This window comes from Nostoc sp. (assembly GCF_036917395.1).
Taxonomy (GTDB): Bacteria; Cyanobacteriota; Cyanobacteriia; order Cyanobacteriales; family Nostocaceae; genus Nostoc.
In genome coordinates this window covers 1-57,671 of the sequence record NZ_JBALDI010000011.1, presented here as the reverse complement: position 1 = coordinate 57,671, position 57,671 = coordinate 1, and the positions used below count along the sequence as shown (strand labels likewise).

Genomic DNA, 57,671 nt, shown 5'->3' with positions numbered 1-57,671 from the left:
CAATTTCTAACAAAGCTAACGCCCTCTTCAACTTACCAGACGACCAGGAGAAACCAGAAGCTGGTAATCCAAAAAATCTTTTGCAAACGCGTATCTACTATCAAGACGCTTTAGAAATATTTACGAAATATCAACAAATGGAACAAGCAGAGGTAGTAGCCCAAGCGCTACAAGATGTGGAAGCAGAAATGAAGGGTTAGGATTTATAAGTTATGGCTCTAATTTCATTCCTAACTCTTAACTTTTCACTCTTCACTTTAATCAAGAGGACAAAACAGCATGAGAGATATTTTTACCTATGCAAATGCGATAAATTTTCTCACAAGTTTAGCAGATGGTGACTTGAACATAGCAACAGAATTCGTGTGGGTAATCATAGCAACAGCCTTGTCTATGGTCGGCGGTGCAATTGGTGGAATGCTGTTAGCTGGAAAAGATATAGGCTATCAGTTTTCAGCAATGCTTGGTGCATTATTTGCTCCTGCCGGTGTAATTCCCGCCATTATCTTAGGGCTTGCTGTCTTAAGTTTCTTGACAAATTATTAGGAGAAGACATGTTAGAGATAGGGTGGTTTTCTGTCAAGTTATTTTTGAAAGGAAAGCTACTACGCGACCCAATGTATTTTGTCAAGCAAACTACTATTGGTGTTGCTGTAGGTTTCTTACTGTTAGTGTTACTCGCACAAGCCCCAATTCCCTTCTACTTACCGATAACATTATCTAGCTTAGTGACGGGCATGATTATGCCATTTCTCCTCAAAGATTTCAAAATGAAGTGATTAGTCATTAGTCATTAGTCCTTTGTTAGTTGTTTTCCAATGCACAATGACCAACCTTGAAGAATTAGTTCAGGAAATTAACCGCTTTGAGGCAATTATATCCGAGTGGGATGAAAGCCAACGGTGTGTAGCAGTGGGTCTAAAAAGAGCAATTGAAGCTTTGCATAAAGCTGCATTGACTAGTTTGATTAAAAGCCTAAAACAAGAATCAATGTCAGCTTTACGTCATGCTGTTACTGATGAAGTAGTGTACGCAGTGCTACTGTATCACGAATTAGTTAAACCACCAAAACCACCATTAGCACAACGTGTTGAGACAGCACTTGAAGAAGTTCGCCCAGGTTTAAAAAGCCATAATGGGGATGTAGAACTAATGGCAATTAAGCTACCAGATACAGTAGAAGTCAGATTAATCGGAACTTGCAGTAGTTGTCCGGCTTCTACTTTGACTTTATCTCAGGGAGTAGAACAGGCAATCAAAAACCATTGTCCCGAAATTACCAAAGTAGTTGCAGTCAATAACAACCCTACTGTTAATAACGTGAATTCTGGTTTAATCAGTCAATTTTCTTCAAAAATAACTTCTACTTGGATGAAAGTGGCGACTATTGATCAAGTTCCTGAATTTAGTGTGTTGGCAGTACAACTTGCTGGTAATTTACTAATTTTATATCGTCAAGGTGTTACGGTAACATGTTATCGTAATGCTTGCACTCATTTAGGATCTCCGTTAGAAAAGGGTAAGGTTGAAAATGGTATTATTACCTGTCCTTCCCACGGATTTCAGTACAAGTTAGAGACAGGTGAATGCTTAACTGCACCTGATATTTCGCTTCAGTCGTATCCAGTACAGATTAAGGAGGATAAGGTTTTTGTAAAAATCTAAAAATCATTATGCGAAGCTAACATCTCCGCAAATATACTTGACAATTAGGAAATCACGGCTATATTGCTTTTTAATTTCAGTACTTCGCGCATTCATTTTAGTGTTTTGTGCAAGTAAAAAGGTAGATTTATTTGTCAATATATCTGAATTGTTTCTCATTTGTGTAATTTAGTTATTCATTTTAGTGTTTTGAGAAAGCAAAATGGCTAAATGCTTTCTCAAAATGCCTGATTGCTTTTTCATTTCAGTAGATTTAGCAAGCATTTCGGTAGATTCAGCAAGCAAAAAGGCATATTGCTTTCTCAAAATGCTTGATTGCTTTCTCATTTCAGTACATCCCGCACTCATGACAAATATTGCTATGTAGCAAAAGCCACTGAAGATTTGCATAAATCTTTTAATATTGATTAATACGGAAGTTTTTTTAAGATTTTTACTTAATTTAAAATAAAAACATCATGCAAAATTGTTAGTGTTGTTACATGTTTATCAACATTAATGATTTTAAATAATTATCAGCGTCTATCTGCGGTTCATGGATATCCCAATCACAATTAATCCCATATCACAATTACCGTCAGAAGTAACAGAAATTCCTCAATATTTACCTTTATCACCTCAAGGTGCAGAGGTAATTTTAGGCAACATTATTGAACCACAAGAATTAGTGATACCTGTAGCACCCAGTCCCACAACAATGTTCGGGCCTCGTGCTGCTTGTTTGGTATCAGAAACTGGCCCTTTATGGGTATCAGATACGGGACATCATCGATTATTGGGATGGCAGAATTTACCCACGAGAGATAGTCAACCTGCTGATTGGGTAATTGGACAACCTGACTTTTATCATGAGGGACAAAATGCTAAAAGTACACCCGGAAGGGCAACCTTAAGTGTACCAACAGGGATTTGTGCTTGCGGCGAAGGATTAGCTGTAGCAGATGCTTGGAATCATCGGGTTTTGATTTGGAAAAACTTACCTGAAGATAACAATGTTCCAGCGGATTTGGTATTAGGGCAAGTTAATTTTACCGATAATGAACCAAATCGAGGAAATCAAGCAGCATCAGCCAATACAATGCACTGGCCCTATGGTATTTTCTATTATCAAGGACGGCTATTTATTGCTGACACTGGCAATCGAAGGCTATTAATTTGGCATCAATTACCAACAGAAAATGGTCAACCCGCTGATTTAGTTTTGGGACAACCAGATATGATATCTCGCAATGAAAACGGCGGTGCTTCTCCAACCGCAGCGAGTATGCGTTGGTGTCACGATATCAACTTTTGGGGAGAGAATTTGGTTGTCAGCGATGCAGGTAATCACCGGGTAATGATTTGGCAGGAAATACCAACAGAAAATAATGCCCCTTGTGCAGTAGTTTTAGGACAAAAAAACTTTGATTTTGTGGAAATGAATCAAGGGCTTTATTATCCTAGTGCTAGTAGTTTGAGTATGCCTTATGGTGTGGGGGTGACTGGGGATTGGTTAGTAGTTGCAGATACTGCTAATTCCCGTTTGTTAGGATGGAGAAAACCAGAATCAATTTTATCACTGCAAGGTGCGACAGCAAATGGGCTTGCCGGACAAATAAATTTTCAAAGTAAAGGTGAAAATCGTAATTTTGGACTACCAAAACGAGATAGCTTAAATTGGTGTTACGGCATAAAAATTTGTGGCAATACGGCTATAATAGCTGATTCTGGAAATAACAGAATTTTGCTGTGGCAGTTTAATAATTCATAATTCGTAATTTTTGAAAGTCAGATTTTTATGGCGACTGAAGAAATTAGAATTTGCGGTACTGTTCAAGGAGTAGGATTTCGCCCTACTGTATATCGTCTTGCTAAAGCCTGCGGTTTGCATGGAGATGTTTGTAATGATGGTCAAGGTGTTTTAATTAGGGTATCTGGTAGCGAGGAAGCAATAACCGAATTTGTTGCCAGATTGCAAACAGAATGTCCACCGTTGGCAAGAATTAATCAACTAACAAGAATTATTTATGAAGGTGAATTGAAATTTGATAATTTTGTGATTTCTACTAGTGTCAGTAATGCCATGAAAACAGAAATTACCCCTGATGCAGCCACTTGTCCGCAATGTCAACAAGAAATATTCGACCCCTTTAGCCGCTTTTATCGCTACCCCTTTACTAACTGCACTCATTGCGGCCCCCGCCTGAGTATTATTCGTGCCATTCCTTATGATAGATGCAATACCAGTATGTCTGCGTTTGCCATGTGTTCAGAATGTGCAAAGGAATACCACGATGTTGAAAACCGCCGTTTTCACGCCCAACCTGTAGCTTGTCATGCTTGCGGCCCCACAGCTTGGTTAGAACGCGCTGATGGTAAATCAGTTACTGCTTCCATGTTCTCTATGCTGGATGATGTCGATGCCGTTTGTACCCTGTTGCAAAAGGGTGAGATTGTAGCAATTAAAGGGTTAAGCGGTATTCATCTGGCTTGCGATGCAACTCAGGAAACTGCTGTACAAAAACTACGTCAGCGCAAAAGGCGCTATCATAAACCCTTTGCTTTAATGGCGCGAGATATTGAGATAATTGAAGAATACTGCACTGTCAACGCCAAAGAAAAAGAATTATTGATAAGTTCTGCTGCACCAATTGTTTTACTACAAGCGACAGGTAAAAAAGTAGTAGCACCATCGATAGCATCGGGGCAAAATACCCTCGGTTTCATGTTACCTTATACGCCATTACATCATTTAATTCTGCGGCGGATGAATCGCCCAATTGTTTTAACAAGTGGCAATCTTGTTGATGAACCACAATGTATTGATAATAACGAAGCAAGGGAAAAATTAGGGACAATCGCTGATTATTTTCTCTTTCACAATCGAAAGATTATTAATCGGGTAGATGATTCGGTGGTGAGAGTTATCGGCGATAAAGTCCAAACAATTCGCCGTGCCAGAGGATATGCACCAGCACCAATTAGTTTACCACAGGGATTTCAGAATGTGCCGCAAATTTTAGCAATGGGCAGTGAGTTAAAAAATACCTTTTGCCTGTTGCGTCAAGGAGAAGCAGTTCTTTCTCAACATCTGGGAGATTTAGAAAATGCTGCGGCTTTCAATGCTTACCAAGACACTTTGAATTTATACTTGAATTTATTTGAGCATCAACCAGAAGTAATTGCTATTGATAAACACCCTGAATATCTTTCCAGCAAATTTGGAAAAGAACTCGCAGATACAAATCAAATCAAAATTCATCAAATTCAACATCATCACGCGCATATCGCCGCTTGTATGGCAGAAAATGGGATTACTCTAGATTCACCTGGGGTATTAGGCATCGCTTTAGATGGTTTAGGTTACGGTGATGATGGTACACTCTGGGGCGGAGAATTTCTTTTAGCTGATTACCGAAAATTTCGGCGACTAGCAACATTTAAACCAGTAGCAATGGTAGGTGGTGAACAAGCAATTTATCAGCCTTGGCGTAATACGTATGCTCAATTAATAACTGCTAACCTTTGGAATGATTTTCAACAACAATATAGTGATTTAGAAATCGTAAAATTTCTGAATAAAAAACCACTAAAGCTACTCAATCAACTTATGGAGAAAGGGATTAACTCTCCTCCAGCTTCCTCAGTGGGGCGGTTGTTCGATGCAGTGGCAGCAGCTATCGGTATTTATAGAGATGAATGTAGCTATGAAGGGCAAGCTGCGATCGCAATGGAAGCTATAGTAGATGTTAGCAGCTTAAATAATCATAAAGAAACGCCAAAATATCCTTTTAATTTTATCTTTTCAGATAGTATTTATTGTATAGACCCGCGCCCAATGTGGCAAGCCTTGCTCAATGACTTACAGCAGCAGATTCCAGAACCAGTTATGGCTGCAAAATTTCACAAAGGTTTAGCTAATGCGATTGTGGAGATGGTTAAGCATCTTTGTCAAGAAAATCTGATTAATCAAGTTGTCCTAACAGGAGGAGTATTTCAAAATTGTATATTGTTAGAGCAAGTTACCAAACAATTACAAACCTTGGAAATCAAAATACTTACTCACAGCTTAGTTCCAGCTAATGACGGTGGGCTATCTTTAGGACAAGCAGTTATTGCAGCCGCACAATTAATACATGAGTGTTGATATTTGACAAACTTTATCTCACAAATAATTTTCTCTGCGTTCTCTGCGCCTCAGTGGTTCGTTTATCTTAAAAAATAAAAATGTGCTTAGGAATCCCCGGACAAATTATAGAAATTACCAATGTTAACCATAAATTAGCCATAGTTAACATTGCTGGTGTTAAGCGCGAAGTAAATATTGCTTGCATCGTAGATGAACAACATCCCCCCGAAGCTTGTATTGGGGATTGGGTACTAGTACATGTTGGCTTTGCCATGAATCGAATTAACGAACAAGAAGCCGCAGAAACATTACAACTCTTGCAAGAATTAGCAGCAGCACAAACAGGGATTAGTACTTAACTTAACGAACCGCAGAGGCGCAGAGAAGCCAGTGCGTTGGGCGGGTTCCCCGACTTGAAGCAACTGGCGCGGCACGGAGAAAAGAAAGAAATACTTAACTGTGCTGTATTGACATAAAATTTACTATTCCCCAATCTTATGAAATATGTTGACGAATTCCGCGAACCAGAAAAAGCTGAAGCCATCCGCCGCGAAATCGCCAAATTATGCAACCAGCTAGAAAAACCCATCAAAATCATGGAAGTATGCGGCGGACATACCCATTCCATATTTAAATATGGTATTGAAGAAATTTTACCAGAAGCCATTGAACTAATTCATGGGCCTGGTTGTCCAGTATGCGTTATGCCAAAAGGGAGATTAGATGATGCGATCGCAATCTCTCAAAATCATAACGTCATCTTTGCCACCTTTGGCGACGCAATGCGAGTTCCTGGTTCCAATACCACTTTACTGCAAGCTAGGGCACAAGGCGCAGACATCCGTATGGTGTACTCTCCCCTAGACAGCCTGCAAATTGCTAGAGATAACCCCGATAAAGAAGTAGTCTTCTTCGCCTTAGGCTTTGAAACCACAGCCCCCAGCACCGCCTTCACCATCCTGCAAGCCGCAGCCGAAGAAATTCATAACTTTAGTATGTTTTCCAACCACGTCCTCGTGGTTCCCGCCCTGAAAGCACTATTAGATAATCCCGACTTGCAACTGGATGGATTTGTTGGCCCTGGCCATGTCAGCATGGTAATTGGCACTGACCCTTATGAATTTATTTCCCAACAATATAATAAGCCAATAGTCGTCTCAGGATTTGAACCCTTAGATATTCTTCAATCCATTTGGATGTTATTGCAACAGCTAGTAGAAAATCGTTGTGAAGTCGAGAACCAATATAATCGAATTGTCCAAAAAAGCGGGAACACAGTAGCGCTACAAGCAATAAACAAAGTTTTCGCCATGCGAGATAGTTTTGATTGGCGTGGCTTGGGTGATATCCCCTATTCAGGATTACAAATTCAACCTGAATATGCCCAATTTGATGCCGAACTTAAATTTACCATTCCTAATCTTAAAGTAGCTGACCATAAAGCTTGTAAATGTGGAGAAATCCTTAAAGGAGTCTTAAAGCCTTGGGAGTGCCAAGTATTCGGTACAGCTTGCACACCAGAAACACCCATTGGTACTTGCATGGTATCTTCTGAAGGTGCTTGTGCAGCCTATTACAAATATGGGCGACTCTCCACTATTGCCAAAAGAACAATCGCCCAAAAACCAAAAGTAGCTATAACTCAAGAACCTCTCCCCGCCTGCGGCTTCTCTTCTGACTAATACATCTCACAAATACTCTGCGTTCCTTTGCGTTAAAAAAAGTCAATTTTAATATGGATTTATCCTCCAAGAATCAAGTACAAAATTCTCTATTCCAGAAAATGGAACAAGTCCGCCGTCGCCAAGGAAAAGTGCGAGATACTCATATAACTCTCGCACATGGTAGCGGTGGTAAAGCCATGCGTGATTTAATAGATGATATCTTTGTCAGTAATTTTGATAACCCGATTCTCTCACAATTAGAAGACCAAGCCAGCTTCAACTTAGCCCCTCTCTTGCAACAAGGAGACAGACTTGCATTTACTACAGATTCCTATGTCGTAGACCCCTTATTTTTTCCCGGTAGTGATATAGGAGAATTAGCTATCAACGGCACAGTTAATGATTTAGCTGTCAGCGGTGCTAAACCTTTATATTTAACTTGTAGCGTCATTTTAGAAGAAGGATTACCCGTAGAGACCTTACGACGTGTAGCAGCCAGTATGAAAGCAGCCGCGAAAAAAGCTGGTGTTCAAATTGTCACTGGTGACACAAAAGTTGTACATCGAGGTGCTGCCGATAAACTCTTTATTAATACTGCTGGTATTGGTATTATCCCGCGAGGTGTTAGTATTTCTGCCCACAATATTCAACCTGGAGATGCCGTAATTGTTAACGGTGAATTAGGTAATCATGGGGCAGCAATTTTAATTGCCCGTGGGGAATTAGCCTTAAAAACTAATATTGAAAGTGACTGTCAGTCATTGCATAGTTTAGTAGAAACTATTCTCCATGCATGTCCCCAAGTTCATGCTATGCGAGATGCTACACGCGGTGGTTTAGCTACAGTCTTAAATGAATTTGCTCTCAGTTCCGATGTAGGAATTCGTCTCTATGAAGAATCTATCCCAGTGCGTGAAGAAGTTAACGGAGTTTGTGAAATTCTCGGTTTAGACCCATTGTATTTAGCTAATGAAGGTAAGTTAGTTGTGGTAGTTTCAAAAGAGAATGCTGACAAAATTTTATCAGCTATGAAATCCCATCCAGCAGGCAAAAATGCTTGTATTATTGGCGAAGTTATTACCTCACCTCCAGGTATTGTATTGTTAAAAACAGTTTTTGGTGCTGAAAGGATTGTTGATATGTTGGTAGGCGACCAATTGCCACGAATTTGTTAATTTTTTAATAGTATGCACGAACTTGGAATTACTCAAAATATTGTAGCAATTGTAGCTGAACATGCCAAAGGCGCAAAAGTGCAACGAGTTTTATTAGAAATTGGTAAACTTTCAGCTATTATGCCCGACGCCGTGCGATTTTGTTTTGATATTTGCACTCAAGGTACACTTTTAGAAGGGGCGACATTAGAAATTTTAGAAATTCCTGGCTTAGGGCGATGTCGCGAATGCGGTGCAGAAATTTATTTAGATAAACCATTTGGTATTTGTAACTGCGGTAGCGGGCAATTAGATTTAATTACTGGTGAAGAACTGAAAATTAAAGAAATAGAAATAGAGGAATTATGTGTGTAACTTGCGGTTGTTCTGATGATGGTGAAACTAAAATTACCAATCTGGAAACAGGTGAAGCTGAACATAATCACCATCATCATACTCACACTTTACCAGATGGTACTGTCATCACTCATTCCCACAGTCACGATACTCATATAGAAGCATCTCAAATTCATGCTAAAATACACAACACAACGATATCCTTAGAACAGGATATCTTAGCAAAAAATAACTTGCTAGCTGCCCAAAATCGGGGATGGTTCAAGGGTCGAAATATTCTCGCCTTAAATTTAATGAGTTCTCCCGGTGCAGGGAAAACAACTCTTTTAACTCGCACTATCAATGATTTAAAGCATCAATTATCTATCAGTGTCATTGAAGGTGACCAAGAAACTGCTAACGATGCCAAAAAAATTAAAGAAACAGGTTCTCAAGTTATCCAAATCAACACCGGAATAGGCTGTCATTTAGATGCATCAATGATAGACAGAGGTTTACAACAACTGAATCCGCCGCTGAATTCAGTTGTGATGATTGAAAATGTGGGAAATTTGGTTTGTCCAGCCTTATTTGATTTAGGAGAAAATGCAAAAGTCGTGATTCTCTCCGTCACGGAAGGAGAAGATAAGCCGATAAAATACCCGCATATGTTCCGTGCTAGTGATATCATGATTCTTACTAAAATTGATTTGCTACCTTATGTAGATTTTGATGTACAAAAGTGCATAGAATATGCTAAAAAAGTAAATCCTAAAATTCAGATTTTTCAAGTTTCTGCAACTACTGGTGCTGGCTTAGAGAATTGGTATGCGTGGCTAACTGAAAAGGTAACAAACTTGTCAACACTAATCTCTTCCCAGTTGACGAATACCTAAATTTTTTTAACGTAGACGATATTGTAACTGTTATAAAATTGCAACACCCTGCACTTTAGGAGTACAGGGTGGAAGACAGCGATAAGAATGAATAAGCTATATTTTGTGTGATTCCCAGTTCGTACTTATTTACCTCAAAGCCAATCTCGATAAGCTGATATTTCATTTATGCTGATTTCAAACGGCATCCCTTTGCCAAATGGGGGATAAACGCGGATTTTGCCATTTGTAGCAAACCGCTCTAACCTATTACCCAACTGGGGAATATTGCTGACTATATGCCAGTAAGATAAGATGTCAGGGCAGTCAATTATTAGTGTTAGGATGCTAGCATTTGTTGTAAGATACCACTGACAATTAGATAACAGTACTCGCGTAATGCGATCGCAGGCTTGATAAAAGCATCTGCCAATAGACTGTTCTAGTTCCATCTGCAACATTCCATCCTGTTTTGTTACCTCAGCGGGAGGTAAATCATCAGGAGGAAGCAGGTATAGTTTAGAAGACATAATTTCGCACCTCTTGGTTGTAGCGTGTCAAACTCTCCAGATTTTTTTGCATATCCGAAGACGTGGGTTTGAGTGCTAGCGTACCTAAATTTAATTCGGACTGAAATTTCTTGATTTTGTCTCGACAAGTCTCCACATCACCGATAATTGAGTTCTCAATCAAATAATCTTCGTCGAAACAAATGTTTGTACGATCAAATGGTTTTTGGTTGGGATTGGCACTATTCTGCAATAATTGAGCCGAATTAGCTTTCATTTTCTGGCTAAATTTGCGAATGAAAGGTAACGCTTCACTCACTGCCTCATCAAATGTTTTGCCAACATAAAAGAAGCGTGCCAGCACAAAGTTTTCTGCACCACCAGAATTTAAGGCTCGATATTTGGCAAGAGTATCCTTCAATCTCTCCAGAGAAAACGGCGGCCCACCCATCAAGCTGAAGGAATGTTTAGCAGCAAACTCGATCCCGTCATCACCGCCAGTAGCAACATACACTGGTATTTGACTCTGCAATGGTTTTGGATAAATTGTCAGGCGATCGCATTGATAATGTTGCCCATTAAATGATACATCAGTTTCATATAACAGCTTCTGAATCAATGCGATCGCTTCTAGCATCTTGGGACGGGATTCACTTGGGAGTGTCGCAAAATGCTTGTTTTGTTGGGGGAAGGGGCCGCCTTTGGCAACTCCAAATAATAATCGTCCATTGCACAGGTTATCCAGCGTGGCGATATCTTCGGCTACCCTAATCGGGTTATGGAATGGCAGTAACACCGCCGCAGTCCCTAATTGGATGGTTGAAGTCAATCCTGCTAGGTGTGCCATTAAAACCAACATCGACGGGCTGAGATTGGATTCACTAAAATGGTGCTCACTCACCCAGGCTTCCTCAAAACCTAAGCTTTCTGCCTGTTTTACCAGCGCGACTTGCTCAAAGATGGCACGACGAGCATCTTGGTGATAATTATCGTAATTGCAGAAAATTCCAGTTTTCATTACTTATTTGTGATCGCTATTTTAGGTGGCAACCCACTGCAACTCCAACCATAGGCGTGGGTTGTTTTCTTTGAGCTTCGACATCGGATCGCGCAACAATCGCTTGGCATTCATGCAGACTACTTGCACTAGACCCATGTTGTCTGCTACTTCTCTAAGTATTTCTTTGTGAGCTTGCACATAGGAAATCATTTCGTCAGAGCAATAAATTCCTATATATTGCAAGCGTCTGGCAGGCAGTCCCCAAAAACAGGTGATAACTTTCACATAACACCCATCTAGTAATTCCCCAACTTTTGGGTAGTAGTGGTTGAGGACTCTTGTAAACTCTTTGGCTAAGATGTCTTCAGCAATCATTTGAAATGAGATTTCTGTAGCGTCCATCACGCTATTAATATAACATAATTTTGTCAATCAAATATGACAAAATAGCTGACATACTTTGAATAAAATATTAAATATTCAATTTTATATTACATAAAAAAAGAGGTGTACCTTATTTGGTTTCACCTCATTTTTGCGTTAAGCACTTTTATGAGAGATTAAATATAAAAGTATTGGGGTTAAAGCAGAAAACAGTTATCCTGAAATTACCTAATTCCCAAACACCAATTACATTCAATTAAAAATTATGAATTCAAACAAAGTGCATTGAAGTAACACATTTAAATTTTGAATTCCTCAATTTTAATTATTAAGTTTTGTTATCGAGTATTCCGTTCACAAACTAAGACCTCTGCTATAATATCTGGCACATTTTTGACATCTGTGAATCCTTCAGAACCACCGATAGGTGATATAAATGTATAGTTTGGATCACATACTCCATTGTCATATACTTGAAGAAACCATCTATCTGGAAATCCTTGTACACCTAGTTCCACAGTGTACCAACTCTCGCCAATTAGACGAGAGTTAAAGATTGTGAACCACTCCCTATTCTCTTCTGAAATGTTCCAATCTGCCATGAGCAGTTCTAAAGCTATTTGTCCCGCATCCGTTGAAGTCAACAGCATTTTTACTCCTTATTTGCAGCTTCAGGATTTGCAACTTCAGTATTGGGAACTTCCGGGTATAAACCGAGTTCTTTAGCTAGCTCACGCCCCACAAAAAATAAAAATTGTGCACCATCTTGATTGCCTTCATGGGCAAACATGGTTGCTACTTGTAACATTGTTTCTACTAAGCCAGAATCAATCAATTCTGGATGAGATTCTAAAACTTCTGGTTCCTGACCATTAGGGCATTTTAGTAACTCATCAATCAGATTAAAATATAGCTGTTCGCGTTGTTCTGTCATGGTATTTTTGTTGATTGGAGTGAGTAAATTGCGAATTGGTTACTGTTCGATACTTTGCTGCCACAGTCTTTCCAACATTTCAACTTGTTCTTTTAAAACAGCCGCACGATGAACAAGATATCTGTCGTAAAAGAGAATCCCTAACCCAATACAAATAGGGGTTAACAAGAAGAACCATTGCAGGATAGTGGTAAATTTATATTGTTCAGCAACAGTCAGCATTTGATGAACTACATTACGGTCAGAGAATTGGATGCTAGTCTGAGGGGAATGTGTACCTTCTGTCTGGGGAGCCAAGGTGGGAGCATCTGTACTAGTCTTGTTAACTTCGCAGGCTAAATTCTGGGATTTTACTAACTCCAGATGTCGCTCCCAAACTATACCAAATACTACTAGTTCTGGAGAAAGCACTGCTAAGGTAACTACGCAAACTATAAGAACATTTAAAAGTTTGGCTTTCATCTTGGCTCTCCCTTGCTAGGTAGTATGCACCCAGTAAGAAAATATCTTTTGCTGTTTATCCAAAGTAGTTATATATTTCTACCTATTAAACAGTTTTGATATTAAAATATATGTAACAGGTAATTTTACAATCATTAGTGGCCAGTTATTTGTCTAATTACCACTGACCACTGACCACTAAAAAGTTACCAACCTTTTTACAAAATGTAGGATTATTCAGTCATCAATAACGCACTCAGATTCAAAGAATATGGTTTCATCCTACTCTCAAAAGAGAGATTAAGAAGTCCCCCCTAGTTCACTAAGCTTTCGCTCAGGAATGTTGGGGGGTAGAGGGGAATCTCTGCGTAAATCCTATACGATTTATATCAGCCGCTCTCCACAAAACAGTTTACTCTAGCCCCGTTAAGATTATTAAATTTATTAGAATAGTACTCAAAGCTTGAAATTCCCATCTGATAAGTCTTAGAAAAATTTATTGGGGTATGGGTGCTAGTGTTTTTAGGACGGGGTTCTAGTATTTATGAGGTGGGGTTCTGGTATTTCTGCACTCAACCTCAAAGCAATGTAAGCAAAGGTTAAGGACTGTTTTTGATGCAATTTTGAGCAAACAAAACCTGCACTCAAAATCAAATATCAATGTCTCTTGATAAAGATAGACTAATAAATTAGGAAAAACAATTAAATGTTTTGAAAGCAAATTATATTTCCATAACAAATAGAAAATGGTAAAAATTATATATACAGAATTAGAGAAATTGAATTTCAGCCCAAGAGGCAATAGTCAGCAATTCCAAATGGTAAAATAGAAGTATGGCTTGCCAGACCTCTGCTGAAGTTAGAATCAATGGGAACATCGGATAAAAGTTCTTCCTAAACTTTCATTTTTTGTGGTTGAGTTAGAATACATAGTATATGCACTCATGGACACTAAACTAAAAATTAAATACACAAAAGCTTATTGTTATAAGTAAATACTCTGTACTTAGATTTAGGATTTTAGGAGTTAAATAATGCGAATTGCTCAAGATGTAACAGAACTTATCGGACGAACTCCTTTAGTTCAACTGAACAAGATTCCTCAAGCTGAGGGAGTAGTAGCAAGAATAGTTGTCAAATTAGAAGGAATGAACCCAGCGGCTTCGGTGAAAGACCGCATTGGGTTAAGTATGGTACTCTCAGCAGAAGCAGCCGGCTCAATTTTCCCTGGAAAAACCATTTTAGTAGAGCCTACCTCAGGTAATACAGGAATTGCTCTAGCGATGGTAGCAGCGGCGCGTGGCTACCGTTTGATTTTGACAATGCCAGAGACGATGAGCCAAGAACGACGAGCTATGCTCAGAGCTTATGGTGCGTCTTTAGAATTGACACCAGGTGCTGAGGGGATGCGGGGAGCTATTCGCAAAGCCGAAGAAATTGTGGCTAATACTCCCAATGCTTTTATGCTGCAACAGTTCCGCAACCCTGCTAATCCCAAAGTTCACCAAGAAACCACCGCAGAAGAAATTTGGGCAGATACAGACGGGGAAGTGGATATCGTTATTGCTGGGGTAGGTACTGGTGGGACAATTACTGGTATTGCAGAAGTAATCAAACAGCGCAAGCAGACTTTTCAGGCGATCGCAATTGAACCCAGCAACAGCCCAGTCCTCTCTGGCGGTGAAGCCGGGCCACATAAAATTCAAGGTATTGGTGCCGGATTTATCCCAGATGTTCTCCGTCTAGAATTAGTCGATGAAGTAATTAGAGTCAGCGATGAACAAGCGATCGCCTATGGGCGACGTTTAGCAAAAGAAGAAGGCTTATTGTCTGGGATCTCATCTGGTGCAGCTTTGTGCGCCGCAATTCAAGTCGGTAAACGAAAAGAAAATGCCGGACGTTTAATCGTGATGATTCAGCCTTCCTTTGGAGAACGTTACCTCAGCACACCCATGTTTCAAGATTTGTCTTTAGAAACTGCTAGCGTCCGTTAAATAGATAAGGAGGATAAGCCAGACAGTAGAGTAATGATCCTCACCTGTCTGTTTCATCTCCTGCTGATGCTTCCTCAGGTGGTTGCGCTTGTTAGCTTTGCTAATAGCGCAGGCATCTGCGAAGGTCAAGCCATACTCCAAGCATTCCAGCTTTTGTCGCAGCGATCGCACCCGTATTTTAACGTGAGTTCGACGGAACTAAAAAACGTCAGGAGGCAGTGCAGGCAAATCTTTTGGGTAAATCTCAATCAAAGATTTTTTAGGCAAATAGGTATAAGCAGCAAAACCAGCCATCAAGTTAACTAAAAAGTTAAATGCACTACGATCGCGAGAGTGTTCTAAAAGTTTTGTATTGCGCTGCTACTTAATTGCAGGAATTTATAACTATGACCTTCAGCTACTTCAGTTGTCTAAAATTTATTAAAACTAACAGTATACTACAAAACTTTTTTGTAAGAAGTCTATAATTGTGAATTTTATGCTGTTTTCTGAATTCTTCTTTAAAGAATTTGCTAATTCCTGTGTGGGTATAAATTATAAGTCATTCTACGCTGTAGAATCTATGAGGCGCTTTTTATAACGCAAATATCATGGTAATTACAGCCATAATTATTTTGGTAGTGCTTTTTACAAGCTTACCAATCTACTTACTACTAACCTCAAGAGGTCGATTTTTGCTCAAATCGGCGGTAACAAAGGTTAAGCAAGCGATTCAGAGCTTAGTTGACAAACTCAAACTACCACTATTTGACTATCATAAGTCTGATCATAAAGTAGTTTCGCTGTCTAATTTCTCCTTTGACATCAAACGCAGAGGATGGAGATTTAACTCTGGTCATAGTAGCCGACTGGTATCAAAATTGTCAAAAACTACAACAATTGCTGTTGTGATCATAGCGGCAGTAATAGCTGGAAATACTGTATCAGCACAGGTAACAACTGGCGGGCTAGTTCCGCTCTCAAAGGTAGGTGTTCCAAAACCAACGAATTTAGCGGAATTTGTCAAGGACGAAAAAGCTGCGATCGCACTAGGAAAGTCTCTTTTCTGGGATATGCAGCTTGGCTTTGATGGTATCCAGTCTTGTGCTAGTTGTCACTTTCATGCCGGAGCAGATAGCAGATCCAAAAACCAGATTAACCCAGGTCTGGTGGACACAACCTTCACCACCTTCACTAATGGAGGCGGCCCAAACAACCAGCTGACAGCATTAGATTACCCATTCCATAAGCTAGCAGACCCGAATGACAGAACCTCGAACGTTGTCTTTGACACTAATGATGTTACTGGCTCAGAGGGAGTCTTCCGGGCAAAATTTCAAGACGTTGTTCCTGGCAGTGACAAGGATAAAGTGACGTTTGAGAAAGATGATGTCTTCAATGTAAACGGTACAAACGTCCGCCGGGTAACACCTCGCAATTCACCGACGGTGATCAACGCAGTGTTCAACTTTCGTAACTTCTGGAATGGACTAGCTCAGAACAACTTCAACGGTGTAAGTCCTTTGGGGTTGAGAGACCCTAATGCTTACGTTTTGAAAGCAACCAAGCCGAGGCGGTTAGAAGATGTGCAAGTCAAGCTAAATAATTCGTCTTTGGCTTCACAAGCCGTAGGTCCACCGCTCAATGCGTTTGAGACAGCGGGTGAAAACACCGTTATCATTGCCCCTTTGAGGGCTGATCTGTCCGAAACAGAGGATAAGGTTACCGTGTCTGACAGCAAAGGTCAGGTTATTGACACCCAGCTTACGTCAGACCCAGAGAAACAAAGTAAAAAAACTTTAGCACCAAAAGATCCCAAGCCTTTAAAAAGGTTTGGCAGGAAGCTTGGTAAGAAGCTACTTGCCTTACAGCCCCTTGCTAAACAGATTGTGGCTTATGATGACAGCGTGTTAGGGTCTTTGACTAAATCGTCTGCCAAGTCTGCCAAAAAAGGTCTGAACAAGTCCTATGAGGCCTTAATCAAAGATGCCTTTAAGTCGGAGTGGTGGCAATCCAATATAATCGTCAGAATTAATCAAGATACAGGGGAGCGAACCTTTGTCCGCAAGCCACAGCGCTTCTTGAAGACCAACGAGTACACCCTGATGGAGTACAACTTCTCGCTCTACTTTGGACTGGCAATTCAAGCGTATGAGTCAACACTGGTGTCTGACAATACACCTTTTGATAAGTTCTTAAGTAATCCAAAGATTTACCCCTTGGCTGACCAGCAACAGAAGGGATGGAACCTTTTCCAGGGTAATGGGTGCATTGCCTGTCACGGAGGATCAGAATTGACATTGGCTTCAGTGAGCAGCGTAGCTCAAAGAGGACGAATCGCACGTGCGCCATTCCCTCCAACGACGAAGCCCCCCGAAGATACTGGCTTTTTCAGGATCGGCGTCAGACCCGACGCAGACGACCCTGGTTTGGGTGGTAATGACGGTTCAAATGATAATAATCCGCTCTCGGAGGCACGATTAGCCCAGCAGGGAAAATTTGAGGCTCTCTTAGGCGAGAAGCCCCCAACCTTGAATCCACCGTTGAATTCTACTGAATCTGTGATTGCAGACGGAGCTTTCAAAGCACCTGGACTTCGCAATGTGGAACTGACTGCCCCTTACTTCCACAATGGAGGTCAGGCGACCTTAGAACAAGTGATTGATTTTTACAATCGGGGCGGGGACTTAGGCTTTCTTGGGCCGCTGGGCTTGAAGCCAGAAGACAAACAAGCGCTGGTAGCTTTCCTGAAAGCACTTACTGATGAGCGAGTCCGTTATGAGAAAGCGCCTTTTGACCATCCGCAACTGTTCGTTCCCAATGGACATCCGGGTGACTCTACCTACGTTACCGACGACGGCACTGGCAAAGCTACAGATAGCTTACTGGAAATCCCTGCTGTTGGTCAAAATGGTGGCAAAGGCACTCCAAATTTCTTAGCAACTTCAATAGAGTATTAACTTGATAGTGTTCCCTAGTCGGTAATCAGTAATGATTTTGGCAATAAACTTGCACAACCCCTGTATAAATGCAGGGGTTGTTTTTTGGAGTTTATAATAGAGATTAAGCGATCGCTTCCCATTTTCTTATTTACTGAGAAACCTTTACGTGATCTGTCATTGTTTTTTCTTACAATATAAGCATTCTTAATATGCCCATGCAAGTTTAGCTTTGTAACATTTGAGGCAAAAATAAGTATATTTTTGCCTTAAATGTTGCAAATACTAATTCACTCCAAAGTTGGATGTTGAGACTTGGGAGCATTGTTGCATCTCAAGCTCAATAACTCAGGTTTTAACTAGATTACATCACTGCAAAAACGCTGTACTAATGGTTGCAGCTGCCTTGCTTTTGGTGTTGTTGAGAACCGTGACCGTGATTACAGTCTCCTTGTTTCTTAGGCTGATCATGACTGTGGGAGCAGTTTTGCAAATCTTGCTTCATCAGATTTTCGCTCATTTCCTGCAAGGATTCGTCCGCAGGCTTTAAGCCAATCCAAGCATCAATCTTTTGTATATCGAATCCTACCTCGCGGCGTAGGCTTTGCCCGCCGGAGGCATCGCCTATTTCTAATAAAGGACGGCGAATTAACAGTGGCTCTCTCAACATCAACTGCAAAGCGGTTTCTGCATCAGTTTTTTCAGGAACTATTTCACCCGATTTTATCTTTGGGGAGGAAGGATTAAACCATTCGGCTACGGGGCGATCGCCAAAAAATGAACGCAACCGCTCAACTGTCCAAGGTTCTGTTAACAGGTCGTATGCTACCACCTCATGACCAGCAGCTGTTAGCAAAACTTTTTGCTTAGTACCACCTTGACAGCCTGGTTTACTATAGAAAATTACTCTTGCCATATTAACTACCTCTTAGTGAAATACAATTCGTTTTTGGGGGCGCGCAGCTATGCGCCCCTATCAGATGGTGCTAAAAGTTTTTAGCACTATATTTAACCGGATCAAACTCAAATCTTTCATTCGGATCGGTTTCGCCGTAGACATTAAAAGTCACGGTTGGTTCATCACCCATTGCTTCTACACAGTGAATTGCATCAGGAGTAAAGCTAATAATGTCTCCTGGAAATAGAGTTAACTCTCCCGTCTGTTCAATTTTGTCCTGAAATTCTGGGCTATGGGTGCGTTGCCAAAAAGTATTTTTTTCTTGACCTTTTAACACCGCCACTATTCCCCATGTTCCATGATTATGAATGGTTGAACGGGTTCCTGGTGCAAATGTTACTGTTTGCACTGTCAACGGAAAACCCAATTCATCGTATAGGAGTGAAACAGAGGTTCCCGTTTTGGGCGAAGGCTCTAAATACTGACTTTGTACCCAGTAAGAATTTACTATCAAGCGCCTTACGAGCATCTGAAGTTCTGGTAGACGACTGGCTTGATCGTCAACGCTATTGAGAACATCTTCCACCTCAGTTAAAAACCGATAAAGGCGGTAATTTTCTCTCAATAAATCCCATGCTCTCACAGATTTGCAGGCTTGATGCTGACCGTCCCCCGTTAGCAGCCAATCCTTACCTTTCATAACTTTTAAAATGATAGCCGATAAGATTGGAGGACAATGATTGGAGAGACATTAGGAACACTGCCTACGTCAAGTTTAGTAGGTACGTTAATAGAAGGAATGATAGAGTTACTATTAGTACCCGCTCCCAAGAAGGAGTAAGAGGAATACGATGTAGTAGATAACCAATTGTTCATGATTGTATCACCTTGATTCTTGACTAATTAATCATCTTCTTCTGCTGGACGTGTCAAAATATCTAGGAGAATTCCGGCTCCGAAATCATTCTTTTCGTCTATTTCTTTGACTTTGGTGCTGATTTCTTTTGCTTGCTCAATTTCTCCTAAATTTGCTAGTACTAATCCAGAAGCAGCATAAGCATTTAAGTACAATCGGATTTGTGGGTCTTCTTTGCGATTGACTAATATAGGCTTAAGTTGCTCCCAGTCATCAGGAAATTTCTCTTGTTCTTTAATTTTATCTAATAATTTAGCTGTTGTTTGCAAAGCAAGAGAATAATTATTTTTATAATAGAAATATCTATATGCTGCTACCAAGACATCTGTATTTTCACCAGTTTCGGCTAAAGCTTGTTGAATATACTTTTCCGATTCTGATGTATTATCCCAGTTTTGTGCAGCTAAAATTAATAAATTTTTGATGTCCTCTGGAACCTGAAACCATGATAATTTGTTTGCATCAAGTTGCATAATAATCTCTTTGAGAGTGAGGAGTGAGGAGTGAGGAGTTAGAAGTTTATAATTTCTAACTCCTAACTTTTGTTAAAACAGAGTCAGAACGTACACTAGGGTAAACAGAACAATCCAGATAATGTCTACGAAGTGCCAGTAAATTTCTGTCATTTCGATGAAAGTATGATTGGTTGCAGAATACTCACCGGAACGGCGCGATCGCCACAATACACGTAATATCAATAACAGTCCCACAAAAACGTGCAAACCGTGGAACCCAGTCATGATATAAAAGCAGTTAGCGAAAACGTTGGTAGTCAGTCCGTATCCTAATGTTGAGTACTCATAAACCTGACCACCCAAGAAAATTGCACCCATGATTGCAGTAATTCCATACCACAGTTGCATTCCCTTGACATCATTCTTTTTAATCGCCGAATCACCGAAGTGAATAACGAAACTACTGGACACCAGAATAATGGTGTTAATTGTCGGTACAAGTAGTTCTACTTCACTCCCTTCTGGAGGCCAAACGGCTGTAGTACCTCTAAAAAACAAATAAGTGGCAAAAAATCCCCCAAACATCAGGGATTCAGAGGCGAGGAATGTTAACAGTCCCCAAACTCTTAAATCTGGATGTTCTTCGTGTCCTACACTGTGATCTTCGCTCGTCGTTGTAGCTATAGTCATAGATTTATTGACAATATTATCCACTGTGTCTGTTGTGGAACCTTGAATAAAGAATGAAGTCTGAACCAGCAAAATTTCCATTCTTTATCCAAAATCCTTGTTTAGCCAAACCTTGACTTGTTCAGGAATTTTGAAAATTCCGAGTTTCGTTTATTGAATTCGGGCGTTCGTTTATTGAATTCGGGCGTTCGTTTATTGAATTCGGGCGTTCGTTTATTGAATTCGGGTGTTCGTTTATTGAATTCGGGTGTTCGTTTATTGAATTCGGGCGTTCGTTTATTGAATTCGGGCGTTCGTTTATTGAATTCGGGCGTTCGTGTTCCAAGCTTGAAGTTTTGGGTTCCAAGCTTGGAGTTTCGAGTTCTCAAATCAAATGACTAGAAATTGCAGTCACCTTGAGTGCGATCGCATCACTCACTCTACTAACTAAGCAGTAGCTTCCGGCGTTGCAGATGGCTGTATTTGATTACTGTGACCATGACCGTAGTCATAAGGCCCATGAGTTACAACCGGCAACACTTCCCAGTTTTCAATTGCAGGTGGTGAGCTAGTTGTCCATTCTAAGGTCAAAGCTTGCCAAGGATTATCACCTGCCAAGGGCCCCTTTAGCCAACTATAGATAATATTGATGGCAAAGGGAATTACCGATATCCCCAAAACAATTGAACCATAGGTACAAATTTTATTGAGGTCGATAAATTGGGGGTCATACATTGCCACTCGTCGCGGCATTCCTTGCAAACCCAACTCGTGCATGGGTAAAAAGGTCAGATTAGTGCCGATGAAAGTGAGGGCGAAATGAATCCGTCCCAAGCTTTCATTCAGCATTCGTCCGGTCATTTTGGGGAACCAGTGATAAATGCCGGCGTAAATACCAAACACGGAACCGCCAAACAGAACGTAGTGGAAATGTCCGACAACATAATATGTGTCGTGGATGTGAATATCAAAAGGGGCTGTTCCCATCGTCACACCGCTTAAGCCGCCCATGACAAACATGGACAATAAGCCAATGGCGAAAAGCATCGCGCTGGTGAAGCGGATTTTACCACCCCAGAGAGTAGCAACCCAGGCAAAAATCTTCACGCCTGTGGGAACTGCAACTATAAGAGTGGAGATGGTGAAGAACATCCGCATCCAACCAGGTGTGCCACTGGTAAACATGTGGTGTACCCAGACGAACAGACCGACAGCGCAGATTGCTACACTAGAATAAGCGATCGCTTTATAACCAAAGATTGGCTTGCGGGAGTGAACTGGAATTACCTCGGACATAATGCCGAAGATGGGCAGAATCATTAAATATACTGCCGGGTGAGAATAAAACCAGAATAAGTGTTGATAAATTACAACGTTACCGCCTGCATCTGGTTTAAAGAAGGAAGTACCAAAATTGAGGTCAAACAACAGCAGAATTAAACCGGCTGCTAATACAGGTGTGGAGAGAAGTGCTAGCAGGGAGGTTGCCAAGATTGCCCAGCAAAACAAGGGCACTTGATCCCATTTCATGCTAGGAACCTTCATCATCAAAATGGTGATCACAAAGTTCAGCGAACCCAAAATTGAGGAAGTTCCCACCAAAACGATCGCAAGTATCCACATAGTTTGAGCGATTGGTGCTGTCACCAAACTCAAGGGTGGGTAAGCTGTCCAACCCGATTGCGAACCGCCAAAGATGAAACTACCTAATATCAGCGCCCCTGCTGGTGGATTTAACCAAAAGGCGATCGCATTCAGCTTCGGGAAAGCCATATCCCTAGCACCGACCATCAACGGCACCAAAAAGTTACCAAATCCCCCAATGGCGCTAGGGACAATCCACAGGAAGATCATAATCGTCCCGTGATTGGTCATGAAAGCGTTATACAGATTGGGGTCGAGTACGTCTGCCTCTGGTGTTGCTAATTCGACCCGCAAAGCGATCGCCATCAGTCCGCCGATGAGATAGAACACGAACGCCGTTACTAGGTATTGGATACCAATAACTTTGTGGTCAACATTAAATGTAAAATAGTCTTGCCATTTCCACGCCTGCGGATGAGAGGTGTGGCCAGCCACCATTTTCGGTTTATTTTCTTCTGGTGGAGTATTCCGTGGAAATTCTACCTGCGTCATATTTTTTCCCGTTATGCAAAGTCCAGGGTCAAACTTTTGACTCTTGTACAGACGCGATTAATCGCGTCTCATGACTACTGACTCTAGAGTTGCTGCACTAATTCCCATATCATGGGTGTGGGGCGCGAGAAACTCTGATGTTGATAAGTCGGCTGGATTAACTGCAACGACTTGATTTAAGTTTTCCTTTTGAGCAATCTGGTTTTCTGTCCGCCAGCTTTTATATTCTTCTGGTGTGTGGACAATTACCTGTGTCCGCATTGAACCGTGATAACCACCGCACAACTCAGCACAAACTACGGGATATGTACCTGGTTTGGTGGCGACAAATCGTAGTTCAGTCGGGATACCAGGAAGTGCATCTTGCTTCAGGCGGAAGTTTGGTACCCAGAATGAGTGAATTACATCTTGTGCAGAAAGGTTGAGTTGCACATCAGCACCAACGGGTATGTGCAATTCCCCAGAGGTAATGCCACTATCAGGGTAGTTAAATAACCAGGCGTACTGTATGCCTTTGACATCAACAACTAAATCGGCTGGTTTGTTTAGGGTTTGAGGAGACGCACCGATACCAATTGTTGGGGCAATTGTTGCTTCAGAGGTATCGCTTAATGTAGCAGCTATCGCACTCCCCGGCATCTGAGCAACATGAGCTGCCGAATGAGGATGACCCGCAGGATCAAAGCCTCCCATTCGGTTAAAAACATCTACACTGTAGATGCCCAAGAGGAGGACAATCACTGTTGGAATTGCTGTCCAAAAGACTTCTAAGGGCAAGTTACCTTCTATTGGCACGCCATCGGTATCGTCACCCCGACGGTGACGAAACTGAATCAAAAAAACTACAATTGTTCCTTCAACCACCAAGAAGAGTGCGATCGCAATGGTAAACATGACGTTGAAAAAACCGTCTACCAAAGGCGCTTGTAACGATGCTTGCACCGGCATCAGAGTGTGATTCTGACCAATCCAAATACTGATTGCTGTAACTACTATCCCAGCAACCAGAGTCCATAGTGAAACAGGAACTTGTTCCATACATGCTACCTGTGTAAACAGTCTTTAAAGGTGTGATTTTCTGGTATTAGGTATTTAGGCGCTGGGCATCCTTATCTATTCCCCATTCCCTATTCCCTATTCCCCATTCCCTATTCCCTTTTCACTTATTAACTTTCTAACGTGCAGCCATAAAAAAAGGGGGAAACTTCCAGATTTTTTCCATATCTTTCCCCCATAAAATTACAAATTATATTTCAACTCCTATGAAAAAGTTAGCCCCCTGCTTTCATAAAAGCTAGTTGTTCCAAGAGGGCACTGTTAGACCTAATATTGATTAGGCTATATTAGCAGCAAGTTTAAATTTGTTAATAGCTGACATTTTGTGATTTACGGATTTGTTTCCTGTGAACTATTTATTAGTTCCGGTAAATATTTAGTATTCCCCTCAAGTTACCTTGCCTAGCCTATTTGCGCTTTCTACAAACAGTGCCTCCTTGAATTAACAACAATTTTGACTAACTCCAAAAACCTTAATTCTTTAATTCAACATGGGTGTAGCAGTTCTTCGGACAAATCCGTGAACACGCTTCACAACCAATACAGTTCTCTGGAGAAGTAACTGCCATTACTTTCCGTTCAACTTCTTCTTCATCTTCATCTTCTACAAATTCGCCTTCTTCATTCAGTGCCTTCAAACCTAGCACATTGTACCCGCATACTTTAACGCATCTGCCACAGCCGATACATTTTTCTTTGTCAATTTCTTGAGCAAATTTTGGTGTCCAAGTCTTGCCGCCAAATGTCAAACCTGTTAGTTGCGCCATGAATAAATCCTCGGCCTTTTTGCCTATCAATCTGTTTGTGCATTAATCATCATATTATCCTAATATTTTATTTTTTAATATTCAAAATTTACTTTTATCTCATTAAATTTCGATGATTTTGAACACAATGATAAATTACTTTTTTTCAGAGAATAGATGAAAATTATTGCCAATAATTATTATAAGTCTTTAGTATCTATAGCAGTTTTACTCGTTTCTATGCAAAGCAGATGAACGTATTCATCAAGTCTATAACTCAATATCTAACTTGAGGTAGCAGACCCTAATCAGACATTTCCATGTAGAGCAGATTAACTCCAGAAGGATGAATCGAGGGTTTGAAACCTACCTCAGTGGGTAAAGCCTCGTGTAGATGCAGTTTTATTATTTACAGGAAATATAACTATATCTACAAGATTGATAATATTCTTTTTCAACAATTTTTATATTTAGACAAATAAATATATAAGAATAGTATATAAATATACAATTTTAGATGTTCATTAGTTACAATTTGATATCTGCAATATGTATTTGATAAAGCAACAATTTTCAATTTACTTTTGATTCAATTATTTAGATAAATGATGACAAAATAAATACTAGTTTTTACATGAAGAAATATAATCTATTTATGAAGAAACTGTAAATTTGATGGCAGAATAGTATCATGCATTAAATATTAAAATTATTAATAAATCCGATCAATTCCAATTTTTACAGGCTTAGATATGTCCTAAAAATACTTTATGGTTAAAGCTAAAATGTTCATTAAATACGTAATTAAATAAATGTTAAGATATTTTTCTAGGCTCGACACGAACAAATTAATCATTATTTTCATGAAATGTATAGTTAATAAAGAAGTATTCTCAGGCTCGGTTTAAAAGCCTTAAATAGCTTCCAATTGGATGTGAAGTAAAAATATGGATGTGGGGAGTGAATGTGGTGAGAAAAGATTATTCTCACCATAAAGACAATGTGGTAGCGAGTCATGAATAAACAGGACTCATCCAGGGGAGACCTGAGCCAGACATCTCAACGATTAGAGTGGGAAAAGAGCCAAATGCCTTATACAATTCCTAACAACAGTTGCGTTGGATGTGACAACTGCCGCCCCCAATGTCCTACGGGTGCAATCAGAATAGAGGACAATGAATACTGGGTTGATCCTGGTCTTTGTAATAATTGTGAGGGCTATTATTCAGAACCGCAATGTGTAATAGCTTGTCCAACGAATTCTCCCATTCCTTGGCAGGCGAAAAAGGGAAGATGCAAAGTTGAACCAAGAGATGCTACCAGCTTAGACTTGTTTTCTAACGGTAAGAATAATCCATTTGCTTCAGCGATCGCAATTTGGGAAGCGTGTAATGTATTGGCACAACGCACATCGCTGCATTGGGAAACTGATGAAGACGGCTATCTATGTTACAGCCGACAAGTAAACCAAGGTAGAGGTGCGATCGCTTTTCACATTCAAGATCCATTTAAAGTTAACGACAAAGCCACAGATATAGCAGCAGTTGAGGGGCTTGACATCAGAGCCGCTTGCATACATCTAATTTTTGCAGCTTATGCTACAGCCTTAGAGCAACCTTGGGAGCAAGAATTTGCGATCGATGAGCGACAAATTGAGAAATATTTGGGGATGGAGAAACGCAAAGACTTGAGCAAAGCTGCCAAGCTAGCTTTAATGAAAAATATCGTTCAGCAAGCTTGCTCTTTGATCATCTCCATTGACTGGCCCCAACAAGGTCGAATTAACGGATTCTCTGTTACAAACAGCCGCTTATGGCACTTAGTGGATATTCAGCACCACTTTCAAGAAGACAATCTTGGATGTAAATATCTGATTGGGCTAACTTTTAAAGTCAAAGCAGGCGTATGGGCACAATATTTCTTAAACAAACAAGCATGTAAAGAGCGAACTGCATTCTATCAATACGGTACTCTCCCCAAAACGCTGCTTACCACAGTCATGAGCATTTGGCAGCAACATGAAGGTGCAGTCCGACTAATGCTGTGGTTGCTGTTTAAAACCAAAATGGGCAAAGAACAACGCATTACTATTCCTACCTTGCTGCGTATTGCTTACGGTGAAGAAAAAGTCGCCCTTGCATCCAGACAACGGGAAGAACGCAAACGTCTACTGCGAACTTTTGAAAGCGATTTGGAAATTCTCAATCATTATGGAATGAAACCACTTTTCGACCCAGTTACTTACCCACTAGAAATTCAACCTTTGTGGGCAAAGTTAGTTGATCTTCCTGAAGATCCAGATGAAGCATTAGAATTTTGGACTAATGACGGTGGTGCTGAAACTCGCCTCACAGACACAGGCCCCCGTGGTAAATGGAATCTGCTCATGAATGCGCGGATTTTGGCTTTTGAACTCCCACCAGAGTGGGAACAGCAAATCTCAGAATCAGAAAAAAAGAAAACAAGAACTGCTAAAGCCAAAAGGAAGCCCAAAGCTACAAACGATTTGTTGGGTGAACAGATTTTGCAGGCGCGAAAAAGTTTGAATCTCTCCCAGAGAGAGTTGGCAAAGCTTACAGGTAAAAGCCAAAGCTGGATTCGAGATATTGAAAATGGTCGTTTAAAAGCCAAATTAGAAGACCAAGTACTATTACGAAAAGTGCTAAATATGGCTCAATCTTGATTTTGGATTTGGAATTTGGCTTTTAAGTGAGGAGTTATACTAATTTTCCAAAATCAGACTACAGATACAAGCCTGGAAACCCAGATGAAATCTGACTGACTTTCTTAATTACGTTAGCGAGTCTGCGTACCACTACGGGGAAGTAAGTTACACGCAGCGTCTCATCGAGAGCGTCATTACAAATTACAAATTACAAATTAGGTAGATGCATACCCCTAGCTTTTTATGCACTATAACTCATCACCTTACTAGAACTAAGCCAAAGACTAGCTACAGCATATTTAGTGACGACCAACTCTTGTGTAGCATTGCATGAACTTTTCAGTTGTTGAGTCTTAGTTTCATCTTTTACAAGTTTAGCCTGGTAAGTGTAAAGAGAACCAGAAGGTTGTTCAAAACTTAGCTCACCCAGAATAGTATTATTGTCTAAACTTTGCTCCAAAATTTTGCCTGCAACTTTGTAGTTAAACCAATCCCATCCATTGCAGAGGATTAGTTCTCTTTCCAAAATCTGAAGTGCAGCAGGCAGAATTCCCCAGCCTCGATAGACTTTATTTAAGCATTGAATATCGCCAGTGCGAGTCAAAATTGCTCTAAATGAATCTTGATCGATACGACCATAGTATCTTCCTTCTGGCAAGTCTATGACTGTTGGTGCAAACCGATGTCCACCAAAGTGCGATGATTTCCAAACTCGCACTTTGTCCAAGCACAAATCAGGATTACTCGCTGTAATATTGAAATAAAAGGGAGCGCCATATCTAGCACAGCACTTATCATGGCTACCGTGGGTACACACTAAAATATCTTTAGTTGCACTGGTTTCTACCTCAGAATTAGAATTGATACCCCATAACCATTTTTGGACAACTGCTGCTACTTGCTCAATATTTGCTAGCTTAAACTCTTGCTTATGGTATCCATTACTTAGCCCCTCTTCTTTTTGATAAATCAAAAGCGTAGTGTAGTTTACTTTGTGTGATACATCATTAGCAATTAAGAGGAATCTAATCGGTAGTTTAGCACGCTTCACTTCCTTTACCAAAATCCTCAAATTCTCAGGCACCCATTTGGAATTAAAGGCTTCTGATGTCCAAGGTAAAGGACATTCAACTAAAATATAAGTTTGATAATTAGTGGCGCTACCAATAACATCTTCTCCCGCTTGCTGTGAATGGTCAGAACAAAAAAAAGTATTCATCTCGCTGTACTCATTAGCATATTTTCTGGACAAAAGGTATTACAAAATACAATTATGTTCTTAGCTACAATACCCTTAGCTAAAGGAGATAAAAAAGAACAATATTGATTTCCTAATTAAAACTAGGTAGCCACTTAATAACATCATTATTGCTCAAGGTCTTTCCGGTTAATAAATTCTCCACAATAAAGATAAACAGTGTCAAGATAGATTTTTCCGTATGAGCAGTGTTAATTTTGTATGTAGTTTTATTGCTATTTGGTATTTTATAAATTTTCACTTGTTGAAACTCGGCTTTACTGAACTTGGTTTCTTTCCCAAAATCAAATGTGTTCAATTTTGTGCAATCCCTTGGAGAGTAATAGGCAATAAACTCGCTTATAATATCGATGTAGCTGATATTACAATCAAAAATATTCCTATAGCAATATAGTTATCTGAAGTTTTGCTGAAATTATCTACATAGCAAGTTAAAGTGCCTGTTTTTACACATAAATCTCTAATTTTCTCCTGTTTTTGTGATGAATATATTCCTAAAGATAGATGCTATAATGCATGACAAAAATAGTATCCTTTGGCAGCCCAAAAATGTTTTAAAACTTTTTCCCACTTCTCCTTTTAATCTATTTATCGATATATCTATATTGCAAATTATTCTCAATTATTTGAGAAAAAATAAAAACAATTAAGTTAGGGGTAAATGCTTTAGTGCCCCGTACTTCATGCCTCATAAATTAATGTTCAAAACTAGTGACTAATTATTAGCAGCGTCACTGACATCAACATTAACAAACCTGTTATTTTACACTTTTACCTAATCTAACTTCCTGAAGCTCATGTCAGGGTTTGATTATATCCATCTGCTTTGACTGTAACTGAACTCAATAATAAATGCAAGTATTTGAGAATCTTTATAATTTCTTTATACTTTGTCGCCTTTAGAAGGTTAGTTAAATCAAGGTTAACAGGCATTTTATAGTGGAGATAGCTCACTTGAGTAAGCATTGATTCTTTCAATACAATAGATAAAGTTTAGCAATTGTGAAAAATTGTTGCCAGTAGGGGTACACACCTGTGCTACCCTACTAATCCAAATATCTCTGGCTATGGCGATCGCATATTTCTATTTTCATGCAGAATTGAATCATTTTTTACCACGGCATCACAAGCAAGTGAGAATCTCCCATTTTTTTGAGGAGAAAGCCTCAATTAAGGACATGATTGAGTCTTTGGGTGTCCCTCATCCAGAAGTTAATTTTATAAATGTTAATGGTGAATATGTAAATTTTTCTTACATAGTTTCGGATGGAGATACAATTAATGTTTATCCAATTTCAGCTAGGGGTGTTATTATACCAAGCGTTTCGGTTCTACCAAAACCGCTCAATATTATCCGTTTTGTTTTAGATATTCATTTAGGTAAACTAGCGACATCTCTACGACTTTTAGGCTTTGATACTTTATACCGCAATGACTATGAGGATGAAAATTTAGCCCAAATATCCTCCAGCCAAGCGCGGATTCTCTTGACTCGTGATAAAGGTCTATTGATGCGTAGTTTGGTAACGCATGGGTATTACGTTAGAAACACTAACCCTCAACAACAAATCATAGAAGTACTGCAACGCTTCGACTTGTTTAAATTAATCTCACCATTTAAACGGTGTTTGCGTTGCAATGGGTTATTAGAATCTGTAGATAAGCAATCGATCATTGACCAAGTGCCAGAAAATGTCCGATCGCAGATTGATCAATTCCAGCGTTGTCAAGACTGCGATCGCATTTATTGGAAAGGTTCGCATTATGAACGATTACAACAGTTTATTGATGGAGTACTTAACTCCCAAAGAGGTGAGTAACTTAGTAATGGCAATTATTTAACCAGCTGAAATATTGCCACTAATTATTTGACTACCCCCAATTCTGGGATCTTCATCTTGGCGATTAAAATCATCAGGAGTGGGGTTTTGCTTACTCTGTCCACTAACTTCGTCTGGTTCAATGGGATCTGCTTCTTGAGCTTTATTCGTATCAAGAGAGCGAGGAGGTTCTTTGGCGTGAGAGAAATCTATAAGTGGATTGGGTTGATCGGGAGTCATAAGTTGCTAAATGATCTAGTTTTCTTTAGTGTTGAATTTCTTTTGCTTGCAAACATCTTTCTTGAGAAATAAACCACGTATTGTAATAATTCAAAAGAGGTATTAAAAACTATGACATTAATTTTAGCTCTCGATTTTGGCGGAACTAAGCTGGCGGCAGCATTGGTAAATATCGGTTCTAGAAAGTGGTTGCGTTATGAACGTCGTCTCTCGCCAGCGAATGCAAATGCTAGTACTGACTTGGAAATTATGCGATCGCTCATTTACTCTTTGCTGGAAGACACAAAACCTGCTGCGATCGGTGTCAGCTTTGGTGGGCCAGTAGACGCTTCTACGGGGACGGTGCGACTATCTCATCATGTCGCTGGATGGGAAAACATTCCCCTCAAAGCGTTGTTGGAGGAGGAGTTTGGTATTTTTGTGGGCGTGGACAACGATGCTAACGTTGCTGCTTTGGGAGAACATCGTTTTGGTGCGGGACAGGGATACGATAGTTTGTTTTACATCACTGTCAGCACTGGTGTGGGTGGTGGTTGGATACTCAACGGTAAACCTTGGCGGGGTGCTGGTGGAATGGCTGGCGAAATTGGACACATGGTTGTAGATCCTGCTGGGCCAGTTTGCTTATGTGGCAAGCGGGGATGTGTGGAACGTTTGGCTTCTGGGCCTTATATGGCGCAAAATGCTAGGGAAATTTTGGATAACGTAGACGCACCAGCGGCTTCCCGGAGGGTACCGCAGAGGCGCAAAGGACTCAGAGATGGGGAAGTTTTGAGGGGTTTGGTGGGGGATAATTTAACATTATTGACAGGGCAATTGGTAAGTGAAGCTGCGGTGGCTGGGGATGATTTGGCTAAGGAAGTTTTGCACGAGGCGGCTTGGGCGCTGGGTGTAGGTATTGGTAATGTGGCGAACCTGATGAATCCACAGCGCTTTGTGTTGGGAGGCGGTGTAACGAAGGCGGGGGAGGATTTCTGGCAGGTGATGCGTCAAGTGGCGCGGGAGACAGCTTTGCCGGAAATTGATTTTGAAATTGTGCCGGCGGTACTAGGTGATGATGCGCCTTTGTGGGGGGCTGTGGCGATCGCTTCTATGTTAGTCTGACATCTGCTGTAAAATATTTAATGCAGCTACAGTTTCTACAAAATTTTATGGCTGAACGAGAAATTATTCAAGAAATCATTGAATAACTTTATTTTAGTTGCGTTGAATACAACACATCTGAATTATCTTTTCTTGGACTTCTGGCAGGAGTGGAAAAACGCCTTTGTATAAAAGTACTTGAAGGCTTTGCAGAGCTTTTAGTAGATAAGCCCTATCACTTTGCATGGTGTGAAAATGCTTTGAGATCAACTCATAGGGGGATTCATGGCCATGATTTCAACAGAGCCTTTTGTCAAGCTTGGGCAAAGTCCAGAAAAACTAAAGGACTGAAAGTTGAAAATTTTATGTCTCCCTTATACACATTAGACGATGTTAGGGCAATGGTTAAACACTGGGACAGCCGTTGGGGAGTGTTCCCTGGAATTGAAAAAGCGTTGACAGACAATAGATTTCGTGAGAGTGTGCTATCTGAGGCGGAGTTACTGAAACAAATTGAGCAAGCACCCGTATAACCATCCAATCCAAGTTGACAATGGTTCGGCATACACAACTTAGTACAGCTTTGCATTAATTCGTAGCGATATAGATAGATGTCATTCTGAACGTAGTCAAGCAGAGTGAAAAATCTCAGTCTACATTTGTTGAATGCCCTGGCGAAACTCTCTAATTGCTTGCAAGGGAGATGATATAAAAAGACAATGATTGAGCAGGGATAAATCTAATTCTCCTAGCAACTCACTATTAACAACTTTTTCATATTCTTGTTCTCGTAACCGATAAACTTCAATTGTACCATCTTCCCAAAACCAAACTTCTGGGACTAGCATTAATTTGTACTTCTGTAACTTTATGGGACTACCGCTAGTAATCACTACTTCAATGCAGAGGTCTGGTACAGCTTTGTCGGTTCCAAAGCAATAAGATAAGTCTGCTTGATATTCTACTATCTTGGGAATAATCTGGCTAAAACTCCCACTGGGGAAAAATTCAATCCCCTTGACTTCAAAATAAGTAATCAACAGTGCAGCAATTAAACACTTAATCGCCTCATGAGGCTTACCAATACTCACAATTTCTAAAATTCCCTCACAATAAAACAGCCGCACCCCTGGTACATTTTCAAAGCTGGCTTGAATCGCTTTGAACTGTTCCCAAGTTAATCCATGCCGGAAGAAGCGTTGTTCTTCTGGTAAGTTAATAATATTTTCTAACGTTTGAGTCATAATATTTTTTACTCTCCCAGTTAGTAGTCACGAAATTTATCTTATTTCCATCTTAAGTCAAAACCAAATTATCCCGGTGAATCACAGTTTCTACACCGGCATAACCTAAAATTGTCGAAATTTCCCGTGAATGATGTCCACAAATCTTTTGCAGTTCATTGCTGTTGTAATTCACAAGTCCTCTACCAATTTCGTTACCGTTGATGTCACACAATTGCACAGCGTCTTGTGCGTCAAACTTTCCTTCTACTGTCTTAATTCCAGCTGCTAATAACGATTTCCCCGCTAGAGAAATCGCAGCGATCGCACCTTCATCTAAATACAATTTACCCGCAGGTAGAAGACCGTAAGCTATCCAACGTTTACGCGCAGAAGTTGGTTCAGGTTGCGGTTCAAAATGCGTCCCAATAAGTTCACCTTGAATAATTTTTTCTATATTTCGGGGAAATCGCCCTTGGGTAATTACAGTCCGCACTCCAGCAGCAATGGCAATCCTTGCAGCCGAAATTTTTGTCACCATACCGCCAGTACCCCACTGAGAACCTTGGGAACTTGTTTGTATCTGTAATTGAGCCAATTCTTTAATGCTACTAACTAAAGCGATCGGTTGAGCATCTGGCACGGAACGCGGATCAGCTGAGTACAACCTATCAACATCGGTGAGCAAAAATAGCCAATCTGCTTTTACTAAACTGGCAACCAATGCCGAAAGGGTGTCATTGTCGCCAAATTTTAGTTCCTCTATTGCTACGGTATCATTTTCATTAACTATAGGAATCACTCCCAGTCCCAGTAATTCCTTAAAAGTATTGTATACATTAAGATAGCGGCTACGCTGTACCAAGTCAGTACGAGTCAGTAATACTTGAGCAATTGGCTGTTCTAAAGTAGTAAATAAATCATCGTATACCCGGATTAATCTACCTTGTCCAACTGCTGCTACAGCCTGTTTTAGAGCGATCGCCTTGGGACGTTCGGTTAAGCCCAACCGCGCACATCCCACCCCCACAGCACCAGAAGAAACCAAAATCACTCGATGTCCCTGTCGTCTTAAATGACAGAGTGTTTCCGCCAAAGTGGCGATGGTAGAAAGTGCTAATTGTCCTGTTTCTGGTTGAGTTAGGCTAGAAGTGCCGATTTTGACAACAATTGTTAGTGACATCTTTCAATTTTAGATTTTAGATTTTAGATTTTAGATTAGACATCTTGCATAAGTTTTTTTAGACTTGCCCCAAGTCACACGCTACGCGAACAAACTAAAGCCTATGGAAACAGCCTTTTAGGCTTTAAATCCACCCATAGAGAAGTCTATTTTAGATTCAATCCAAAATCCAAAATCTAAAATCCAAAATTGTAAAGCGCCAATCCTTCTATAGTGAAGGCTGACGCTTTACGGGTGTATATTTATTTAGTATGATTTAGAATCTTTTTTGGCTGAACCCATGTTATTAATACTTATGATCCCCGATTTTTTGGTTCCAGTAAGATTCCTTAATCATTTCTTTAGATTTACTTTCCTGACGATTTCTCAACTTTTGTGAATCTTGGTTTTCTTGGGGGTAATAGAGACTCCGAGAATTTCAGATATCCAAACTTCAAAGTTGCGGACGGGATGAGAACGCAGAGCTGCATCTGCATGAACAATCGGTTCGACTAAAATAGTAAACATCCCCAAGCGATTACCTGCTAAAACATCAGTAAATAAGCGATCGCCTACCATCCCTACTTGATGCACTGGTAGATCCATTGCCCTAAGTGCTGCCCTAATTTTGCGTCGGGAAGGCTTGGCTGCACCTAAGTAGTAAGGTAGGTTGAGCGATCGCGCAATTCCACCAATTCGCGCTTCACTGAGGTTGTTACTCACCAAGCACAATGCAGTACAGGCACGAATTTCCTCTACCCAGCGTTGTAGTTCTGGTGAAGCCACCCCTACTTTAAAGGGTACTAAGGTTTCATCTACATCCAATACCAGCCCCTTCAGTCCGTATTTTTGGATAATATCTGGTGTTAGGTTCAACACTGAACCCTCTAAAATCAAGTCAGGCTGTAAAAGATTGTTCCAGATCATAGTCAACAGTCAAATGTAGATAGCTCAGACAAATGAGCATAACCCAATATAGTTTAGTTAATCGAACTCCATGCTGGAATATCTCCCTGAACACTTTGAGATAAAATCCCTAAAATCTTATCTATCTCTTTGATGTAATAATTACTCAAATCAATAAATATATTATTTTCTTCTAACTTCAAAAACTTCCAAATATCCCCTGTTGTTACCGCGCCATAAATTTTTCTGATTTCATTTCCTTCTTGTTGATTAAACAATTGTGCTGCCAACATTGCGGCCGCACATTGACCTAATCCACCTTTAATATTTTCATTTTTGGCTTCAATAATAACTACCACAGGCACATTAATTGTTAGTTGCTCTTTAGAACGACTGATAATAAAGTCACAATAGCCATTCAGACCTTTTTCTACATCTACATTAAAATCTGTTCCTGAAAATAAACTAATTGCATAATTAGCCCTGCGCCTTACCTCCAACAATATCGGAATGATAATCATTTCTGAACGCGCTTTTTCAGTATTAATTGCTAAAGCGAGTTCTGTAGTTTCTTCTAAGGAATTTGTGAGTTTCTCGCTTGGCTGTAAAGGTTCTATGTCGGCACATAAATCAGTTTCTTCATCAATACGGATGCTAAATGACTTTTTAAATTTACTTAATGTAAAGTCGCTATAAGCCATTTTCAACACCTCATACCAATTTTGGATTTTGGACTTTCCTGCGGAACGCTACGCGTAGCTTGCTTCCCCGGAGGGGTACGGCTACGCTCACTCGAACGATTTTGAATTTTAGATTGAAAATCCTTGCCAAAATGCTTTTTTCAGAATCTTAAAGAACACAAATTATCCCAATTTTATATCAATGTTTCATTGCTTCCACATTTAATGGGACATGTTAAAAGGTTTAAGTAGATTTTGATTACAATGAAAATTCTCAATGAAAAAATTCAAAATGTTACATTTTCATTTTGAATTTTTAATCTTATTCCACTTCATTAAAAAGATGTTCCTCTAACAGAGGTTGCACTTGGCGAAACTCCTCTGGAGAGAGTAATTCAGGTTCACCTGTTTTTGCTATCCGTGCAAAAAACAACAGGGGATCGAGGGGTGTATAAATTGCATACTCCTGATCTTCATCATAGAAGCTTGCGAGTAGCTGTAATTGCTCTGGCTCTAAATCTGCCTCTTCGTCTTCGATTTCTAAGGTGAAGAGTTCTGATTCTTCAACTGGAGGTAAATCACCTGCAACTGTCAAAGCGTATGCTGTGTTCTTCAGTATCAGGTTCTGCTCAGATAGTACAGCTTGGGCATTAGCAAAAATTTTATCAATGGTGGTGTCATCTTCTACCAGAACCGCTTCTTCTTCCTCACCGTCACCTTCCCAAGAAAAAATTTCTACAGGTGAGTCTACAGGAAGAAGCAAAACGTATTCTTGTCCATCTACCTCCAGGGAATGCTCTATGTAACATTCGAGCGATCGCCCTTTGTCATCGGTTAAAGTGATGGAACCCGCATGAGCGTTATCATTTTCTTCAGGGAATGGAGAGGAAAACATAGCCGAAATGTAGAAATTTAATAAATATCAGCAAGTTTGGAAATCGCTTAACTATTTAATGACATATAATATGTCAATCAAATAGCTTTATACGTAGATACAACTGCTGGCTAATCGTTTTCAGAATATCATGTTAAAAGGTATCAATACTCAATAGCCGCCACTATACTGCGGGATTTAGCACGCTTAACATCTAGCCATTGTTGTAAAATCAAAGCGGCTGCCTTGCGGTCAATCAAACCTTTATGGCGTGACGGGGAGCGGTTCTCAGCTATCAGCAGTTGCTCTGCTTGAAATGAAGTTAATCGCTCATCCACATATTCCACAGGCAGTTTCAGTGCTCTAGCAAGTCTTGTAGTAAATTTCTGAACTTGACGTGCCTGAAATCCTATTGAGCCATCCATTGAATAAGGTAAGCCCATAACTAGGATTTGCACCTCACGTTGATTAACTATTTGCCGGATTTGCTGGACATCCTGATCAAAAGATGTACGATCAATTGTGGTGATCCCCGTGGCAATTAAACCCGTGCGATCGCACCCTGCTACTCCAATCCGCTTGCGACCGAAATCTAGTCCCAACGCTGAAATAAACGGTTTTGGTTGCTCTTGGGATATCACACTAATTCTCCTGCTGTGCATCTGCTGATTCAGGAATCGGCGATGCTTCCATGCTAGGGTTTTTTACCGAAAAGTTAATCGTTTCTGACTTGCTTGGTAGTGGTTTCTCTGACGATGGCAGCTTTCCTGGTTGTATCCATGACATCCCGCCTGGTATCGCTTTACGGGACGGTTGTAAACCTTGCAGCATATCAGTCCACTGAATTCCTTCTAAGGAGACAAATTTAGACTCCCGTAGCTTGTGCCACACAGAGCGAGACATAACTAATGTGTGTTCTATGCGTTTTGCTCCAATTTGTTCCAAATACTCTTCTCGCTCTGCCTGGTAGTCTGAAGAAGCTAGTTGTAACCCTTGCTGGGGAAAATCTTGAGCAATCCGAGCCAGTTGAGATAGTAACTCTGGATACAGCCAGGTGTAAGCAGGATGAACCGTCAGCGTTGCCACGTGGGGAACTTCACCCTTACGGTCAAGTTGCACCTGAAAATAGCCGATCGCAGCTTTGCGTTGGGGTTCAAATACGTAACCACTGACTACTTCTGTTTTGGTCAGCCATTGCTTGACTGCATCAGTTAAAGCACCAAACAAGCTGGTTTTAAAATCGCGGGTATTGCGGTCAAAAACCTGACGTACCAGAGGTGGCATAGATGCCGTATCTAGTTGATACAGCAACTGGGCATCAGCATTACTCACTGGTAAGAGATTGGGTAAATCTGGCTCTGCTTGTGTCAATTCAGCCAGTAATTCTGGCCCAATTTCCCAGTACGTCATTTCTGCCAGACGCTGAAATCCATTTTGCCGATATAGTGCCAGCGCCTCAATATCGTTGATATTAACTTCCAGTAGCCAAGTGCGAGCTTCCAAAATCGATTCAAAGCAATGACGCAAAAGTTGCGAGCCAATTCCTTGTTTATCGACACCACGCTCTAACAAGACTTGATCAATGCGCCAAGTGCTGCGTGTCCGGTTAAACGGTGACACTTGAATCATCCCTACAAGCATCCGCCCTTGCTCTGCTACATAGGCACAGAGGCGATACTGTAGCGGGTTAGGAAACCAACTCAAAAATTTGAGTAATCCATACCAGCGACGTAGCCTTTGCATCTGGCTTATAGCAAAACCTCCTCCTTGGGGAGTATGGGCTGCGAATGACTCTTGAGTTATGCGCTCAATCCCGTCCAGATCCCGGTATTGGACTGGTCGGATAACAACGCTGAGGTTTCGGGGAAGTAATGAAGTCATTTTAATTCGAGCCGCCATTCAGCCTTAACTAACTGCTCTTCAAAGAAACTGCTGCAATAATATTAACTAGTTTCTGCCCCTTACTATTGCGCCAAAAGGGTGATTTTAGTAACTTAATACTTAAAAAAGCAGAAAAAGCAGATTTTGTGAGAACACCATTGGCATTGACCCAACAACATCTGCCTTTATTTTATTTGAATTTTGATTAAAATTTGTATATATTTACAGCCCTTGTCGAGAAACTAGCTTTTCAAAGTGGGCTTGGGTTTGATGGAGTAATTGCTGGCGACTATCTACCAGTGTTTGCTTCAGGGTTGGAACAAGATTGCGAGCTTGCAGAGTCATATGAAGTTGCAGGTTGGCCACATATTCACTGAAATCTTGATTCACTTCATCTGCGCCCGCATTTGTTAATAAATTTGATTCCATTGCCACTGTGTTCTCCTGTGTTAATCCTGTGCTGTCTCTCTTCAATAACCAAAAACTATCACGTTGTTTGGACTAACTTATGAATTTGCAATGAAGTTTAACGCTTTTTAGGGATAGCGATCGCTCTAGGGTTTTCATCTGCCCATTAAAATCTCAAACCAACACCACCTTGTACGGCGATCGCTGTACCACCGCTGTCACGGTAGGCATCAAAAGCAATGATGGCGTTGCCAAAAAGGACAGTATTGCTATTTGGGATCATATAATCAATGCCCGGTTGTAAAGCAAAGCTAATTTTGTCCCCCACAGGAGAAGAACCACCACCACCAGCCAATACTAACCCAGCACCCAGGTAGACATCAGCCTGCCAATTAAGGGGGAAATCGTAAGAAACCGTTGGTACAACTGCCGTATTATTACCAATTAACACTTGGGCACGGAGTGAAATTGGCGCTTCCAAAAGCTTGTAGCGTCCCGCTATAACCCCCCCGAATTGGATACCATCAGTAAAACCAATACTGGGGCCTATTCCGATATAACTGCCATAGGCTACCTGAGCTTGTGCTGGTTTAGTACTCGCCAGACTCAAGACCAAGCCAGCTCCTAAAACTGAAACCAAATATGGAATATACTTCATAACCGAACTCCTCACACCATTTTGTTATTAGGCATTAGACAAACAGGGCATGGGGCATTGGGAAAACTCTTCCTCTCCCTCAGCCTCCCCTGCTCCCCCTGCCCCTCTGCTCCCCAGATCCCCTACCCCCTCCATTCTACGGGCAACGGGGATGAATGCCTCCTTGAGTACAAATGTACGCCAATTGCTTGGCATCTAAATTTTTGGCTTGAGCAAAATCAACGCCTTGGACTACGGCAGATACTGAGCCTAAATCTGGGGTTTGGACAAATTGATCTGCTGGATCTTGTTTGCTAGGGGCGAGAATTGCCCCCTTAAAATCTGCTCCTGCCACATTTGCCCCTCGTAAATCTGCAAGACTCAGATCGGCATTTTGCAAGTTGACGTTTTCCATCTGGGCAAAGCGCAAAACAGCACCAGCCAGACGTGTGGCGCTCAGGTTAGCATTACTGAGATTAGCACGATCCAAATAGGCTCCTGATAAATCTGCCCCTTGCCAATCAGTATTAGTTAAGTTGGCAAAGGATAATTGTGTTCCGATGGCAGTGACGCGACCTAAACGCGCAGCGTACAGATTGGCTTCGTTCAATTTAGCGTCGCCTAAATCTGCTCCAGTCAAGCTGGCTTTTTCCAAAACTGCGTTTCGCAGATCGGCTCCTACTAGTTGGGTGCTGTTGAGTTTAGCGTCAAATAGACGCGCGTTGGATAAGTTAGCTCTGTTGAGAGTGGCGCGGCTCAAATCGATCCGGTTCATCAAGACGCGACTAAGGTTAGCATCAGTAAGATTGGCTTGCTGCAACTGAGCTTGGCTTAAATCAGCCATCACATCGTCGTAGGTATCCCAGCGTCCATCCTCACCCGCACTCCGGAAGCGGCTACCCTTCAAACTGGCTTGGTTAAGATTTGCAGATTTTAACTTAACTCCTGATAAATCAACGTTGTCTAGTACCAAGTTGAAGAAGGAACTTCCCGGAGTACCGCTTTGACCTAATTGGGTGCTACTAAGGTCAACGCCCTCGATTTTACCGCTGTAAACAGAGAGAATCTTATTGATCGTCCGTTGGTTTCTTTGTAGCCGCCCTTGCCGCAATTCCCGCTCTTGGGTTGCAGTACTACCCACAGACTCCAGTTTCCCCACCAAAAACAGATTCTTATTTTTTAGTTCCGGGATGGCTTTGGGCCCGACAGTTGTCAAAGCTTGTTGAATCGTATCCACGAGGCTGGGGTTGGTTTCGCTAACTAAGAGATCCGCCAGAAATTTAATGGACTGTGGGTCATTAAGACCACCCATAGCCAGAATTGCACTTTGGCGTTGGTCGTTAGTCGCCCCAGAGTTGGGACTCAATTGTTTGACGAGTTCGAGGAACTGTTGGCTGTTGATTTGCTTAGTTGCTCGCTGGGATTGTTGAATTTGGATATAGACTTGAGTGCCGATTAAAGTTGCCAACACAGCAGTCATGCTTGTAAGCCCTACCCCAAACAAAGTCAGATTAGGATTTTGCTGTATCTGCCGCCATAGATTAGGTGACTGGTTGGTTTGGGCTGCTGCTAATTCTTCATTTCCCTCCTGCCATTCTTCTGCTTGATCATTACCGCCAGCAGACTGAGCTTGTCTGTTATTAGCTAAGAGTGAGGATGGCAAGGGGCGAGCCGCATCTATTGTATAAGTGCCTGCAAGTTGATCATGTAGTGCGCGACGCCCCCGGCGCGATGGTAAGCCGATCCCTTCACCCACAATCATTAACAAAGACAAAAATGTGAATAATCCTAAATTAGGAAAAGCAAAGCTGTAGCGCCATAGCAGATAGGCGATGGAAATAGGTACAGTCCAACGCCCAACTCCTTCTCTAATTACAACTGCCCCCAATCCGGGTGGCTTGCCTTGCTCGTTGACAACCCGCACTTTTAACCAACGTTTAGGAATTGTGCTACCAGTCTTAGCGAGTAAATACAATTGCCACCACGAGAGAGTTACAGGCGCTAACAGGGCGATTGTCCACAAAATATTAGTCGGCCATGCTACGTTACGGATGCCATAGCTCATAGGCAGAGCCAGGGGTCTAGCGATCGCTCTTTCGGTGACTACCAGTATGGGGTTAAGCGGCACTCGATTAAAATCGCTTCTAGAATTGGCATAGACACCAATGCCGAAGGGAATCAACCCACTGGTAACTACTAGTGTGATTTCAGTTGCCCAAGCAGCAAAACGCCTACTTGCTAGTAACTGCGAATTGGCTCTTTCCGGTTTTTTTGACTGACCAGATTGATTACTTCTGTTGACAATTGGTGTCGTCATCGCATAATTCCCTTTGACATTATTTCTACGCCGTGATCGGCACAATTAAAATAGACTAAGCTAATCAGCAAAAACAAAAGCATATTGAAATAGAATTTAGGAGTCATAAGTCAGAAGCCTTTTGTATTCTGGCTCCTGACTTTCATAACTCCACGCAGAGTGCAAAGTAAATGCATATCAACATCAATTATTGCTTACCTTGAAAGCTATTAGACGCAAAAAATTTGTATCCAACATACACTAACACTGCCAAAAATGCCAGACTAATTACAGATGCAACTAGTTTAAACACTGCTTGCAGCATCGCCAAGCCTACTAGCACCGTCACACCCGAAACTACCAGCTTTTTCGCCCCAGATAAGCTGTTGAACCAAATCTGAAATCGCTCCAGTTGCAAGTTCAAGTTGGCAAAAACAGACTGACGGATCTGTTTTTGTTCTTGTGGTTGGGGAACCACTTTAGGCGAAGAATTAATCTCTGCCTCTAGCTTATTGAGGCGACGCTGCAAGTCTTCTTCTCTTTGAGGATTCATCAATTTTTTCTACCTCAGCTAAATCACTTATTCGACAGCAAACCAATCAAATTCTATTTTTGGTGCTTGTCTTAGTGATTTTAGCTAATGTCTGTGTGTGCAATGCCTTTCTGACGGTTAAAAATTATGATGATTTATGGAAGATTAACGTGTTACGGATTGAAGTGCGAAATGTCCGGTGAAATCTTTTGGTGCAAAAGCGCCACGGAACATAGATAATTTGCACGATTGATGGTCTTTACACCCATCAATCTTCACAAACAATTATTAAATTAATGGTATTGCTTTATACGACACCTTTTGGAACTAAGACGGATTGCTGTCGTCTATTAAATCAGACTATATAACATTGCTCTAGAAAAAATCTGGAGCATTAATTAAAATGAAAACGCTTAGGCTACTTACAATTGTTCCCACAGCTTTGGCGATGAGTTTAGTTTTCACTGAGGCTAATTTGGCACAGACACCAACAATCCAAATTAATCGGAATCTCCAATCAGATCCACTGATTTTGAATGGAAAGTCTGGGGGAACAGTCAAAAGTAATTGTGGCAATATTACCACTGAACCTAGTCAAGTTATCCAGGTTACAGAGTCACTACCTTATTTGCGATTAACAGTAGAAAGTCAAGGCAAGCCAACGCTGTTGCTCAACGGGCCTGGGGGGCGCTTTTGTGTAATGGCAGATAGTTACTCAGGAGGCAAGTCAGAAGTTTCTGGTTACTGGCAGGCAGGAAAATACTCGCTGTATGTGGGCGAATTATCCAAGCAACAGTATAGCTACACCCTCTCAATCTCGCAAAAAACAAAATAAATAGTCATTTGACCAGTGAGCAACAACCCTTGACTAATCTTCCAGTGATTGGGCTGGAACTTCGACAGCAGTGACATCAATTGTGCCTTCTGGTGCAAAGCGCTGGAAATGACTGTTTTGTACTAACAGCGACTCTCCACAGTTAGGACATTGCAACTGACTGTTATTTAAACCTGTAAATTCATGTTCACAGACGGGACACTGGTCAGCAACCAAGTTGCGTTGCAGCCACCAACGAAAGCCAAAAAAAGCCACAATGGGTGCCAACAACAGCAACCCGAAAATAATTAGTAACGAATTAACCAACCAACCCAAGCCCACTGATGCCAACAACCAAATAAGTGCCAGTAGGGTGAGCCAAGGGCGGAGATTTAAAAGATTCAATTGAAATGACTTAAAGCTCATTTTTTAAATGTCGTCCTGCTGCTATACAAAACTTGACCAAACTTTTTCAGAGCTAGTCATTCAACTAAAGTAAACTTTAGAGGGTCTGCTTCTTGTTTCAACCAAGGGAGCCAGCTCCTTCTTGTCCACAAGCGTAAATTCGGGTGTAGCCCACCCTAGCTTTATCTTATTTTAACGAGTATTTTCTTGAAGCTTTTAGCCATTGTTCATCCATTATTTTCAGCTTAGTTTTATTTTCCCTCCATCTAGGATAGCGATTTTAGTCATAAGTCATTTGGACTTAAATGGATCTATTACTGAGGATAGAAGCATTTTTTGCAAGTGCTGTTGGAAGGCATCTATACCAAACACAGCGATCGCTTGTTCTCGCAGCCACTCTCGATCACAGCGCTGGTCATCCCCTTGAAGCATTTCTATACAAGCCGCTGCTACAGCATTAGGACTGCGGTGTGGTACTCGCCATCCCAGTTTACCATCTTGTAAGGGGTCAGCGGAGCCATCGTCGTCACCGGATAATACAGGTACTCCACAAGCCATTGCCTCCAGATAAACAATGCCAAAGCCTTCTTGGGAAGGCATAATGTAGGCATCAGCAAGGCGGTAATGTTCCATTAATTCTTCTGTAGCAACGAAACCAGCAAACACGACGCGATCGCTCACACCTAAATTTTTTGCAAGTTTAGCTAATCGCGGTTGGTCATCACCGCGACCAATTACCAAATATTTCACTTCTGGGAAAACCTGAGCGATTTGTGGTAATGCCCGAATCGTTACATCTACACCCTTGTAAATATCCCCGAACCATAACCGCGCGACTGTCATTAATACTTTAGCACCAGTTAAGCCATACTTCTGGACTAATTCTGGCTGCTTGCAACCAGGAGTAAATTTATCTCCATCAATTGCACAAGGCATCATCTCTACGATTTTGGGGTTTAGAGCATTAGAAAAACAAGCGCGATCGCGGCTGTAGCGACTAATTGTCCAAATTCTATTTGCTGATGTCAGGGCGTGACGTTCTTGATTTTTCAGCGGTTCCCAGACTTCTTTGCCGTAAGTTAGTACGGTGTAAGGAATCCCCAAGGGCTGGCAAAGAGTTTGGATTAATACTGCTAAGTTAATATGACCGCAGAAAACTTGCTGCGGTCGGCTTTGCAACAGACACTTAAGTAAAGCTGCTGCCATTTGCAGTCTCCCCAAATAAGGAGACTGATTTTTAAAGTAATGAAATTTTAAGTTCTCGTCTTCAAACGGATTTAAGCTATCAGGACTATCTCGCAGCAAAAAGACTTCTGCCTTGTAGACTTGGCTAAATCTCAGATAGGCGCGAAAAATATCTTTTATATATGATTGAATACCACCTTCGTGGGCAAAAATTTCTAAAAACACAAAGACATGGTTAGTCTTTTTGTTAACTTTATCACCTGACTTTAGGTTTTCTGTCACTGTAGTGATCTGCATGTTAGATTATTTACACTTGCGGTAAAGGCGCGAGCGCACCGCTTTGTAACCGCTCTAAATCTGTTTTTACCATTTTTTCTAAAAGTTCTTCAAAGCTCACTTGGGGTTCCCAGCCGAGGTTTCTTTTAGCTTTACTGCGGTCAGCTACTAGTTTAAAATGCTCATCATTTCGCAATAAGCTAGTATTTTGGACTACATGATGCGTCCAATCCAATCCCACAGACTCAAAGGCTGTGGCAACTAAATCTCTAACACTGTGTAGTTTACCAGTGCCAATCACATATTCTTCTGGCTGATCAACTTGCAACATTAGCCACATTGCTTTTACATAATCTCCCGCAAATCCCCAATCGCGTTTGGCATCTAGATTACCCATTTCTAAAGTGTCAGTTAAACCTAATTTAATCGATGCAACTGCCAAAGAAACTTTGCGGGTCACAAACTGAGGTGGGCGTAGAGGGGACTCATGGTTATATAAAATTCCACTACAGGCAAATAGTCCATAGCGCTGTCTGTGATGCACCATCGTCCAGTGGGCGTGCATCTTGGCCGCAGCATAGGGATTTTTGGGACGAAAAGGAGTTTCCTCATCTTGAGGCGAAATAAATACATCGCCAAACATTTCCGAACTGCTGGCTTGATAAAACCTGGTAGACAAACCAACCTGTCGTACTGCTTCCAAAAGCCTGGTAGCCGTACCAGTTATCAGATCCAGGGTTGCCAATGGGTCGTTCCAAGAGTCGGGTACAAAACTGGGAGCCGCCAAATTGTAAATTTCTTGGGGACGCAGCTGTTCAACTGCGGTCAACAGCGCCGCATTATCTCTCAAGTCAACCGTAAAAATTTCTACCTGATTTGCCAGTATTCCCAGTTTTGTCAAATTAGGTTGTCGATGCGGGGGTACTAATCCTACAACTCGGTAACCTCGGTTGAGAAGCAAATGGCTGAGATAGTAGCCATCTTGACCAGTTATTCCTGTAATTAGGGCTGTCTTAGTCATATGTCCCCTATCTCCTCTATCTCTATGAAGCACCAAATTGCACTTGTTAGAGAACAAAAATTAAGACTCTCAACACTGCTGACAAATCTTAACAAGAGAGCTAGTGTAACTCGAATGCTATCTTTACTGTATTCATTAATTTTTTTTATACAATAATATTCTTTGAGGCTTTACAAAAAAATTATAACCACTAAGCAATTTCACGTAAAAAACATATGACCCCAATTTACATCACATATTATTGAAAAAGAAATACATCTTTGTGAATAAAATAACTACATATTTGAGCAGACACTCATTCTGCTGATGCTTTTGTTTCGAAGTGAGTGGCTCAACTTTGGGCAAAATCTCCGTATTTCTACGTGTATATTTTTATGGAAAACGGTCACTAGAGGAGAAGTTCTGTTTGTCTTACTCCTAAGTATAATCAAGCTACGTGCAGCATTTCCAAGAGTTGACTAGTACAGGTCAGCGTCAGTTTGCCTACCTTGAACAAGGGAGTTTTGCCCCAAGTATTGTCAATTGAGATGGTAGGTGGATTAACGCGCCCGATACTGGTACTCCTTGCCCAAAACCGAAAATTGACATCGGAAGTATTTTACCTTCCTTTAGCCTTGACTGCTTCACTTTTACTTTTGTGCTTCTACAGAATATTTGACGATCAGGAGGCAATTTCTACCATCTGCACCACGTTCGTATACAACACGGTCAGCCAACCGCCGCAGGAGAAACCATCCATATCCGCCTACTTGCAGAGTCCCTGGGGCTGGTTCTGCGATCGCATCAGGATTAAAAGGTTTTCCATAATCCCAAATTCTAATCTCTAGTCGGTCAATCCACAGATAAACCTTAATCTCAATCGTTGTTTCCGGGGGTAAAGCATGATGAGCGTGACGAACAGCGTTGGTAAAGCCTTCTGCTAATGCTAAATTGAGGCGATCAAGTTGGGTTTTTGACCAGCCAAGTTGAGACAAATGTTGCAGACAAAATTGCTCGAACCATTCTTGCACCTGGTTTAGGAGACTGAGTTCGCTCTTAACCGTCAGATGGTCTTGCTGCACTATACTAAGCATTAACTGTGACTTAAGTACAAGTAAACCCAAGTTGGTAATTATTAAATTTTGCCAATAGCGCAAAATTTCTCTGATATGGAAAAATCTCAATTGAGATATAGATATTCTGTGTACCAAAATACAAAACATCAACTATTTTGGCACTTCCAGGATTATAACTAGCAACTTACGTTAAGTAAGTGAAAAATGTTTGTATTTGGTGACTTTTGGTGATTTTAGATTTTGGAATAGTTTTTCAATCCAAAACTGAAAATCCCAAATGCAAGCTGGACTCTTAAAAAAGAATCCAGAACTCAGGAATCTTTTCGTGAAGAATTTAGAACCGCCACTAAATTCTTTTGCACCAAATTTTCAATTTGGCGTGATGTTTCACTGTTTATTCAGGAGTCCTTCACTAGGCGTAGCAAGATCCGTAGGGGTACGGTTGACGCTGAAAGACTCGAAGAGGCTGCGCTATCCTCCAGACTACTTGCTACAACTTTAGTGATATGAGCAAAGCAGTCGTTCCGCTTGGGTGATGACTCGTTGGCGCAGCCTCCCCAACAGTTGAGGTTGGGCTGATGAATTGTTTATTGTTAAAATTAACGCCTGTAAATTTATTTCAAAAGCACATCTGCATATGCTCTTGAAACTCACAGGCGTCAAAGCACTTTGTGGTGACTAATTTAGAATAGTCCCAAGGTCAAAGATTTATCCAATGGCAAGGCAGCACCAATACCCAGCCACAGGGTGACAAGGGTACCAAAGAGGAATACTGTGGTTGCAACTGGACGGCGGAAAGGGTTTTGGAACTTATTGACGTTCTCAATAAAGGGAACGAGGATTAGCCCCACTGGTACCGAACCCATTGCTAACACTCCTAAAAGTTTGTTAGGAAGCGATCGCAAAATTTGGAAGACTGGGTACAAGTACCACTCTGGCAAAATTTCCAATGGTGTGGCGAAAGGATTTGCTGGTTCACCGTTCATGGCGGGATCTAGCACAGCTAGAGCCACGATTGCAGCAAACGAACCCATGATCACGATTGGAAAGACGTAAAGTAGGTCATTAGGCCAAGCGGGTTCACCATAGTAGTTGTGACCCATGCCTTGGGCAAGTTTGGCTCTTAATTTAGGGTCGCTAAGGTCAGGTTTTTTTTGTGTTGACATTTTGAAATGTGCTCTCCTGCTTAAGTTAAATTAAAGCATTTGTGAAAGCTATCAGCTACTAGGCAACCCTAACAGGCGGGAAACAGCGTTTCTGTTTGTCTATCTCTAGTCAGCCGCCTGGAGGGTTTCTACAACTTTAGGCTTCAGATACAAATGTTTGTTTTTGGAACTTATGTGCAATTAATTTCTTGTGTTTCATAAGTTTAGAACAAACAACTTAATCTGAAAACTGATAAATGTTGCCTTTCGCTAATAGCTGAGATTACAAAGGACCGGAAATGCCTTGCTTGCGGATCATCAAGAAGTGAAACAGCATAAAGACTGCAATCAACCAAGGCAGCACAAAGGTGTGGGCACTGTAGTAACGAGTTAGTGTTGCTTGACCAACACTCGAACCGCCGCGCAGCAGGTCGGAGATCAGAACGCCAACCACAGGAATTGCTTCTGGTACGCCGCTAACGATTTTCACAGCCCAGTAGCCAATTTGGTCCCAAGGTAAGGAGTAGCCTGTGACTCCAAAGGAAACTGTAATCACAGCCAGGATGACGCCACTTATCCAGGTCAATTCGCGGGGCTTTTTGAAACCACCAGTCAGGTAAACCCGGAAGGTGTGCAAAATCATCATCAATACCATCATGCTGGCAGACCAGCGATGGATGGAGCGAATTAGCCAACCGAAGTTAACTTCATTCATGATGTACTCTACTGAAGAAAAAGCTTCAGCAACTGTTGGCCTGTAGTAGAACGTCATGGCAAATCCAGTGGCAAACTGGATGAGAAAGCAAACCAAGGTAATTCCACCAAAGCAGTAAAAGATATTGACGTGGGGAGGGACGTACTTGCTAGTGACGTCTTCGGCGAGTGCCTGAATTTCCAGGCGTTCCTCGAACCAGTCGTAAACATTGGCCATACAATCTCAAGTCCCTAAGAATCGGTTGCGGTTGATAAATCCCGAAGTTCTAAATCGGCGACCAAAGTTCCGATAGACCCAAGCCTCGGCATCCTGCGGATTCGCCTTTAGGCTTTCCTGTTCCCCATTGGCGATAGCGTCTTTGCTGGAGTTGTCGTTACCGAGGAGTAGGGTAGCAGCAGAATTGTCTACGGACTTCTCAGAAGCCGCCGCTTAGACTTCTCTCCCAATTAGCAATTTTGGGATTTTAGTAAAGGAGAGTTTTTTTGTTTGCTTGTCAACTTTCAGCGTGCTAAGAGTCTTCAGAAACTTTACACTCTGTAAAGAAGGAATATATTGCGATCTCTTTACGCCCCTGCACAGAAAAAGGTGGACACAAAGTAGATTTTATCCTTTGGTGAGTGAATACAACGCATCAGTTGAGTGAACAACTTGATGAGAGAAATGCACCACTTCTATAAAAAAAGTAACATAATCGAGAGATAGATTTCATCAACAACAGGGCAAGTGAGCATTTCTAGGCAATTTGGGTTGAGGTGGAATTGAGAATGGGGTTCATGAACAAACAAGTTTTTCGGGTTGGATTTTCATTGTTAATGGCGTTTTGGCTGGCGTTTGCTACGCTCACCCAGCCAGTGATGGCTTTGACGACGGAACAAAAGCTGGTTTCCGAAGTTTGGCGAATTGTTAATCGCACTTATCTAGATGAGACGTTTAATCATCAAAACTGGGCAGCAGTCCGGCAAAAGGCTCTAGAGAAGCCGCTGTCGGACTCAAATGCCAGTTATGCGGCAATTGGGAGGATGCTCCAGAGCCTCGATGATCCTTTTACCCGCTTTTTAGATCCGGAACAGTACCGCAGCTTACAGGTCAATACTTCTGGGGAACTGACTGGGGTTGGATTACAAATTGCCCTAAATGCTAAGACTGGGAAGTTGGAAGTAGTGGCTCCTATAGCAGGTTCACCAGCAGATAAAGCAGGGATTAGACCACATGATCGCATTCTCAAAATTGAAGGCACCTCCACAGAAAATCTCACCCTTGATGAAGCAGCAACTAAGATGCGTGGGCCGAGTGGCAGCCTTGTCACTCTCCTGATCGAACGGGATGGAGAGGCAGAAACAGAAATTAGGCTAACACGCGATCGCATTGCTCTTAACCCTGTGGTTTCCGAATTGCGTGTTTCCACTAAGGGTACGCCCATTGGCTACCTTCGCCTCACTCAATTCAATGCCAACGCCTCAACGGAATTGGCACACGCTATTTCTAGTCTAGAAAAAAAAGGCGCTGCTGCCTACATTCTAGATTTGCGAAATAATCCTGGGGGGCTATTACAATCAGGAATTGAAATCGCCCGTCTGTGGTTAGACTCTGGCACTATTGTCTACACTGTTAACCGACAAGGCATTCAAGGTAGTTTTGAAGCGTCTGGATCAGCCCTGACGAAAGATCCTCTGGTTATTTTGGTAAATCAAGGAAGTGCAAGTGCTAGTGAGATTCTCGCCGGCGCACTGCAAGATAACCGTCGTGCTCAGTTGGTAGGTGAAACCACCTTTGGCAAGGGACTAATTCAATCCTTATTTGAATTGTCAGATGGCTCAGGCTTGGCAGTCACAATTGCTAAGTACGAAACTCCTCAACACCGGGATATTAATAAACTAGGTATTAAGCCAGATAAAGTGATTTCTCAAGACCCAATTAACCGCGAACAGATTGGCACCCTAGAGGATCTGCAATATCAAGCAGCCGTGGAACTTTTGGTTGAAAACTCGGTTGTGGCGGGAAAGACTTAAAAAGCTAGAAGTTAGGAGTTTGCCTTGTTCCTAGTCAGAGACTGGGAATAACCAAATAAATTGTTATCCGATAGCTCTTGAACGTATTGCTGCCTATAAATACGAGCACATCTAGACCATAGAAATCAGAGTCTTCCATCAAACGCAACAGCTTTTTGTGCTGAACTTGCTTTTTGTTAGTAACTATGAGATATTTTATCTGAGATTTGAAATACTGTATTACTATCGAATTGCTGAAAATTACTGATAATTACTATGGTGGATTAACTTTTTGACATGAATTTAAGTTTTTTCAGAAAGCATCGACTGTTATTTTTTATCATAATTTTCTTTGAGTTTTTTTTCAGTAGTACAGTAGTTGCTGCCAACTTCAAATTGTATTTCGCTGCTCATAACTCTGGATCACTACAATCAGCAAATCCTCAACCTATTACGATCGCAGATCAACAAGTATCTGTAGATAAATTACTAAAATTGATCCAGCAGCGATTGTTAATTGCACATGATGTAGCCCGGTGGAAATGGAATCACAAACGTCCTATTGAGGATCTAAAGCGCGAACAAGAGTTGCTTTTAAAGGTTAGGCAACAAGCAAAAATCTCTAGTCTAGAACCCGATCCAGTTGCAGCATTTTTTAAAGCACAAATAGAAGCAGGAAAACTCATCCAAACAGTTGATTTTCAAAACTGGCAAAAGCAAGGCATTAAATCTTTTCCTAACGCGCCAGACTTAAACCAAACATTACGACCATCGTTAGATAAATTAAACACAGAATTTGTCTTTACTTTAACAGAAGTGACTTCTGTTCTAGGTTGTCCGCAGATACGGGAATTAATTCAGTCACGTTCTCAGGTGATTATTCAGGGAGATGGTATTGATCAGCAAGTACAGAGCCTAGCAATTTCACCCCTGTTGAAATTTCCAAGCGCTTCTTGCAAAGTGCGTAACTTCCGTTGATCGGGCTAGTGACACTCTAATACCAACGCGAAGTAAGCCAATTCTATCTTAAAGGGAGGGACTTTGTAGTAGCCCTAAGCTATCTATATTGAGAGAACAACACCGAGGAACTGTCAAATGCCAAAGCGCGCTGCCACGATTCAAGGAGGCAGAGCCTCCTAGTATTGTGTTAACTGTTAAGCAGAGTTCTGGGAATTTCGATAAAGTTGGGCATTTTGCAGAGAAATTGCGACTTGAGCGGAAAGTAAGTTGAGCAGTTCGACGCGATCGCTGGTAAATGCTCCGGTTGCTAAATTGTTTTCTAAGTACAACACGCCCAACAACTTACCTTGATCCAAAATCGGGCTACACAAGACACTCTTGGGCTGCTGTTGCTGAATGTAGGGGTCATTGATTAATTGTGGATGCACCGTGGCATCAATAATCACTGCTGGTTGTAAGCTGCGTTTGACGGTATTAATTAAGCTAACTGGCAGATCAACAGAGTCTTCAACAGGCTCTGGATTGAGCAACATTGGGTAAAAATTGATCTGGGTAATTCCCTTGTTATGTAGAAAGGAAAGCTGTGCTGACGCCTGAATCAGTAAACGACCTGACTCCAAAAGCATGAACACACACTTATCAGCTCCCGCATTTTCAATGACAATATGCAGCAATACTGAGAGCAGTTTTTCGAGTTCGATTTCGCCAGAAAGGGTTTGGGAAACTTTGAGAATGGTAGCTAAATGCAAAGCAACAGAGGCACTGCTACTAGAAGTGGCAGAACTGGTAGAGGTGACACTTTCTAATGTAAAGATAGTTTCGTTGGTTGAGAGGGGAGAACGGGTTTGCTGGAGGATGGGGGCGAGTAATTGGGGATAGCGTTTTTCCAGGTCGGCGACTTTGGCTTTAGCACCCCAGCGAGCATAGCCATAGTAGGCTTGGATCATATAGTCTTGAGCAATCCGTTCTTTGCCCCAGCTGAAGTAAAATTTGGCGGCTAGTTCATTGGCAAGTGCTTCTTCTTGGATGTAGCCTTGTTCTTTGGCTCCTTTGATGGCGCGATCGTAATAGTCTATTGCTTCTGCCCGATTGCCTAAGACCCGATACCGTTCGGCTTCCACCAAATCAAATTTGTGTTGAAAATTCATCGGTGCATGGGCTGCCCAGTAGTTGAGTTTTTCTTGGTTGCCAGCGATGGATTCCTTTATCTGCTGCTGTTCTGGGGCTGAGAGTTGCCCAAACCATGCTAGTTGGGCTAAAGACTCATAGAAATGAAAGATGGGTACATAAAAAAAAGCAAGGATAGCATCCAAATACTGTCTTGCCTGCCCAGCCTGTTCTACGGCTTGTTCAAACTCTGAAAACAGATAGGACACAACCAGTTTGTTAATCCACAGCAATGCTAATCCGGTGCGATCGCCCGTTGCTTGATGTAACGGAAGTTGATGCTGTTCATTGTAGGCTGCACCGCTCAACACCACAACGTCATCCGCATCCCCGATTAAATTCAGCAGAATTTGTCGAATCAACTGGGAATAGGTCAGAGTCAGATTTTGCTTAAGATACTTGAGCGCTTCACAATATTCGGCAATTTCCAACTCTAGTTGCCTTAAGTTCTGCCCTGTAAAATAGGAATAAAAACCGTAGTTATACGCAGAGTAACCGGCGAAAGCCAGATCGCCCACGTCTAAACAACTACAATAGGCAATCTGTAAGGGGTGTAATGTCTCACGCAGGTGCATTTTCCAATGCCTTGTGTACACACAGACTAGTAATAAAGTTTTCCCCTTCAATTCTGAATTTTGATATCGTGATAGCAGGTCGAGGGCTAACTGACCAAATTCATAACCTAGTTCAACCTTTCCCAACACACCACACATCAATATCCCATAAGAGGCATAGCTAAAGGTCGAGGTTGATTCATTGCCATAGACGACGGACAGATAAACCTTTTTTAAAATCACCAGTAAATACAGCAGTGGCTGATACACATAAGCAGAGGGTGCTACCGATGTCAAAATTCGAGCCGCCGCTAGGATGTTCGCATCTATTGCTTCGCTGAGGTTGAGTAACTCGGCAGGTAACCGCTCTCCAATCACATCTGAGACGTTATTAAAGGCATCCGCCACGTTGTCCTGAGTAGGCGCTGCGGGCAGTTCTACTCCCAATTGCTTTAAGATGGCAAGGGCTGCGGCGATCGCTTGGGCAAACTGACCTTGAGCAGTTAATGCCTCAATCTTCACCTCATAAATGCTGATTTGATCTAATGGAGTTTTGGCATGGTTTAGGACAAGGCTAGCGAAGCCTGCCATCTGCTCTAAGTCACCGGCCAAATAGGCGGCTTCTGTGGCGACTTGATGGAGTGCTAGGGTCAACTCATACTGATGCTGCCAACTGTTTTGCGCGAGTAACCCAATGCCCACCTGGGCATATTTGTAGGCAGCAGTATAGGCGATCGCTGCTTTTGCCTTGCGGCTTGCCATCAGGTTGAACTGGGCGAGGGCTTGACGTTCTGCGGATTGGATCAATTCAGCCGCAACGTTGAGGTGACTGACGATTTCAAAAATGCGTTCTTCCCGGTTGCTTTCGGGGGTGTTACTCAGGAGTAACTGTCCAATCTTCAGGTGAACGAGTTGTTTTTCATCCGTGGGAATCAGGGAGTATGCCGCTTGCTGGACGCGATCGTGCAAGAATTTGTAAACACAGGTGTTAACCTTCTGTACTGATATTTGGACTGGGGGAACTGATGACTCGGTTTGATAAAACTTGTAAACCTGATTGGTTGGAATCACAAATCCTTCTTGCAATGCTCTCCACAAGTCCGAAGCGGTTTCTATCTGCGACTTTTGATTAATGATCGCTAGCGTTGCTAAATCAAACTGATTGCCAATACAGGCTGCCAGTTTAAGTATCGCTTGCGTCTGGGTGGGCAACTTTTGCAGTTGAATTGCCATGAACTCTACGACATTATCCGTTAAGGCAAGTGATGTCTCTTGACTCGCCGCTGCGCCTCTGGGCACAAGTCCTAAATCAAACTGCCACAAACCTGTATGCCAATCAAAGGTAATTCCGCCGTCCTCATGTAATACCTTGAGAAACTGGGTTGTAAAAAAGGGATTCCCTTTGGCTTTTTGATAAACTAATCCAGTTAACGGCAGGGCAACTTCTGTCGAACAACTCAATGTATCGACAATCAAACGATTCACATCTGTCTGACTCAAAGGAGCTAATGTAATAGTGCTGACCGTGGCTTCCTTTTCAATCTCTTCTAGGGTAAGCATCAACGGATGAGCCGCAAATACTTCGTTATCACGGTATGCGCCAATAATCAACAGATAACCCCTCAGAGTTTCACCCATCAATAGCCTGATCAAATTCAGGGATGCTGAATCTGCCCACTGTAAATCGTCGAGGAACAACACCAACGGATGCTCTATTGTGGTGAACACCTGAATAAACTTGACAAACAGCAAATTGAAGCGGTTCTGTGCAGCATTGCCCGATAATTCTGGTGCTGGCGGTTGCTTGCCAATAATCTGTTCTAGTTCTGGAATCACTTCAATCATCACCTGTCCACTCTCAGACATTGCAGACAGAATTTTGTTTCGCCACTGCTCCAGTTGAGCATCGCTTTGACTGAGCAATTGTGCCATCAAGTCTCCAAAAGCTTGCACAAAGGCAGACAGGGGAATGTTGCGATTGAACTGGTCATACTTCCCTTTGATAAAGTATCCATTCCACCGGACGATGGGCTTATGCACTTCATTTACCACGGCAGTTTTGCCAATGCCGGAGAAACCTGCCACCAGCATCAATTCTGATGCACCATTGGCAACCCGCCCAAATACCTCCAGCAAGGTTTTTACTTCCGGTTCCCGTCCGTAGAGTTTTTCTCTGATCAAAAAGCGATCGCTATTATCGTGCTGTCCTAAATCAAACCAAGTATGTTTGCCTGTTTTCCACCATTGTTCTAAGCAGGTCACTAAGTCATATTTTAGTCCCAACGCACTCTGGTAGCGGTCTTCGGCGTTCTTCGCCATCAACTTGCAAATGATCTCTCCCAGCATCAAGGGTATTTCGGAGTTGAGATTACAGATAGAGTCAGGCTGTTTGGCGATATGGCAATGCACCAACTCCATTGGCTCGTGGGACTCAAAGGGCAGTTGTCCACTCAGTAGTTCAAAAAAAGTCACACCTAATGAATAGAAGTCGCTGCGGTAGTCAATGCTTTGGTTCATCCGTCCAGTTTGCTCTGGTGACAGATACGCCAGCGTTCCCTCCAGTCCGTTGGGACTTTGGATCTCTTGGGTTTCTCGTGGTAAAAGTGAAGCAATACTGAAGTCAATCAGCTTAATTTCTCTGGTATCAGGATGAATCAGGATGTGGGCTGGCTTGATGTCTTTGTGAATGACGTGCTGTTGATGTAACTCGTGTAAACTGTCTACCAGTTGCAGCGCAATGGGGAGGAATTGCTTTAAAGTCAGTGATTGTCCTTGGCTAAATTCCCGCAAGGAAATGCCACCGAAGTCTTCCATGACTAGGGCGTAGCCGTTTTGATAGAGTTCCAAGCTGTAGGGTTTAATGATGCTAGGAATATCTAGGTTTTTGGCGATCGCATATTGGTTGCTAAACTGTACTAATTCGCTGAAACTGGGGTATTCTCGTTTTAAGAGCTTGATGATGACTAGTTGGCGATCGCAGTCTCGTACTGCCCGATACACTTGAGTGCGAGAACTTGAATAAAGTCGCTCTCTGATTTGGTAACCAGCGATCCTTATACTTCCATCAAGTTTTGCGCTCATAAATTTTTACGAGAATTCCTCTGTACTATGGTTAGAATTCCCCAGAGAACATTTTTTTTATCTTATATTTTACACCTGTATCAACAACCGTCATAGTTTATAAATCTATAGTTAATATTGCATTCCCTTTAGAGTAGTCCTTTAAAGGTGACTCCTAAATTCTATTTTTTTCTCTGATATCTCTGTGTTTAGTGCAGCTTAAAAGTAATTTATTCAAATACAGAATTACATTACATACAGAGTAAAGAGATTAAAGAGGAATTTTTTGACCAAAATTTTTACTTACCTTAAAAGGGCTAGTACAACACGGCATAAATAAGCCATCCCTTCCAAATCAACGAAACGCTTATGCTGTATTCATTTTTACTTTTGACTTTTGAATGCGTGACTTCCACTTTCCGCTACTAGTTCTAACCAATTATCTATGAGGTTGCATAGAACAAGGGGATTTTGCCCAAGTCTTACCAAGCCTGATTTTGTACAGTTTCACAAAGAATTGGTATAAATTCTATAAGTTAACAAACGTTGGAAAATTTGCATTGGGGATTGAGAACTTAGGATAAGTCTTTGAACTCCGTGAATGAGTCTTTTAACTCCGTGAACGAGTCTTTGAACTCCGTGAATGAGTCTTTGAACTCCGTGAACGAGTCTTTGAACTCCGTGAACGAGTCTTTGAACTCCGTGAATGAGTCTTTGAACTCCGTGAATGAGTCTTTGAACTCCGTGAATGAGTCTTTGAACTCCGTGAATGAGTCTTTGAACTCCGTGAACGAGTCTTTGAA

54 protein-coding genes and 1 pseudogene (1 of these 55 running past the window's edge) are annotated in these 57,671 nt (G+C 41.5%); 20 read left to right on the top strand and 35 right to left on the bottom strand.

Annotation, left to right across the window (positions count from 1 at the left end; translation table 11 throughout):
- The 4 genes from V7K46_RS07470 to V7K46_RS07455 form a co-directional block, all read left to right on the top strand.
- A protein-coding gene (locus V7K46_RS07470; RefSeq protein ID WP_335111932.1) for a hypothetical protein crosses the window boundary here: on the top strand, nt 1-200 show its end. Its footprint begins 769 nt before the window's first position; 200 of the gene's 969 nt are visible here — the last part of the coding sequence; its start codon lies beyond the left edge, outside the window; it ends in the stop codon at nt 198-200.
- A gap of 79 nt (nt 201-279) precedes the next feature.
- On the top strand, nt 280-546 hold the full coding sequence (locus tag V7K46_RS07465; protein WP_335111931.1) for a hypothetical protein: 267 nt from the start codon (nt 280-282) through the stop codon (nt 544-546).
- Between the two features lie 8 nt (nt 547-554).
- On the top strand, nt 555-779 hold the full coding sequence (locus V7K46_RS07460; RefSeq protein ID WP_335111930.1) for a hypothetical protein: 225 nt from the start codon (nt 555-557) through the stop codon (nt 777-779).
- A 46-nt stretch (nt 780-825) separates the two neighbouring features.
- Entirely contained in the window at nt 826-1,665 is an 840-nt protein-coding gene (locus V7K46_RS07455) for a NifU family protein (protein ID WP_335111929.1), read from the top strand.
- Nucleotides 1,666-1,833: 168 nt separating this feature from the next.
- On the opposite strand, the gene V7K46_RS07450 is transcribed toward V7K46_RS07455, so the two are convergent.
- Nucleotides 1,834-2,013: a hypothetical protein gene (locus V7K46_RS07450; RefSeq protein ID WP_335111928.1), complete on the bottom strand. Its 180-nt coding sequence runs from the start codon at nt 2,011-2,013 to the stop codon at nt 1,834-1,836.
- Between the two features lie 187 nt (nt 2,014-2,200).
- Between V7K46_RS07450 and V7K46_RS07445 the strand changes: the two genes are divergently transcribed.
- The 7 genes from V7K46_RS07445 to hypB all read left to right on the top strand — a co-directional run bounded on the left by V7K46_RS07445 (nt 2,201) and on the right by hypB (nt 9,823).
- Nucleotides 2,201-3,415 (top strand): hypothetical protein, encoded by a 1,215-nt coding sequence (locus tag V7K46_RS07445; RefSeq protein ID WP_335111927.1) that lies wholly within the window; start codon nt 2,201-2,203, stop codon nt 3,413-3,415.
- A gap of 27 nt (nt 3,416-3,442) precedes the next feature.
- The gene (hypF, locus tag V7K46_RS07440) at nt 3,443-5,791 is read left to right on the top strand and encodes a carbamoyltransferase HypF (RefSeq protein WP_335111926.1); all 2,349 of its coding nucleotides are present in this window, start codon (nt 3,443-3,445) and stop codon (nt 5,789-5,791) included.
- Nucleotides 5,792-5,871: 80 nt separating this feature from the next.
- Nucleotides 5,872-6,132 (top strand): HypC/HybG/HupF family hydrogenase formation chaperone, encoded by a 261-nt coding sequence (locus tag V7K46_RS07435; protein ID WP_335111925.1) that lies wholly within the window; start codon nt 5,872-5,874, stop codon nt 6,130-6,132.
- A gap of 138 nt (nt 6,133-6,270) precedes the next feature.
- Entirely contained in the window at nt 6,271-7,455 is a 1,185-nt protein-coding gene (gene hypD / locus V7K46_RS07430) for a hydrogenase formation protein HypD (RefSeq protein WP_335111924.1), read from the top strand.
- Between the two features lie 53 nt (nt 7,456-7,508).
- Nucleotides 7,509-8,612: a hydrogenase expression/formation protein HypE gene (gene hypE / locus V7K46_RS07425; protein WP_335111923.1), complete on the top strand. Its 1,104-nt coding sequence runs from the start codon at nt 7,509-7,511 to the stop codon at nt 8,610-8,612.
- Nucleotides 8,613-8,624: 12 nt separating this feature from the next.
- Nucleotides 8,625-8,966 carry a hydrogenase maturation nickel metallochaperone HypA/HybF gene (locus V7K46_RS07420; protein ID WP_335111922.1) on the top strand — a complete coding sequence of 114 codons (342 nt, stop codon included), beginning with the start codon at nt 8,625-8,627 and terminating at the stop codon, nt 8,964-8,966.
- Nucleotides 8,957-9,823 carry a hydrogenase nickel incorporation protein HypB gene (hypB, locus tag V7K46_RS07415; RefSeq protein WP_335111921.1) on the top strand — a complete coding sequence of 289 codons (867 nt, stop codon included), beginning with the start codon at nt 8,957-8,959 and terminating at the stop codon, nt 9,821-9,823. Before V7K46_RS07420 ends, hypB begins: the two co-directional genes overlap by 10 nt.
- A 134-nt stretch (nt 9,824-9,957) precedes the next feature.
- On the opposite strand, the gene V7K46_RS07410 is transcribed toward hypB, so the two are convergent.
- The 6 genes from V7K46_RS07410 to V7K46_RS07385 all read right to left on the bottom strand — a co-directional run bounded on the left by V7K46_RS07410 (nt 9,958) and on the right by V7K46_RS07385 (nt 13,091).
- Entirely contained in the window at nt 9,958-10,332 is a 375-nt protein-coding gene (locus V7K46_RS07410; RefSeq protein ID WP_335111920.1) for a hypothetical protein, read from the bottom strand.
- Complete coding sequence (locus tag V7K46_RS07405) at nt 10,322-11,329, bottom strand: LLM class flavin-dependent oxidoreductase (RefSeq protein ID WP_335111919.1); 1,008 nt, start codon at nt 11,327-11,329, stop codon at nt 10,322-10,324. Before V7K46_RS07405 ends, V7K46_RS07410 begins: the two co-directional genes overlap by 11 nt.
- A 21-nt stretch (nt 11,330-11,350) precedes the next feature.
- Nucleotides 11,351-11,713, bottom strand: coding sequence for a hypothetical protein (locus tag V7K46_RS07400; protein WP_335111918.1), 363 nt, complete (start codon nt 11,711-11,713; stop codon nt 11,351-11,353).
- Nucleotides 11,714-12,033: 320 nt separating this feature from the next.
- Nucleotides 12,034-12,345, bottom strand: coding sequence for a hypothetical protein (locus V7K46_RS07395; RefSeq protein WP_298918488.1), 312 nt, complete (start codon nt 12,343-12,345; stop codon nt 12,034-12,036).
- Between the two features lie 2 nt (nt 12,346-12,347).
- Nucleotides 12,348-12,629 (bottom strand): hypothetical protein, encoded by a 282-nt coding sequence (locus tag V7K46_RS07390; RefSeq protein WP_335111917.1) that lies wholly within the window; start codon nt 12,627-12,629, stop codon nt 12,348-12,350.
- A gap of 39 nt (nt 12,630-12,668) precedes the next feature.
- The gene (locus V7K46_RS07385) at nt 12,669-13,091 is read right to left on the bottom strand and encodes a hypothetical protein (protein WP_335111916.1); all 423 of its coding nucleotides are present in this window, start codon (nt 13,089-13,091) and stop codon (nt 12,669-12,671) included.
- Between the two features lie 1,013 nt (nt 13,092-14,104).
- Between V7K46_RS07385 and cysK the strand changes: the two genes are divergently transcribed.
- Nucleotides 14,105-15,064: a cysteine synthase A gene (gene cysK, locus V7K46_RS07380; protein WP_335111915.1), complete on the top strand. Its 960-nt coding sequence runs from the start codon at nt 14,105-14,107 to the stop codon at nt 15,062-15,064.
- A gap of 198 nt (nt 15,065-15,262) precedes the next feature.
- Here the strand turns inward: cysK and V7K46_RS31965 are convergent.
- A pseudogene (locus V7K46_RS31965) lies at nt 15,263-15,409 on the bottom strand (IS982 family transposase); the annotation flags it as partial.
- Nucleotides 15,410-15,654: 245 nt separating this feature from the next.
- Between V7K46_RS31965 and V7K46_RS07375 the strand changes: the two are divergent.
- A complete protein-coding gene (locus V7K46_RS07375) occupies nt 15,655-18,003 on the top strand; it encodes a cytochrome-c peroxidase (RefSeq protein WP_335111914.1) in 2,349 nt (782 codons plus the stop codon).
- A gap of 367 nt (nt 18,004-18,370) precedes the next feature.
- On the opposite strand, the gene V7K46_RS07370 is transcribed toward V7K46_RS07375, so the two are convergent.
- From V7K46_RS07370 to fdxB, 7 genes are all read right to left on the bottom strand, one after another.
- Nucleotides 18,371-18,898 (bottom strand): nitrogenase-associated protein, encoded by a 528-nt coding sequence (locus V7K46_RS07370; RefSeq protein ID WP_335111913.1) that lies wholly within the window; start codon nt 18,896-18,898, stop codon nt 18,371-18,373.
- 70 nt (nt 18,899-18,968) lie between these two features.
- The gene (locus V7K46_RS07365) at nt 18,969-19,580 is read right to left on the bottom strand and encodes a cupin (RefSeq protein ID WP_335111912.1); all 612 of its coding nucleotides are present in this window, start codon (nt 19,578-19,580) and stop codon (nt 18,969-18,971) included.
- Between the two features lie 203 nt (nt 19,581-19,783).
- Nucleotides 19,784-20,269 carry a hypothetical protein gene (locus V7K46_RS07360; RefSeq protein WP_335111911.1) on the bottom strand — a complete coding sequence of 162 codons (486 nt, stop codon included), beginning with the start codon at nt 20,267-20,269 and terminating at the stop codon, nt 19,784-19,786.
- Between the two features lie 72 nt (nt 20,270-20,341).
- On the bottom strand, nt 20,342-20,941 hold the full coding sequence (locus V7K46_RS07355; RefSeq protein WP_335111956.1) for a cytochrome c oxidase subunit 3: 600 nt from the start codon (nt 20,939-20,941) through the stop codon (nt 20,342-20,344).
- Between the two features lie 426 nt (nt 20,942-21,367).
- A complete protein-coding gene (ctaD, locus tag V7K46_RS07350; RefSeq protein WP_335111910.1) occupies nt 21,368-23,056 on the bottom strand; it encodes a cytochrome c oxidase subunit I in 1,689 nt (562 codons plus the stop codon).
- 57 nt (nt 23,057-23,113) lie between these two features.
- Complete coding sequence (locus tag V7K46_RS07345; protein ID WP_335111909.1) at nt 23,114-24,094, bottom strand: cytochrome c oxidase subunit II; 981 nt, start codon at nt 24,092-24,094, stop codon at nt 23,114-23,116.
- Between the two features lie 491 nt (nt 24,095-24,585).
- Nucleotides 24,586-24,879 (bottom strand): ferredoxin III, nif-specific, encoded by a 294-nt coding sequence (gene fdxB / locus V7K46_RS07340; protein WP_335111908.1) that lies wholly within the window; start codon nt 24,877-24,879, stop codon nt 24,586-24,588.
- A 1,066-nt stretch (nt 24,880-25,945) separates the two neighbouring features.
- Here fdxB and V7K46_RS07335 point away from each other — a divergent pair.
- The gene (locus V7K46_RS07335; protein ID WP_335111955.1) at nt 25,946-27,541 is read left to right on the top strand and encodes a helix-turn-helix domain-containing protein; all 1,596 of its coding nucleotides are present in this window, start codon (nt 25,946-25,948) and stop codon (nt 27,539-27,541) included.
- Between the two features lie 223 nt (nt 27,542-27,764).
- Here V7K46_RS07335 and V7K46_RS07330 read toward each other — a convergent pair whose 3' ends face one another.
- On the bottom strand, nt 27,765-28,742 hold the full coding sequence (locus V7K46_RS07330) for a sucrase ferredoxin (RefSeq protein ID WP_335111907.1): 978 nt from the start codon (nt 28,740-28,742) through the stop codon (nt 27,765-27,767).
- A 1,106-nt stretch (nt 28,743-29,848) separates the two neighbouring features.
- Here V7K46_RS07330 and V7K46_RS07325 point away from each other — a divergent pair.
- Nucleotides 29,849-30,601, top strand: coding sequence for a Mut7-C RNAse domain-containing protein (locus tag V7K46_RS07325; RefSeq protein WP_335111954.1), 753 nt, complete (start codon nt 29,849-29,851; stop codon nt 30,599-30,601).
- Between the two features lie 18 nt (nt 30,602-30,619).
- Here V7K46_RS07325 and V7K46_RS07320 read toward each other — a convergent pair whose 3' ends face one another.
- The gene (locus V7K46_RS07320; protein WP_335111906.1) at nt 30,620-30,841 is read right to left on the bottom strand and encodes a hypothetical protein; all 222 of its coding nucleotides are present in this window, start codon (nt 30,839-30,841) and stop codon (nt 30,620-30,622) included.
- Nucleotides 30,842-30,952: 111 nt separating this feature from the next.
- Here V7K46_RS07320 and V7K46_RS07315 point away from each other — a divergent pair, with 111 nt between their 5' ends.
- Nucleotides 30,953-31,945 carry an ROK family protein gene (locus V7K46_RS07315; RefSeq protein WP_335111905.1) on the top strand — a complete coding sequence of 331 codons (993 nt, stop codon included), beginning with the start codon at nt 30,953-30,955 and terminating at the stop codon, nt 31,943-31,945.
- A 149-nt stretch (nt 31,946-32,094) separates the two neighbouring features.
- On the top strand, nt 32,095-32,457 hold the full coding sequence (locus V7K46_RS07310; RefSeq protein WP_335111904.1) for a hypothetical protein: 363 nt from the start codon (nt 32,095-32,097) through the stop codon (nt 32,455-32,457).
- Nucleotides 32,458-32,577: 120 nt separating this feature from the next.
- Here V7K46_RS07310 and V7K46_RS07305 read toward each other — a convergent pair whose 3' ends face one another.
- The 11 genes from V7K46_RS07305 to V7K46_RS07255 all read right to left on the bottom strand — a co-directional run bounded on the left by V7K46_RS07305 (nt 32,578) and on the right by V7K46_RS07255 (nt 42,544).
- The gene (locus tag V7K46_RS07305; protein WP_335111903.1) at nt 32,578-33,168 is read right to left on the bottom strand and encodes a Uma2 family endonuclease; all 591 of its coding nucleotides are present in this window, start codon (nt 33,166-33,168) and stop codon (nt 32,578-32,580) included.
- A gap of 52 nt (nt 33,169-33,220) precedes the next feature.
- Complete coding sequence (gene proB, locus V7K46_RS07300; protein WP_335111902.1) at nt 33,221-34,330, bottom strand: glutamate 5-kinase; 1,110 nt, start codon at nt 34,328-34,330, stop codon at nt 33,221-33,223.
- Between the two features lie 366 nt (nt 34,331-34,696).
- Nucleotides 34,697-35,236 (bottom strand): YqeG family HAD IIIA-type phosphatase, encoded by a 540-nt coding sequence (locus V7K46_RS07295; RefSeq protein WP_335111901.1) that lies wholly within the window; start codon nt 35,234-35,236, stop codon nt 34,697-34,699.
- Between the two features lie 53 nt (nt 35,237-35,289).
- On the bottom strand, nt 35,290-35,916 hold the full coding sequence (locus V7K46_RS07290; protein WP_335111900.1) for a hypothetical protein: 627 nt from the start codon (nt 35,914-35,916) through the stop codon (nt 35,290-35,292).
- 301 nt (nt 35,917-36,217) lie between these two features.
- Nucleotides 36,218-36,790, bottom strand: a complete 573-nt coding sequence (locus V7K46_RS07285) for a DUF3727 domain-containing protein (RefSeq protein ID WP_335111899.1) — start codon at nt 36,788-36,790, stop codon at nt 36,218-36,220.
- A gap of 143 nt (nt 36,791-36,933) precedes the next feature.
- Complete coding sequence (ruvX, locus tag V7K46_RS07280) at nt 36,934-37,431, bottom strand: Holliday junction resolvase RuvX (RefSeq protein ID WP_335111898.1); 498 nt, start codon at nt 37,429-37,431, stop codon at nt 36,934-36,936.
- Nucleotides 37,412-38,668: a GNAT family N-acetyltransferase gene (locus tag V7K46_RS07275; protein ID WP_335111897.1), complete on the bottom strand. Its 1,257-nt coding sequence runs from the start codon at nt 38,666-38,668 to the stop codon at nt 37,412-37,414. The genes ruvX and V7K46_RS07275 overlap by 20 nt, the downstream gene beginning before the upstream one ends.
- 204 nt (nt 38,669-38,872) lie before the next feature.
- Complete coding sequence (locus tag V7K46_RS07270) at nt 38,873-39,079, bottom strand: hypothetical protein (protein ID WP_298918420.1); 207 nt, start codon at nt 39,077-39,079, stop codon at nt 38,873-38,875.
- 145 nt (nt 39,080-39,224) lie between these two features.
- A complete protein-coding gene (locus V7K46_RS07265) occupies nt 39,225-39,716 on the bottom strand; it encodes a hypothetical protein (RefSeq protein WP_335111896.1) in 492 nt (163 codons plus the stop codon).
- Between the two features lie 136 nt (nt 39,717-39,852).
- Entirely contained in the window at nt 39,853-42,012 is a 2,160-nt protein-coding gene (locus tag V7K46_RS07260) for a pentapeptide repeat-containing protein (RefSeq protein ID WP_335111895.1), read from the bottom strand.
- A gap of 187 nt (nt 42,013-42,199) precedes the next feature.
- Nucleotides 42,200-42,544, bottom strand: a complete 345-nt coding sequence (locus tag V7K46_RS07255; RefSeq protein WP_335111894.1) for a hypothetical protein — start codon at nt 42,542-42,544, stop codon at nt 42,200-42,202.
- A gap of 382 nt (nt 42,545-42,926) precedes the next feature.
- On the opposite strand from V7K46_RS07255, the gene V7K46_RS07250 reads away from it, so the two are divergent.
- On the top strand, nt 42,927-43,358 hold the full coding sequence (locus tag V7K46_RS07250; RefSeq protein ID WP_335111893.1) for a hypothetical protein: 432 nt from the start codon (nt 42,927-42,929) through the stop codon (nt 43,356-43,358).
- A gap of 33 nt (nt 43,359-43,391) precedes the next feature.
- Here the strand turns inward: V7K46_RS07250 and V7K46_RS07245 are convergent, their stop codons facing one another.
- The 6 genes from V7K46_RS07245 to petB all read right to left on the bottom strand — a co-directional run bounded on the left by V7K46_RS07245 (nt 43,392) and on the right by petB (nt 49,355).
- Nucleotides 43,392-43,763: a hypothetical protein gene (locus V7K46_RS07245; protein WP_335111892.1), complete on the bottom strand. Its 372-nt coding sequence runs from the start codon at nt 43,761-43,763 to the stop codon at nt 43,392-43,394.
- A gap of 270 nt (nt 43,764-44,033) precedes the next feature.
- Complete coding sequence (locus V7K46_RS07240) at nt 44,034-45,224, bottom strand: glycosyltransferase (RefSeq protein WP_335111891.1); 1,191 nt, start codon at nt 45,222-45,224, stop codon at nt 44,034-44,036.
- Nucleotides 45,225-45,234: 10 nt separating this feature from the next.
- A complete protein-coding gene (locus tag V7K46_RS07235; RefSeq protein WP_335111890.1) occupies nt 45,235-46,224 on the bottom strand; it encodes a GDP-mannose 4,6-dehydratase in 990 nt (329 codons plus the stop codon).
- A 629-nt stretch (nt 46,225-46,853) separates the two neighbouring features.
- Complete coding sequence (locus V7K46_RS07230; RefSeq protein WP_273768440.1) at nt 46,854-47,297, bottom strand: ATP-binding protein; 444 nt, start codon at nt 47,295-47,297, stop codon at nt 46,854-46,856.
- 665 nt (nt 47,298-47,962) lie between these two features.
- On the bottom strand, nt 47,963-48,445 hold the full coding sequence (gene petD, locus V7K46_RS07225; protein WP_335111889.1) for a cytochrome b6-f complex subunit IV: 483 nt from the start codon (nt 48,443-48,445) through the stop codon (nt 47,963-47,965).
- A gap of 262 nt (nt 48,446-48,707) precedes the next feature.
- Nucleotides 48,708-49,355: a cytochrome b6 gene (gene petB / locus V7K46_RS07220; protein WP_298918390.1), complete on the bottom strand. Its 648-nt coding sequence runs from the start codon at nt 49,353-49,355 to the stop codon at nt 48,708-48,710.
- A 548-nt stretch (nt 49,356-49,903) separates the two neighbouring features.
- On the opposite strand from petB, the gene ctpA reads away from it, so the two are divergent.
- Together ctpA and aroQ are read left to right on the top strand one after the other, a co-directional pair.
- Entirely contained in the window at nt 49,904-51,148 is a 1,245-nt protein-coding gene (gene ctpA, locus V7K46_RS07215) for a carboxyl-terminal processing protease CtpA (protein ID WP_335111888.1), read from the top strand.
- Nucleotides 51,149-51,424: 276 nt separating this feature from the next.
- Nucleotides 51,425-52,105 carry a gamma subclass chorismate mutase AroQ gene (gene aroQ / locus V7K46_RS07210; protein ID WP_335111887.1) on the top strand — a complete coding sequence of 227 codons (681 nt, stop codon included), beginning with the start codon at nt 51,425-51,427 and terminating at the stop codon, nt 52,103-52,105.
- 176 nt (nt 52,106-52,281) lie between these two features.
- On the opposite strand, the gene V7K46_RS07205 is transcribed toward aroQ, so the two are convergent.
- The gene (locus V7K46_RS07205) at nt 52,282-56,889 is read right to left on the bottom strand and encodes an ATP-binding protein (protein WP_335111886.1); all 4,608 of its coding nucleotides are present in this window, start codon (nt 56,887-56,889) and stop codon (nt 52,282-52,284) included.
- Between the last annotated feature and the right edge of the window lie 782 nt (nt 56,890-57,671).

What these genes read in the sequence shown, in the direction of transcription:
- V7K46_RS07465 (WP_335111931.1), top strand. Translation starts at nt 280, where the DNA reads ATGAGAGATATTTTTACCTATGCAAATGCGATAAATTTTCTCACAAGT.
- V7K46_RS07460 (WP_335111930.1), top strand. Translation starts at nt 555, where the DNA reads ATGTTAGAGATAGGGTGGTTTTCTGTCAAGTTATTTTTGAAAGGAAAG.
- V7K46_RS07455 (WP_335111929.1), top strand. Translation starts at nt 826, where the DNA reads ATGACCAACCTTGAAGAATTAGTTCAGGAAATTAACCGCTTTGAGGCA.
- V7K46_RS07450 (WP_335111928.1), bottom strand. Translation starts at nt 2,013, where the DNA reads ATGAGTGCGGGATGTACTGAAATGAGAAAGCAATCAAGCATTTTGAGA.
- V7K46_RS07445 (WP_335111927.1), top strand. Translation starts at nt 2,201, where the DNA reads ATGGATATCCCAATCACAATTAATCCCATATCACAATTACCGTCAGAA.
- hypF (WP_335111926.1), top strand. Translation starts at nt 3,443, where the DNA reads ATGGCGACTGAAGAAATTAGAATTTGCGGTACTGTTCAAGGAGTAGGA.
- V7K46_RS07435 (WP_335111925.1), top strand. Translation starts at nt 5,872, where the DNA reads ATGTGCTTAGGAATCCCCGGACAAATTATAGAAATTACCAATGTTAAC.
- hypD (WP_335111924.1), top strand. Translation starts at nt 6,271, where the DNA reads ATGAAATATGTTGACGAATTCCGCGAACCAGAAAAAGCTGAAGCCATC.
- hypE (WP_335111923.1), top strand. Translation starts at nt 7,509, where the DNA reads ATGGATTTATCCTCCAAGAATCAAGTACAAAATTCTCTATTCCAGAAA.
- V7K46_RS07420 (WP_335111922.1), top strand. Translation starts at nt 8,625, where the DNA reads ATGCACGAACTTGGAATTACTCAAAATATTGTAGCAATTGTAGCTGAA.
- hypB (WP_335111921.1), top strand. Translation starts at nt 8,957, where the DNA reads ATGTGTGTAACTTGCGGTTGTTCTGATGATGGTGAAACTAAAATTACC.
- V7K46_RS07410 (WP_335111920.1), bottom strand. Translation starts at nt 10,332, where the DNA reads ATGTCTTCTAAACTATACCTGCTTCCTCCTGATGATTTACCTCCCGCT.
- V7K46_RS07405 (WP_335111919.1), bottom strand. Translation starts at nt 11,329, where the DNA reads ATGAAAACTGGAATTTTCTGCAATTACGATAATTATCACCAAGATGCT.
- V7K46_RS07400 (WP_335111918.1), bottom strand. Translation starts at nt 11,713, where the DNA reads ATGGACGCTACAGAAATCTCATTTCAAATGATTGCTGAAGACATCTTA.
- V7K46_RS07395 (WP_298918488.1), bottom strand. Translation starts at nt 12,345, where the DNA reads ATGCTGTTGACTTCAACGGATGCGGGACAAATAGCTTTAGAACTGCTC.
- V7K46_RS07390 (WP_335111917.1), bottom strand. Translation starts at nt 12,629, where the DNA reads ATGACAGAACAACGCGAACAGCTATATTTTAATCTGATTGATGAGTTA.
- V7K46_RS07385 (WP_335111916.1), bottom strand. Translation starts at nt 13,091, where the DNA reads ATGAAAGCCAAACTTTTAAATGTTCTTATAGTTTGCGTAGTTACCTTA.
- cysK (WP_335111915.1), top strand. Translation starts at nt 14,105, where the DNA reads ATGCGAATTGCTCAAGATGTAACAGAACTTATCGGACGAACTCCTTTA.
- V7K46_RS07375 (WP_335111914.1), top strand. Translation starts at nt 15,655, where the DNA reads ATGGTAATTACAGCCATAATTATTTTGGTAGTGCTTTTTACAAGCTTA.
- V7K46_RS07370 (WP_335111913.1), bottom strand. Translation starts at nt 18,898, where the DNA reads ATGGCAAGAGTAATTTTCTATAGTAAACCAGGCTGTCAAGGTGGTACT.
- V7K46_RS07365 (WP_335111912.1), bottom strand. Translation starts at nt 19,580, where the DNA reads ATGAAAGGTAAGGATTGGCTGCTAACGGGGGACGGTCAGCATCAAGCC.
- V7K46_RS07360 (WP_335111911.1), bottom strand. Translation starts at nt 20,269, where the DNA reads ATGCAACTTGATGCAAACAAATTATCATGGTTTCAGGTTCCAGAGGAC.
- V7K46_RS07355 (WP_335111956.1), bottom strand. Translation starts at nt 20,941, where the DNA reads ATGACTATAGCTACAACGACGAGCGAAGATCACAGTGTAGGACACGAA.
- ctaD (WP_335111910.1), bottom strand. Translation starts at nt 23,056, where the DNA reads ATGACGCAGGTAGAATTTCCACGGAATACTCCACCAGAAGAAAATAAA.
- V7K46_RS07345 (WP_335111909.1), bottom strand. Translation starts at nt 24,094, where the DNA reads ATGGAACAAGTTCCTGTTTCACTATGGACTCTGGTTGCTGGGATAGTA.
- fdxB (WP_335111908.1), bottom strand. Translation starts at nt 24,879, where the DNA reads ATGGCGCAACTAACAGGTTTGACATTTGGCGGCAAGACTTGGACACCA.
- V7K46_RS07335 (WP_335111955.1), top strand. Translation starts at nt 25,946, where the DNA reads ATGCCTTATACAATTCCTAACAACAGTTGCGTTGGATGTGACAACTGC.
- V7K46_RS07330 (WP_335111907.1), bottom strand. Translation starts at nt 28,742, where the DNA reads ATGAATACTTTTTTTTGTTCTGACCATTCACAGCAAGCGGGAGAAGAT.
- V7K46_RS07325 (WP_335111954.1), top strand. Translation starts at nt 29,849, where the DNA reads ATGGCGATCGCATATTTCTATTTTCATGCAGAATTGAATCATTTTTTA.
- V7K46_RS07320 (WP_335111906.1), bottom strand. Translation starts at nt 30,841, where the DNA reads ATGACTCCCGATCAACCCAATCCACTTATAGATTTCTCTCACGCCAAA.
- V7K46_RS07315 (WP_335111905.1), top strand. Translation starts at nt 30,953, where the DNA reads ATGACATTAATTTTAGCTCTCGATTTTGGCGGAACTAAGCTGGCGGCA.
- V7K46_RS07305 (WP_335111903.1), bottom strand. Translation starts at nt 33,168, where the DNA reads ATGACTCAAACGTTAGAAAATATTATTAACTTACCAGAAGAACAACGC.
- proB (WP_335111902.1), bottom strand. Translation starts at nt 34,330, where the DNA reads ATGTCACTAACAATTGTTGTCAAAATCGGCACTTCTAGCCTAACTCAA.
- V7K46_RS07295 (WP_335111901.1), bottom strand. Translation starts at nt 35,236, where the DNA reads ATGATCTGGAACAATCTTTTACAGCCTGACTTGATTTTAGAGGGTTCA.
- V7K46_RS07290 (WP_335111900.1), bottom strand. Translation starts at nt 35,916, where the DNA reads ATGGCTTATAGCGACTTTACATTAAGTAAATTTAAAAAGTCATTTAGC.
- V7K46_RS07285 (WP_335111899.1), bottom strand. Translation starts at nt 36,790, where the DNA reads ATGTTTTCCTCTCCATTCCCTGAAGAAAATGATAACGCTCATGCGGGT.
- ruvX (WP_335111898.1), bottom strand. Translation starts at nt 37,431, where the DNA reads ATGCACAGCAGGAGAATTAGTGTGATATCCCAAGAGCAACCAAAACCG.
- V7K46_RS07275 (WP_335111897.1), bottom strand. Translation starts at nt 38,668, where the DNA reads ATGGCGGCTCGAATTAAAATGACTTCATTACTTCCCCGAAACCTCAGC.
- V7K46_RS07270 (WP_298918420.1), bottom strand. Translation starts at nt 39,079, where the DNA reads ATGGAATCAAATTTATTAACAAATGCGGGCGCAGATGAAGTGAATCAA.
- V7K46_RS07265 (WP_335111896.1), bottom strand. Translation starts at nt 39,716, where the DNA reads ATGAAGTATATTCCATATTTGGTTTCAGTTTTAGGAGCTGGCTTGGTC.
- V7K46_RS07260 (WP_335111895.1), bottom strand. Translation starts at nt 42,012, where the DNA reads ATGACGACACCAATTGTCAACAGAAGTAATCAATCTGGTCAGTCAAAA.
- V7K46_RS07255 (WP_335111894.1), bottom strand. Translation starts at nt 42,544, where the DNA reads ATGAATCCTCAAAGAGAAGAAGACTTGCAGCGTCGCCTCAATAAGCTA.
- V7K46_RS07250 (WP_335111893.1), top strand. Translation starts at nt 42,927, where the DNA reads ATGAAAACGCTTAGGCTACTTACAATTGTTCCCACAGCTTTGGCGATG.
- V7K46_RS07245 (WP_335111892.1), bottom strand. Translation starts at nt 43,763, where the DNA reads ATGAGCTTTAAGTCATTTCAATTGAATCTTTTAAATCTCCGCCCTTGG.
- V7K46_RS07240 (WP_335111891.1), bottom strand. Translation starts at nt 45,224, where the DNA reads ATGCAGATCACTACAGTGACAGAAAACCTAAAGTCAGGTGATAAAGTT.
- V7K46_RS07235 (WP_335111890.1), bottom strand. Translation starts at nt 46,224, where the DNA reads ATGACTAAGACAGCCCTAATTACAGGAATAACTGGTCAAGATGGCTAC.
- V7K46_RS07230 (WP_273768440.1), bottom strand. Translation starts at nt 47,297, where the DNA reads ATGCTTAGTATAGTGCAGCAAGACCATCTGACGGTTAAGAGCGAACTC.
- petD (WP_335111889.1), bottom strand. Translation starts at nt 48,445, where the DNA reads ATGTCAACACAAAAAAAACCTGACCTTAGCGACCCTAAATTAAGAGCC.
- petB (WP_298918390.1), bottom strand. Translation starts at nt 49,355, where the DNA reads ATGGCCAATGTTTACGACTGGTTCGAGGAACGCCTGGAAATTCAGGCA.
- ctpA (WP_335111888.1), top strand. Translation starts at nt 49,904, where the DNA reads ATGGGGTTCATGAACAAACAAGTTTTTCGGGTTGGATTTTCATTGTTA.
- aroQ (WP_335111887.1), top strand. Translation starts at nt 51,425, where the DNA reads ATGAATTTAAGTTTTTTCAGAAAGCATCGACTGTTATTTTTTATCATA.
- V7K46_RS07205 (WP_335111886.1), bottom strand. Translation starts at nt 56,889, where the DNA reads ATGAGCGCAAAACTTGATGGAAGTATAAGGATCGCTGGTTACCAAATC.